Consider the following 46,281-nt stretch of genomic DNA (forward strand, 5'->3'; position numbering starts at 1 on the left):
ATGGTAGAAGATGTTTTAAGTCCGATCGACCTTAGAAATGAAGCGGATGCAGTGCAGTGGGCCAATGAAGTCAACGTAAAGCGGCCGTGGCGGTATGAAATATTTGACGATTATGTTGCTGAAATATCACAGCATGCGCCAAATGCCCGCATTTTGGAGCTGGGTTCAGGTCCGGGTTATTTGGCGTCCCATGTGTTAAAACATGGCCCGAATATCCAATACACCGCTTTTGATTTCTCAGACGCCATGCATACCTTGGCTAAAAATAGACTATCAGCATCAGAACTGAACAGAATCCAATTTATAACGGGCGATTTTAAAAAACAGCGCTGGGAAAATATATTGCTGAACAATTTGAGCCAATCGCAACACAAAGATGTGAATGTAAATATACAAACTGCTGAAGAGCTTCAAAATCGGTTTGATATTATCATTATCCATCAAGCATTACATGAACTACGTCATAAATGCCATGTACATAAATTTCATCATACGATCCGAAGTTTAATGCATAAACAGAGCATTTATTTTGTCTGTGCTCATATTTTTGCGCCTGACGCGATGCAAGATAATGATCTTTATATGTCAATTGATGAGCATGAAGAGGCTTTAAAACAAGCTGGATTTCAAAATATTGCTTTTATCAAAAATTTAAAAGGCTTGGCTTTATTTAGAGTTCAGCGGTAACTCTTCATGATTTTGCCACTGAAAAGTTAATTATGTCATTCATTTGCAATTACATCATCCATTCAAGTGGCAAATAAGACACGAACTTCATACTCAATCTTTGGAATTTAGTTGTTTCGGGTTCTTGTTTTAATTCTTTGATTGTCCCATTTGCCTGTCGATCTAACCAAATTAAATCATTGTTTTGATCTAATTTAACTTCATAGGCAATATGTGGAAGATATTGATCTAATAATGCAGAAATTTCATTTTGTAATTGCTCAGACTCAACGACTAAGCCAACTTCAGTATTCAAGTTTGCTGATCGTGGGTCGAAATTAAATGAGCCAATAAAGACCATTCCATCTATATCAAAGAATTTTGCATGTAGACTCGATGCATTTTTACCTTTAGCGGGAATAATATTCCCCGTGACAATTTCATACCATGTACGCTTATTACGTTCAATATACGGTTTAAACTCATAAAGTTTTACGCCATTTTTGAGTAAATCCTTACGGTATTTTTGGTAAAAAGAGTGTACGACCGCGACATCATTGGCAGCTAAGGAATTGGTGAGTACACGAACTTTTACCTTATTTTGTGCTAAAGCACCTAAGTAAGCTGTACCTTTTTCAGTAGGCACAAAATAGGCCGAAACCAATTCCATGTTGTGTTTTGGGTTGCCCATTAAGTGCTGCATTTGTTTATAAATGAGCTGTTGATCATGCGCTGTTCCACGAATTTTATTAGGATGGTCTGCGATAAAGTGCGCATTTGCCCAGCGAATTTGTTTTTGTTTTAACTCTGCTGACAGAACTTTTTGTGCATATTCAATGCGATTCTCTACATTATTTTTACGCACAGCATCCAGTTCATAATGTTGCCGTAACTGAGCTAATTCAGCCGTAGAGCTGGATCCTAAAAGTTGAGTTACGCTATAGCTCAGATCATCATTCCAAAATTGTAGAAAAACCGCGTTGGCTTCTTGCACGGCTGTGCCATAAAACAAAATATCTAAATCGGTAAATTGAAAGCTTTCACTTGCATCAAAGTATTCTCGGCTAATATTTCGGCCACCCGTTACAGCAATTGCACCATCCGCAATAATCAATTTATTGTGCATGCGGTGGTTAATCTGCTTTAAGCGAAATGCGTAATCAATGACACGAAAATTTCGGTATTTATAAGGATTAAAAATCTTAATAGAAAAATTAGGATGTGATGCCAGTGCCTTTAGCGTGTCATCTAATTGAGTTCCATTTTGATCATCAATTAATAAACGAACTTTTACCCCACGATCTGCAGCTTTTAATAATTCTTGCAACATCATGTGGCCAATAAAATCATCTTTCCAAATATAGTATTGCAAGTCGATATTGTGCTTAGCATTCCGAATAAGATGTATACGAGAGGCAATACTCATAAAAGCATCATCTAAAGCTAAAAATGCAGTTTGACCTTGGGCTAGTTCTGCTGCGCTATTTTCATCATTGAACCAATGTGCCGATGAAACAGAAATTGGCTTATCTTTTGGTGCTTGATTCATAGCTAAACTACATCCCACTAATGGTAATAGCATGATGGGCAGTGCAACTGTTTTTAGCGTGATGTCTTTATACATAAATGATTTATTTCGCTATAAATTTTATGATCAGAATATCACCATGTTAAAGGTTGCTTCTGTGAATAAAAAGCGGTTACTGTAGCTCATCTGTTAATTTAGCCTCTACAGGAAGTTATCCTTATGAAATCACGTGCTGCTGTTGCATTTGGGCCAGGTCAACCCTTACAAATTGTAGAAATTGATGTCGCACCACCTCAGGCGGGTGAAGTATTGGTTAAAATCAGTCATACAGGGGTTTGTCATACAGATGCATTTACTTTATCTGGTGATGACCCTGAAGGCGTTTTTCCTGCTGTGTTAGGTCATGAAGGTGCAGGTGTTGTAGTCGAAGTTGGCGAGGGTGTTACCAGTGTTAAACCTGGTGATCATGTTATTCCACTTTATACAGCAGAGTGCGGTGAGTGTTTGTTCTGTAAGTCTGGTAAAACCAACTTATGCGTTTCTGTACGTGCAACTCAAGGTAAGGGTTTAATGCCAGATGGTACGACTCGTTTTTCTTACCAAGGTCAACCTATTTACCACTATATGGGATGTTCGACTTTCTCTGAATATACCGTTGTTGCGGAAGTATCCTTAGCAAAAATTAACCCAGAAGCGAACCATGAACATGTCTGCTTATTGGGCTGTGGCGTAACAACAGGTCTAGGTGCTGTAAAAAATACCGCTAAAGTGCAAGAAGGCGACACAGTTGCAGTATTTGGTTTAGGTGGTATTGGTTTGGCTGTTGTACAAGGTGCAAAAAAAGCCAAAGCTGGCCGTATTATTGCGGTAGATACTAACCCAGAAAAATTCAAATTGGCTGAAGATTTTGGTGCGACCGATTTTGTTAATCCAAAAGAGCACGATCGTCCTGTACAAGAAGTAATTGTAGAAATGACAGGTTGGGGCGTAGATCACTCCTTTGAATGTATTGGTAATACCAATGTGATGCGTTCAGCATTGGAATGTGCACACCGAGGTTGGGGCCAATCAATTATTATTGGTGTGGCGGGTGCTGGCCAAGAAATTTCTACGCGTCCATTCCAATTGGTCACTGGCCGTTCATGGAAAGGGACTGCTTTTGGTGGCGTAAAAGGTCGTTCACAATTACCAGGTATGGTCGAAGAAGCAATGAATGGTGATATTCAACTTGAGCCGTTTGTAACCCATACGATGGGCCTAGATAAAATCAATGAAGCCTTTGACTTAATGCATGAGGGGAAATCTATTCGTTCAGTGGTTAATTTTGCAGAATAAGCTTAAATCTTAGTAATTTAGTCAAATTTAAAAACCAAGCTTCGGCTTGGTTTTTTACATTGATTGTTAGACAAAAATGATAAAAAGTGTGAAAAACACCTGTTTTGACCTGAAATGACATAGTCCATTTTTTCGAACGACTATATTGTATCCAGAAATAAAAGAACAAATGTATATTAATAATTTTACAGGGGGCAATATGAACACAGCAGTCTATACACCTGAATGGGTTCGCGAAGATTTTGTTGACTTTGTTGCAGAAAAATTTCATCCAACATGGGCATGGAAAAAGGTCAAAGCCGAGCTGGTTTCAAAGCGTGCTTTAAGCCAAGATTTTCATGAGTTTATATTGCGTCCAAATCATAATTTTGATGCAAGTAAGTTTCAGGCTGGTCAATCGCTTTTAGTCACCGTTGTGGTGAAAGGTGTGCGCCAGCAACGTGGCTATAGCATTATCAATATTGATGAATATGGCATTCATATTGCAGTAAAACAACAGGGCGTAGTTTCAAATGCGTTGGCAGCAATGCCGATCCATTCGGTGATTGAAATTTCGCAAGTACAAGGCGAATTTACGTTAAACACACCATCTACAGAGCCAGTTTTACTGATCGCATCAGGCAGTGGAATTACTGCAATTTATTCACTCCTGAAGCATGCGTTAAAGCAAAATCAATCAATTGAAATGATCTATTTTAGCCGTGACAGTGCTTATCATCATGAAATTGAAATTTTGCATCAACAGTTCCAAAACTTTACATATCATCTTATCGATACCAGCAAAACCAAGTTGCACTTCAGTGAAAAATTACTGAAGCATTTGGTCCCAGATTTTGAAAGTCGCATGTGCTATGCCTGTGGTACAGCGGGCATGATGCAAGACTTATATGCATTGTATGAATCTGCTAAGCGACAAAATCAGCTGAAAACTGAATATTTTCAGTTAACGATTGATCCTACATTAGAGGCGCAACAAGTGACTTTTGCACGCGCACAGCAGACCTTTATGGCAGATGCTAGCTTGCTTGAAAGTGCTGAAAAGGCCGGATTAAAACCAGCGCATGGCTGTCGAATTGGCATCTGTAACACTTGCTCATGTACCAAAGTGCAAGGTGCCGTACGCAATGTGCTCACTGGTGAAATTGACCAAGGCAATAATACACAAATTAAATTGTGTATTTCTCAGGCCATCAGTCCAGTTGTAATTAATCTATAACGCATTTAGGGGAGCAATAAAAATGAATAAACCCGTATTTTTTAATGAAAAAAGCAAGTCTCACTACTTAAGTTCTGAACAAGTAGAAGAGCTGGGCGCAAAAATTGAAGCCATCCGTCGTGAAGTGATGGACAGCCTCAATGAAAAAGATGCGCAATATATCTATAAAATTCGTAACTTTGTACGTTATAGCGAAATTGCATCGCGTGGCATGCTCATGTTTGCAGGTTGGGTGCCACCAGTATGGCTCTTGGCTACAGGGTTATTAGGTATCTCTAAAATCGTTGAAAACATGGAGCTTGGCCACAATGTGATGCATGGTCAATTTGATTGGCTGAACGATCCTAGTTTGAATGGTGCCAATTATGATTGGGATACAATGGCCACAGGTCAAGATTGGAAATATACCCATAATTACGTCCATCATACCTATACCAATATTGTCGGTATGGATCATGACGTTGGCTATGGACTGATTCGAGTGAGTGATTCGCAAAAATGGGAGCCACGCTTCTTGTTTAATATTCCACTTGCGATTCAACTGATGGTGTTTTTTGAATGGTATGTTGGAATTCAACGCTTACACTTAGAAGATGTAATAGCGTATAAAACCAAAACTTGGGCACAAGTGTGGGAAGAAGCGGCCGATGTCCGTAAAAAAATGAAACGCCAAATTCTAAAAGACTATGTATTTTTTCCATTAATTGCTGGGCCTAATGCAATCCCAGTATTTGCAGGTAATACAGTTGCAAACGTGATTCGTAGTTTATGGGCATCTGCAGTAATTTTTAACGGACATTTCACAGAAGATGCTGAAACTTTTGAAATGGACAATACCGAGAACGAAACCCGCGCAGAATGGTATTTACGACAAATCCGTGGTTCGAGTAATTTCACAGGCACACAGTGGTTGCATATTTTAAGTGGTAACTTAAGCCATCAGGTTGAGCATCATTTATTCCCAGACATGCCAGCCAACCGTTATGCCGAAGTTGCGCCAAAAATTAAAGCGTTGTGTGCTGAATATGGTATTAACTACAATGAAGCCAGCTTTATGAAGCAGTTTGGCAGTGTCTGGGTACGTTTGGCGAAAGCATCATTACCTAATGACTGGAAAGCAGAAGCAAAATATTATGCTACTAAAGCCAAAACACGTTTACAGGCTTTATTCGGTTAAATTAAGCAATAGAGTTTAAACTCGATGAGAAAGCATCAATTCTGAGTTTTTGAAGGATTGATGCTTTTTATACTACAGAAACATCAGCCTGTTTGTCGTTCAGCATAATTTAGACCCGTCGAGAAAATGATTTAAATATTAAAAACAGTAGATGAACTATAAATATAGCTAAAATGTGCTTTTGAGCAAAAAATAGTGTAAATATTTAGCAATAATTTATTGAAATGCTATTGTCAAAGTATTGAATACAGCGTATTTTAATTTTCAGACAGATACCTTTTGATGAAATCAAGATGTTAAAGCAACCATTAATCTCAAACGCTTACTATTATTTTTGGCAATTTAGATAATTGCCTGAACGCGTTCGGGCACGGAAAATGGTTGCCCACCAAGTTTATACCTGATCGGCAACCCTGATCAGGTTTTTTTATATCTCGATTTTTATAACACTTTTGGAAGATTAGACATGATGACTTTTAACTATTCATATTTTAGCAGCGCATATTGGTTTTACTTTAGTCAATTTATGACACTCAGCCAGCAATCCCTTAGACCCATAACGCTCAAATAAAAGATCGGACTGTCATGCGCACAGTCCAAAGGAATGACCAATGAATGCCTTAAATATCACATTAGAAAAAACTGTTACAGCAGAAACTATTTTAAGCTTACCGCACCAATTGAAAGCGCAATTACCACTTTCAAATACATTGGCAATGCAAATTGCGACTCAGCGTCAAACTATACAAAATATACTCGAAGGCAAAGATCGCCGTTTAATGGTCATTACTGGACCATGCTCAATTCATGACCCTGTTGCTGCACTTGAATATGCAGAAAAACTCAAAAAAATTCAGGCACAAGTTCAAGACCAAATATTCCTTGTCATGCGTGCATACATTGAGAAACCACGTACCACAGTGGGTTGGAAAGGTTTCCTATACGATCCAAATTTAGACAATTCATCTGATATGCAATCAGGTTTACAAAAGTCACGTGAGCTTTATTTGCAAATTATCGAAATCGGTTTACCTATTGCATCAGAAATTTTAAGCCCAATGGCCACAGCCTATTTCGATGACTTATTGGCATGGGGTGCAATTGGCGCACGCACCAGCGAATCACAAATTCACCGTGAAATCTCGAGTCACATGCCTTATAGCATTGGCTTCAAAAATGGTACAGATGGCTCAATTCAAATTGCTTTAGATGCGATTCAATCTGCATCGCAACCGCATCAATTCATGGGCATGAGTCAATCTGGGTTACCAAGTATTTTAATGTCTAAAGGTAATCCAAAAGCACATTTAATTTTACGCGGTTCAAATGCTGGCCCAAACTATGCCTTAGCTGAAATAGAAAAAATCCAAGCCAAAATTAAACATGAAATGCCTGCTTTAGTGATTGATTGTAGCCATGGAAATAGCCGTAAAGATCCAATGTTACAGCCTGAAGTGCTACGCACAATTGTATTAGAACGTCAGTTAAGTAATGTCCGTGGTGTTATGTTAGAAAGCTTTTTGGTGGATGGCGCACAAAAAATTTCTGACCAGATGTGTTATGGACAATCTGTAACTGATGGTTGCTTAGGATGGAGCAAAACCGAGGATCTTTTACTTGAAGTTGCCGAACAATTACGTACTCAAAGTTTAAAGCGTAGCGCGTGAAGATTATGATCAACTTTTGGAAGTGGCTGAGTATTTGACTTGGCCACTTTTGTGTTTACATTTGCATTTTAGTCCAGCGACAAAAGGTCATAAGTCAATATTTTACCTATAAATATGATGATATAGACATTTTTTATTAGAAAATGTTTTAAAATTAGATGTTTATAATTGAGCGCATAATAAAAAACATGCACAATTGAATTTTAAAAAATAATCATGAGTAGGCTTTTACTCGATTAAGTCTACTGCTTTTTGTGTTTGGGGAAAACCACTATGTACTCAGCTGAGTTGCTTGAAGAAGCACGTCGCTTAATGTTCCACATGTTAACCAAAGTTGTTGAGTACGGCGGTTCTGACTTATTCATTACGGCTGATTTTCCACCGAGTATTAAGCACCAAGGTTTAATGAAGCCTTTTGGTCAGCAAGCTTTAACACCAGATAAAACCAAATTATTTGCATATAGCTTAATGAATGAAAAGCAACGTAAAGAGTTTGATGCGGAACTAGAATGTAACTTTGCGATTAGTGTGCCAGAAATTTCACGTTTTCGTGTGAATGTATTTCAGCAACAATTAAATGTAGGTATGGTCATTCGTACCATTACCAATGAAATTCCAACATTTACTCAGTTAAAATTGCCCGAATCACTTAAGCATGTGATTATGGAAAAACGTGGTTTGGTATTGGTTGTTGGTGGTACAGGCTCTGGTAAGTCAACTTCCTTGGCTGCCATGATTGACCATCGCAATGAAAATTCGGCTGGTCATATTATTACGGTTGAAGACCCAGTCGAATATGTACATAAGCATAAAAAATCGATGATTACCCACCGTGAAGTTGGTGTGGATTGTCATTCTTGGCACAACGCTTTAAAAAATACCTTGCGCCAAGCACCCGATGTTATTTTAATTGGTGAGATCCGTGATACGGAAACCATGGAACATGCGATTGCCTTTGCTGAAACAGGGCACTTATGTTTGGGGACTTTGCATGCCAATAATGCCAACCAAACCTTGGACCGAATTATTAACTTCTTCCCAGAAGAGCATAGAAATCAGTTGCTTATGGACTTATCGTCTAATATGAAGGCGATTATTTCGCAACGTTTAATTCGTACAGAAGATGGTAAAGGGCGCCGTGCTGCTGTGGAAATTATGTTGAATACACCATTAATTTCAGACTTGATTTTAAAAGGTGAATTCCATGAATTAAAAGGAATTATGGCAAGATCACGTGAGCTTGGTATGCAGACTTTTGATCAGGCATTATTTGATTTATATAACGAAGGCGCAATTTCGTATGATGAAGCGCTGCGTAATGCCGATTCAACCAATGAGTTACGTTTACAAATTAAACTGAAAAGTAGCCGTGCAAACCCTGCACTCGAGTCAACCTCTAGTTTTAGTATGATGAGTGAAAGCAAGGAAGAAGAGCCCGCTGAAGGTGAGAAGGCATCCTAAGCAAATTTGCTCGCATCTAAACATCTAGCTATTGAATAAAGGCATGATAAAAATCATGCCTTTATTATTTTAAACTCGGGTTATTTGTACAATTCATATTGAGAAAAACCTGAATTCTATTGGTTTTAAACATAACAAAACGAGATAGGTTAGGCTGAGTCGAACCAATTATTATCACTGAAAAAATAAAATCAGCCATCTGGCTGATTTTATTTGGTTTCAAACTTAGAGTACTAAATTAAAGGCCAGCTTCGTAATCAGCACTGCTGAGTAAGCCTTCAACATCTGCAATATTGTCTGGTTTAATTTTATAAATCCAGCCTTTGTCATAAGGTGAATCATTTACAAAATCAGGGTCATCTTCTAAATCTGGATTAACTTCTACAACAGTACCCGTAATAGGTGCATGAATATCAGATGCAGTTTTTACTGATTCAACTACACCTGCTTGTTCGCCAGCAGTAATTTTTTGACCTACTTCAGGTGCTTCAACATAAACTAAATCACCTAACGCGTCTTGAGCGTGGTCTGAAATACCCGTTACAACAAGATCACCTTCAATACGCACCCATTCATGTGTACGTGCATATTTTAGTTCTGAAGGATGATTCATGGATAACTCCTTAAAGCTGTGAAAGTCATTTTTGCATGTTTATACATGCTTTTAGTTAAAAAAAAAAGCAATAATCAGTCAGAATTATAAATAAGGGTCTTTACGCCAGTTACTTGGGCTACGACCGCTCCAACGTTTAAAAGCACGACTAAAATTTGCAACGTCGCTATAGCCAAGTTCATCGGCAATTTGCTCTAAGGTAAAGTCAGTGCGGGATAATAAGGAGGTGGCATGACGGTATCTAACTTCATCGACCAAGGTAGAAAAAGAAGTGCCTTCGGCTGCCAATTGACGTTTCAACGTTCGATCTGACATAAATAAGCGTTCAGCGACGGCTTCAATACTTAAATAATGCTGCTCTGAGTTCGTTAGAATATCCCGTACACGCATTGCAATTCGATGGCGTTCACCTAAAGCAGAAAGTTCAGCTTCACATTGATTAATTGCAATTTGGCTGGCGATCGGATCGGCATTGACCAGTTTATTGCTTAAATAGTTTTTGTTAAAGCTCAGGAGTAGGTGAGGCTGATCAAAACGGAAAGTATGATTTGGATACTTGGCCATAAATCGTTCAAAGCCTTCTGGCTGTGGAAAATCGAAATCAATTTCCCCTGAAGCATCATCTACGCCGGTAATTGCCTTACCCATACTGATGAGACCGAACATTAAGGCGATCGAAATTTCTGAACGGATTGGCTCAAGTTCAATATCAGTTTGTAATTGTATGGTTGCCTTGTTGCCAAAAGTCGAAAAAAATAATTGTAAAAAAGGTAAACGCAGTTGTATGAATCGATTGGCTAAGATTAATGCATCGGTAATATTCTCAGCAGTCATAATGGCATAACCAATAAAACCATGAATAGAAATCCGCATTTGGTTGCCAAGGTGATACCCTAAAGTTGGTTCACCCGTTAATCTTAAAGCATGTTGAATCAATTGATTCGCGACAGGTGTAGGGATGCGATAATCAGGATCTGCAAGTTGTTCGCTATTGAGATCAAATGGCGAAAATAGAGTTTGATCATTGTAACCCCAACGAGAGACTACATCTAAAAGAAGTAAGCCATAAACACCTGGTATACCTTGATCTTGACGTGTGGCGTTTGTTTTCATGCGCGATCCATTGCAATCATTTTATATTTTTATATTCGGACTTATATTGGCATGAAATCCAAGATAAGCCCATTAAAATTGTTGGACAATATGCATCCAGACTGTTGAGCTCAAGTAAAGCTTCGAAACTAAAAATAGCAGTACTGAATTTAAGATGTTTCTTTTTTAAATACCACAATTTTTGTGGTGGAAATATAAACTACATCCTGCGTTTGATTCAGTGCTTGTGTAATGTAAGTCACAATGGCACGATCAGGCTTACTACGCGATGGCGTGATCGCAACAATTTCAACTTCCACATGTATTTTATCACCTGGTCGGGTCGGCCGTGGCCAGCGCACACTGGTTTCAGAGCCAATCAGGCCATTGGCGATCGGAAAGCACTCTGTCCATAAGCGCATAGTGACGGCTGCTGTATGCCAACCACTGGCTGCAATACCTTGGAAAATTGGGTGTTCGGCTGCCAGTGCTTCGTCGGTATGAAAGGGTTGTGGATCATAGGCCTGTGCAAATTGTTTAATTTCCGCAAGGGTCATTTCATATTCACGACTGATAAAGCGATCGCCAATTTTAATATCTTCCAAATATAGCATGCGGTTAAATTTCCTTATGTTCCGATACAGAATAGTTAAAAATTAAGACTGCTCGAGTAAAAAACCACCTGTTTGACGTTGCCATAAATGTGCATAAATTCCATTTAAAGCAACTAATTCATCATGTGTGCCTTGTTCTGCAATGCGACCCTGATCAAGTACGATCAAGCGGTCCATTTGTCCAATCGTAGATAAACGATGTGCAATCGCAATCACAGTTTTACCTTGCATCAATTCATCTAAACTGGACTGAATGGCTGCTTCAACTTCAGAGTCTAAAGCACTGGTTGCTTCATCTAAAATTAAAATAGGTGCATCCTTTAAAAATACACGTGCAATTGCAATACGTTGACGTTGCCCACCCGATAGTTTTACACCACGCTCACCGACAAAAGCGTCATAGCCTTTTTGGCCACGTAAGTCGACCAACTGAGGGATAAACTCTTCTGCTTTGGCTTTACGTACGGCATCAAACATTTCTTCATCTGAAGCATCTGGTCGACCATATTTAATATTTTCTTCAACAGTTCTATGCAATAACGAAGTATCTTGCGTGACTAAAGCAATGTTTTTTCTTAAGCTGTCTTGTGTAACATCTTCTATATTTTGGCCATCAATCGAAATACGACCTTCGTTGATACGATAAAAGTGTAAAAGTAACTGAATAAGTGTGGATTTACCTGCACCTGAGCGCCCCACAATACCGATTTTTTCACCAGGTTGGATGGTTAAATTGAACTGATCAATTACTTTTTTATCATTATAGGCAAAACTTAAATTTTCAAATTTAATTTCGCCATGCGGTACTTGTAGCTCTTGGGCATTTTCTTTGTCTTGAATATTAATACGGCGCCCTAAAGTTTTCATACCATCTTGAATTGTTCCGACATTTTCAAACAGTGCAGAAGTTTGCCACATAATAAATTCAGCAATACTACTCAGCTTTAAAATCATTGCTGTTGCAGCTGCAATCACACCAAGTTCAGCTTGGCCATGTAGCCATAAATATACGGCTGTTCCAATCACACCGCCGTATAGCACAATATTTAAAATGCTAATACTAATAGAATAGCATGCACCTAAACGCATTTGTTTAAACACAGTCACCATAAACTCTTGCATTGAGCTTTTGGCATATTGGCTTTCACGGCCAGCATGTGCAAACAGCTTCACCGTTTGAATGTTGGTGTAGGCGTCTGTGACTCGGCCTGTCATTACGGCACGTGCATCGGCTTGTTTATTTGAAATTTTGCTGAGCCTTGGAATAAAGTAAGCTGCAGATGCAATAAACAGAACAAGCCACAACATCAGTGGGATGAGTAGCATTGGCGAAATGGCAGCAAATACCAAGCTGACGGTAACGAAATAAATTAAAACATAGGCCAACATGTCGCCTAAAATAATCCAAAATTCGCGTACTGCTAATGCAGTTTGCATGACTTTGGCAGATAAACGACCGGCAAAATCATTGTGAAAAAAATCGAGACTTTGTTGTAGTAAAAGGTTATGAAAACGCCAGCGTAATCGCATCGGAAAGCTGCTATAGAGCATTTGATGTTTAACAATTGTTTGTAAGCTGGAGAAGAAAACATTGGCCAGTAAAATACTGGTTAAAATAATCAAATTTTGCTGATGATTCGCCATGAATGTTTCAGGCTGGCTTTGGCTCAACCAGTTCACCAAGTCACCAATTTTGGCATAGAGTAGTGCTTCAAAGCTGGCAGCACCAGCTGTACATAAGACCAAAAGTAGTAAATAGCGCTTTACGCCATCTGCTGCTTTCCAAACAAAGGCAAAGAAAGTGGTAGGCAAAGGTTCATTTAAGCCTTTGGTTGGGTAGGGATCTACCAATTTTTCAAACCACTTTAACATACGACAATCACCTTTCTTTGTAGCGTTACCGCTCTATATTAACTGAAATTCATACCTTTATAGCAATTGTACTTATAGCAGAGTTGCGATCTAAAAGCTGTTTTGATTGGTGAGAGTAATTGACTAAATTTGAATATATTTTAGTGTAATGAATAAATAAAACGAGATGAATGACGAGTCAGTAGGGTTCACTTTTGAGAATCGGCACATGAAAATATATATAGAAAAATAATTGAGCAGGCGCTGTTTTTGCTCTGGCGTGAAAATAATTAAAGGGGGATAAACAGTGGCAGATATTTATGTGATTAGCAGTTTAAAAGCTGGCTCAGGTAAAACCACCATTGCAATGCATTTGTGTGAATATTTAAAGCAAAATCACAAAACCATGCTTTTAGATGCAGATTTAAGCACTGACCATTTTGAATGGGCGCTACAACATGATAAAAATCTCGCTTTTGAGCACCTTGATGTCTCAGAAAATGATGCCATCACACTAGATCAGCGCATACAGCATTTGCAAAAGCAATACGATAAGATAGTGGTAGATATTGATGGACACGATAGTAAAGCACTACGCTCAGTATTAAAGCATGCGCATAAAATGATTATTCCAACTGGTGTAACAGCGCAAGATTTAAAGCTCCTTGCTGAGATGGTGGAACTGGCGATAGCCATGAAGCAATCCAATCCACAATTACGTGTATATGTGCTTTTGAACAAAATACCCATGCAAACTGAAGCGCAAGAAATCGAACACGCCAACCAGTTATTACAAGACATGCCAGGCATGCGATTTTTAAATACGATTGTTTATGACGATTCAAGTTTTGTTCAGGCCATGCAGGCGAGTCAATGTATTTGGAAAACGCAACCACAACAAGGTGAGCTCATGGATCAAGTATTGGCAGACTTACTGGCTGATTAATTTACTGCTTATATTATTAAAAAAGCCCCATGTGCAAAACAACGGGGCTTTAATACTGCTTATAGCAAGAATTACCACATCAAATCATCTGGAATGACGTACGCTGCGTAAGGATCTTCTTCCTCAGTGGTTTGTTCATTCTTCTCGGAATTATTGACAATAATAAAGCCTTCCATTTTGCTGTTAATACGTTCAGCCAATGGCTTAGGTAAAAATGCATAGCTGTCGTTGTCTTTTGCAACAACAAGACTACCTGCAACCAAAGCATTATAAATTTGTTGATTGATATAAACCTTTTTAATTTTGTTTTCATCAATAAATTGATACACAGAATCGCCATCGGTTTGGCGAATTTTATGCTGATTGATCATTTGAACAATGGCAGCTTTTAGCTCTTTTTCTTGTAAAACAGCCTTTTTCTCTTGTTCGATAGCTTGGTCACGCGCTTGCTTTTGCTGCTGATCTTGTGCAATTTTTGCCTTTATTTCTGCTTCATTGCTGTCACCAGTACGTTTTGCGTGAGCTGCTTGTTTTGACAGTTTTTTTGCCTTTTGATTGTCGACCAAGCCAGCTTTGAGTAGCTGTGCTTGTAATGCATTTTTAACCATGAAAAAAAAGTCCAAACTAATGTTGAATGTGCCGATAGCGCAAATAAATGACCCAGTACACAGCACTCATGCAAAGACTTAAGGCTGCGGGTATTAAGAATGTATTCAATTTTAATAAAGGATAAAGTAAAGAAGCAACTATCCCGCCTAAAAAGAAGCCTATTAAGATGAGTACATGCAGTAATATTCTGCGTTTTTCTACTGGAAGGCCACGTAGCTGATAACCTAGTGCTAAACCTAAGTCGGTTAATACACCAGATAAATGCGTCGTGCGAATAATTGTGCCTTTATAGTGGCTAACCATGGCATTTTGTACGCCCATTGCCACACAAGCCCATAAAAGTGCATATCTTGGGAAATAAGGTACCAATAGCCAACAGAGTAAAATAAAAAAAGCCACCAAGCTTAAGGGAATGCCATAAAGGTGCCCTAAGCGAAAGTGACTATTTCCCAGAATGAGCCCACTATAAAATGAGCCAATCACATAGCAAAGAATGACCAGAACCAAATACAACACATGTTCGGGTTGCCATGTGATGATGGCTTGAGCAAGCATACTGACGTTGCCTGTCATATGAGATACAGACTGATGCAGAACAGTGACCAAGCCAATGACATTGATCATGCCTGCATTCATCGCAAGAAAGAATGCGCCAAGTTGTATCCATGCTGGTAAAGTTTGAAATGGCATAATAAACAGCGCATTTTATATACGAATGAGTATATTACTTTAAACCACGGTCTACAGCTGCAGTAAATAATACGTCAGTCGAAGAGTTTAGGGCTGTTTCGGTAGAGTCTTGTAAAACACTAATGACCATACCAATTGCAACCACTTGCATAGCAACATCTGATGAAATACCAAACAAGCCACAAGCAACAGGAATTAATAATAATGAACCGCCAGCAACACCAGATGCGCCACATGCCGAAATAGTTGCCAACACAGATAAAATTAACATTGTTGTGAAATCAACGTTAATTCCTAAGGTATTTACTGCTGCGAGTGTAAGCACTGTAATTGTTACAGAAGCGCCGGCCATGTTAATTGCTGCACCGAGTGGAATAGCAACACTTGCAGTTGATTCAGGTACACCTAAACGTTTTGCTAAGTCCAAGTTCACAGGAATATTGGCAGCAGAGCTACGCGTAAAGAATGCAGTAATACCACTTTCACGTAAGCATTGGAACACCAATGGATATGGATTTGAGCGTGTTACAAATGCCACCATAATTGGGTTGATCACCAAAGCAACAAAGAACATTGTGCCAATCAATACCGCTAATAAATGTGCATAGCTTGCAAGGGTGCTTAAACCTGCATCTGCAAATGTCACCGCAACCAAACCAAAAATACCCACAGGAGCGAAGCTAATAACTAAGCGAATCACGCTGTTAACTGCATTGGCTGCATCTGTAAGGAAGGTTTTAGTGGTGTCAGCAGCATGACGAAATGCAATGCCTAGTGCTACAGCCCACGCCAAGATACCAATAAAGTTTGCTTCAGAAATAGCCGTTACTGGGTTTGCGACGAAACTCAATAACAAATTTTTCATAATTTCTGCAAGGCTTCCTGGTGGTGTCAAATCAGCTTGAGGTGGCACATTCAAGAATAATGTACTTGGGGATATAATACTGACAACAACAGCACTTAAGGCAGCTAAGAACATACCAATGCCATACATCAACATAATAGGTTTAATGTAAGCATTGCTACTACCAACTTTAAAGTTAGCAATAGAAGCTAAAACCAAGACAAATACAAGAATTGGAGCAACAGATTTTAATGCTTTGATGAATAAGTCACCGAGCATACTCAAATAAGGGGCAGCATTTGGAAAAAACACAGCAACCAATACGCCTAAAATAATGGCGATAATAATTCGGGTTACTAAACTCAAACGCGTAAAAGCAGTGAACATAGGAGAGCCTTGTCAGAATTACAATGACAAAATTGATGAAAATTAGGCACCTATTTTATACTGAAAAAATTATTAGCTAGTAAGAAAAATGAATATAAAAATTAAGTTATTGTTTTACAGTTGCATTTTTTACAAAAATACATTGGATTTTGAATAAAATACATGACTTATTGATAAAAAAGCCTCATAAGCTGAGGCTTTTTTATCATTTAGATTTGATATTCAAGAATTTTAGGAGAAAGGCTTTGTATAGCCTTAAAATGCGTCAAATAAATTTGGCCACTTAAATGCTTAAGCAATTTAGATTGCTGTAGTTTGTCCATGACGGGACCTTTGACCTCTGAAAAATGCAACCGAATATTGAGTTTGCTAAGCTCTGCATTAATTTCTTCAAGCATTTCTAATGCGCTGTAGTCGATACTACTGACACTAGAGCAATTCAAAATTACATGGCGTAGTTCAGTTTGATGGCTAATTTCATTAATCAAAAAGCCTTTTAATGCATTGGCATTTAAGAATGTGAGACTTTCATCAATACGAACAGATAAAATATCTGCAGTTGTAACCACATGATGGCGTTGTATATTTCTAAAATGTTGTGTGCCTTCAACCAAGCCAATCACCGCCATGTGTGGTCGACTAATACGCCAAAGCATAAGAATAAAGGTAGAAATAATACCAATCATTAAGCCCGTTGAAATATCAATAACAATCACGCCTAAGAACGTAATCCACATCGCAATGCCGTCAGCTTTCGAATAGTGCCAAGTATCCACAAAAGGTTTGAAATCTACCAATTTCCAAATAGATACAATAATAGTGGCCGCCAAAATAACCAAAGGCAGATCTTTAAAAAAGCTCGTAAAGTATAGCGTTACAATAATAATAAAGATTGAGGATAAAACGCCAGCCATAGGCGTTTTAGCACCAGCATCGGTATTAACAACAGTACGAGACAAACTGCCTGTTACAGGGAATGCTGAGCTTAGGCCTGCACTTAAATTTGCAAGCCCTAAAGCGACTAGTTCTTGGTTACTATTGAGATGGCTACGTTGCTGTAGTGCTGTGGCTTGTGCAATGGACAATGATTCGACAAAACTGATCATGGCAATCATCGCTGCGCCAGGAAGCAATTTAAGCACCAAATCCCATGTCCAGAAAGGCATGTGTAAAGGGGGAAATCCTGAAGGAATTTCACCGACTGTTTTAAGCCCATAGGCTTTTAGGCCAAAGCCTATGGTCAGTGCAATGGAAATGACCACCAAAATTAAGGGGAGTGCTTTTATTAAAAAATTGGTTGAGCCGATTCGCCCTTGTATAGCTTGGCTATTGAGTAATTTTGGCGCATAAATTAAAAATAAAATTGCGATCAGGCCAAAGCATAATGAAAATATATGAGTGAAAGATAAATATTGCCAAGCACTTTGAATAAATTGCGGAATGTTATTGCCATTTAAAGGAACATCGAGCAAAAATTTGATTTGTCCTAAAGCAATAATAAGTGCAGAAGCAATAATAAAACTTTTGATAACCGGATGGCTGATCAATTGGATTAAAAAACCAAACCTAAAAATACCCAATAAAAAAGAAATCACCCCGACCATTACCGCCAATAACATAGCTGCATCTATGTAAACTGGTGAGCCAGCTTCAAATAAAGGGTTGAGGGTAGCAAATGTCATCATAGAAATAATGGCGACGGGCCCAATTGATAAAGTCGAGCTACTACCTGTCATAGCATAAATAATCATGGGTAACATACTGGCATATAAGCCCATGATGGGTGGTAAACCTGCAAGCATGGCATAGGCCATCCCTTGTGGCACCAACATGGCAATCACAATTAATGCAGCCAATACGTCAGATTTAAATTTACCTAAATGATAGTCTTGTAGCCATTGCCACGCAGGAAAATAACCCAAGATGCGTTGTTTTAAATCTGACATAAAAAATTCTAAATCACAATTTAATATATATTATGCATAAAAAATGCTAAGAAGTCCTGCCAAAATTTCTGATGCTTTATTTTTAAGGCATGGAGATAAAATTAAAGTAATAAGAGAGCGAAGTGAAATATGTTTTTTTGCTGAGGATGGAGATTTGTAGAATAAAGGGACTAAAAAATCTGGCTATTGGCTGTCAATGAAGAATTGTTTTTAGGTACTGTCAGCCAAGAATTTTTTTAGACTTCAGGTGCGGTGCAATATAAATCTTGCAATGTTTTGAGTACGGTAACCAAATTTTCGTCTTTAATTGAGTAATAAATTTGCTTGCCATCACGTCGTGTGCTCACCACATCACTTTTACGTAACATCATCAGTTGTTGAGATAATGTGGGTTGGCAGATGTCTGTCATTTGCTCGATTTGTGAAACATTTAGTTCATCTTGCGCTAAGTGACATAATATAAGTAGCCGATCAGTGTTTGCTAAGGATTTTAGAACACCGACGACGATATCTGCAGAATCACGCAAACTGGTGATTTCTAGATCCGTATTCATTTCAGAGTATCCATATAGGTTTGGCGTGGAATAAGTATACGGTTATCTGACGTAGGCGCTGTAAAAAAATGCCGATAATTGATGGTTTTTAGTGAAAATAAATATCAATAAAAATTATATGTATCAAAAAGATGCATTTATTTACTACATCGAATAACGAATATACAAGGCGATTAAAAATTTAGCACAAATTTATGTATTTTAGGCAAAAAATATACAGCACTTTCAAATTGGCGTTATGATGCTTAAGATTGCAGTGATGTATAAAATTAAGGGAATACTCATGACAACTGATAGTGCTTTTCCAGTACCAAGTAATTTAGGTGTTGCTGTTTATAGCAATAATGCGGAGGCTATTGGTAATACGCCACTTGTACGCATTAATCGTGTTATTCAGTCGGATGCAACGGTTTTGGCAAAAGTAGAAAGCCGTAATCCTGCATTTTCTGTAAAGTGCCGTGTAGGTGCTGCTTTAATTGCAGATGCTGAAGAAAAAGGCTTGTTAAAAGCGGGTATGCATATTGTAGAGCCAACCAGTGGTAATACAGGTATTGCTTTGGCTTTTGTTGCAGCTGCTAAAGGTTATGATATTACGTTAACGATGCCAGCCAGCATGAGTATTGAGCGCCGTAAAGTTTTAAAATCTTTTGGGGCAAACTTGGTATTAACCGAGCCTGCAAAAGGCATGAAAGGTGCGATTGAAGAAGCTGAACGTTTGGTTGCAGAACATCCAGAAACTTATTATTTGCCTCAGCAATTTGAAAACCCAGCAAATCCTAAAATTCATGAATTAACCACAGGCCCTGAAATTTGGGAAGCGACTGGCGGTAAAGTTGATATTTTAGTATCAGGCGTAGGTACAGGTGGCACGATTTCAGGTATTTCACGTTATTTTGAGCAAGTGAAAAATCAGCCTGTTTATTCGGTTGCGGTAGAGCCAGCAGAGTCTCCAATTATTGGTCAGGCAAAACGCGGGGAAACTTTAACACCAGGGCCACATAAAATTCAGGGCATTGGTGCGAACTTTATTCCTAAAAACCTTGACCTTGATTTAGTTGATGAAGTACTTGCAATTGAGAGTGCTGAAGCAATTGAATGGGCGCGTAAAACAGCGACTCATGAAGGTATTTTGGTGGGTATTTCGAGTGGTGCAGCTATGGCTGCTGCTGCCAAATTGGCTGCACGACCAGAAAATGCGGGTAAAACTATTGTGGTGATTTTACCAGACGGTGGCGAGCGCTATTTATCTTCAGTACTGTTTGAAGATATTTCTGCAGACTAAGACCGTACAATCATTATCAATGATTGGATGTGTAAATAAAAAAACAGGCGGATGCGCCTGTTTTTTTTATGGTGATGGCTTGACCTTACCAATATGGCAATGTTTAAGCTATAGATATTAATTTAATCATTTATGAGGCATTTAATATGTCGACCGCAAGCGCTGAAAAAAAACAAGAACAATATCAACTTACTGTAGATATTGAAGGGATGACTTGTGCCTCATGTGCTGTAAGAGTAGAAAAAGCATTAAATAAAATCGAGCAGATAGAAAATGCTACGGTTAATTTGGCGACTGAACAAGCCCATATTGAGAGTAAGCAACCCATTGAGCTTAATCGTGTTGTTCAAGCAATTGAACGGTCAGGATTTAATGTTGCAACCCAACAAGTAGAAATTCCTATTGAAGGTATGACCTGTGCGTCATGTGTTGCACGAGTAGAAAAGGCACTGAATAAAGTTGATGGTGTACTGCACAGCACTGTTAATTTGGCCACGGAAAAAGCTACCGTAAACGCCTTGAGCTCATTGAATATACAGCAACTGTATAAAACGATTGAAAAAGCTGGCTATAGTATTGCAACCCAACCCATAGAATTAGATCTGGTCGGGATGACCTGTGCTTCATGTGTTGCACGTGTGGAAAAAGCTTTAATGAAAGTAGATGGCGTGAGTCATGCCACTGTTAATCTAGCAACTGAAAAAGCCATGGTGTACGGTGGTCAACCCGAAACATTAATACAGGCAGTAAAAAAGGCTGGTTATGAAGCTCGTCTCGCACAAGCATTAGACGCAACACGAACTGAAAAAAAACAACAAGAAATGCAGGTACTGAAACGTGATTTAATCATTGCTTTCATTTTTACGCTTCCTGTTTTTGTCTTAGAAATGGGCAGCCATTTGATTCCAGCTTTTCATCATTGGATACATGGTTTTATTGGCCTACAAAATAGCTGGTATATCCAATTTATCTTCACAAGTTTGGTTTTACTGTTACCGGGACGTCGTTTTTATCAGCATGGGATTCCAGCTTTATTACGTTTAGCACCAGACATGAATTCCTTGGTGGCTGTGGGTACATTCTCTGCGTATCTATTTTCGTGTATTGCACTCTTTATGCCACAGTTATTACCACAAGGTACGGTGCATGTTTATTTTGAGTCTGCAGCAGTCATTATTGTTTTAATTTTATTGGGACGTTATTTAGAAGCCAAAGCCAAAGGTAAAACTTCACAGGCCATACAATATTTGATGGGTATTCAAGCCAAAACTGCACGTGTTATGCAAGATGGTACTTTTATAGAAATGCCGATAGAGCAAGTCCAGTCTGGTATGGTCTTTGAAGTTCGTCCAGGTGAAAAAGTACCTGTAGATGGAGAAGTGATTTCAGGTGCTAGCTATATTGATGAATCCATGATTAGTGGTGAACCCTTAGCCGTTGAAAAAGTTGCAGGGCAACACGTTGTTGGGGGAACTATTAATCAAAATGGCAATTTGACAGTAAAAGCAACATCTGTGGGTCAAGACTCAGTGCTTTCACAAATTATTCACATGGTTGAAAAGGCACAGGGTTCAAAACTTCCAATTCAAACCTTAGTGGATAAAGTCACTTTATGGTTTGTACCCGCCGTAATGTTATTGGCTACATTCACATTTGTAGTTTGGTATTTAGTTGGGCCCGAACCGAGTCTTACCTATGCATTAGTCAATGCTGTGGCTGTACTGATTATTGCGTGCCCGTGTGCAATGGGCTTGGCAACACCAATGTCGATTATGGTAGGTACGGGGCGTGGTGCAGAATTAGGTGTTTTATTTCGTAAAGGCGAAGCCTTACAACAACTTAAAGCAACTCAAGTCGTTGCAGTTGATAAAACTGGGACGCTGACCGAAGGCAAACCCCAACTGACTGATTTTCAGGTGACTGAAGGCTTTAATGAGCATGAAGTTTTACAATGGGTGGCCTCTGTAGAAGCAAAATCAGAGCATCCTATTGCTTATGCAATTGTACAAGCCGCTCAGGATTTATCACTTGAATGTCTTCATGTAGACCATTTCGATTCAATTACAGGCGCGGGTATTCGTGCTGAATTACATGGAAAGCAAATTCATATTGGTGCTGCACGTTTAATGCTTGATTTAGGGTTAAATATTGATGTCTTTACAGCCATGGCACAACAGCTGGGCGAGCAAGGGAAAACACCCCTGTATGTTGCAATTGATCAGCATTTAGCAGCCATTATTGCCGTTGCAGATCCAATTAAAGAAACCACTTTTAGTGCAATCCGTGCTTTACATGCACAAGGCTTAAAAGTTGCCATGATTACTGGGGATAATGCACATACGGCTCAGGCGATTGCACAACAGCTGCAGATAGATACGGTGATTGCAGAAGTATTACCCGATGAGAAAGTACATGCCGTAAAACAGCTTCAAGCTAAATATGGCATTACCGCTTTTGTTGGGGATGGTATTAATGATGCTCCAGCACTCGCACAGGCTGATGTTGGTTTAGCCATTGGCACAGGAACAGATATTGCAATTGAAGCTGCAGATGTCGTGCTGATGTCTGGAAATTTACAAGCAGTACCAACTGCAATTGGCTTGAGTACCGCAACCATGAATAACATCCGTCAAAATTTATTTTGGGCTTTTATTTATAATGTGGCTTTAATTCCAGTTGCGGCAGGGCTGTTATATCCATTTTTTGGAATATTACTTTCGCCTATGTTTGCTGCTGGAGCGATGGCATTATCCTCAGTATTTGTGATTAGTAATGCGCTACGCTTAAAGCGTTATCAGCCTACATGGGCACAGAGCATCGCTGATAGTAAGCCAATGAAATTGGAGTCTTAACACATGAATATAGGACAAGTTGCAAAAAACTCGGGCATTTCTGCAAAAATGATTCGTTATTATGAAGACATTGGCGTATTGCCAGCATCTAAACGTAGCGATGCAGGTTATCGGATGTACAGTGAAGACGACCTAAAAACCTTGCATTTTATTCGACATGCCAGAGAACTTGGCTTTTCTACAGAGCAAATGAAAGAGCTTCTAGAGCTGTGGAAAAACCACGACCGACAAAGTGCCGAAGTAAAAGATTTAACTCAAAAGCATATTCTGGCGTTAAAACAAAAAATTGTAGATTTACAAACCATGGTGGATCACTTAGAACAGTCTGTCCATTGTTGTGCTGGAAATCAGCAATCTGAATGCGAAATTTTAAATAAAATTGAATTTGGAATGAATTAGGGGCTTGACCTTCACCCTATTGGAAGCTTTAAGTTTTTAAATATCGTTGTATAGCTTTGTTTAACACAACAAACATGAGGAAAAAATGCTATGAAACTACGTATCGATGCAATGACCTGTGGCGGATGTGCACGTAGCGTGACTGCGAGTATTAAAGACCTTGATCCAAATGCGACAGTAAATATTGATGTTGCAAGTAAAATTGTGGAAGTTGATAGTACTGCGGAACAGCAAAAACTTTTAGAGGTTTTAGCGGAAGATGGGTTTCCAGCAGTGCAATTGGCTTAATGGTTACGAGCTAAATAATTTAACTGTTGTCAATAAAGCCCGGTTTAACTGGGCTTTATTGTGTGCAAAATTAGCCATTTTTAAAATTGTGCTACTTTGAACAGCATTGATAAATGTAGAAAGAACAAGACTTAATTGTTTTGGCTTGCAATTTTATCTGGTGTCATCAGTGCTTGATTGACATAAAGTTTAATTAAGCGCTCTCGTGAACCGATCGATTTTTGATAGTGCGTTGAGTTTAATAAAAGTGAAGCGCCGTAAGTGACCGTCCAAATATAGGATAAATAGTCACGAATCGACATCATGCTGTTGGTTTCTTTGAGATGGTGCGCAAACAAATCTTTGATTTCAAGTATTCGTTGCTCACGAATATGATAAAGCTCTTCAAATAAGTCTTTGAGTTTGCGCTCATTATTTGTTAGGCGTTCTTCAATTACATGCAAAAGAATCGTTCGATTCGAATTCAGCATGTTGTAGAGCATGTATTGTGAAACATAGGTTTTAATATCGTGATTATATTTTTTGGAAATCTCTAGCAAACGTTGCTCATTTAAAATAATTAATTCTAAATACAGCTGGTTTTTACTTTTAAAATGTTTGTAAATCGTGCCCTTAGCAATATCTAATTCGCCTGCTAATTCACTTAAAGTAATGTCCTGATTGTTGTCTAGCAATAACGTTTCGGCCATCGCTAAAATTTTCTCTTTGCGTTGTAGAAAATTTTGTTGGCGTACTGTAGTCATTTTTATTCCAAATACATCAATGGAGAATATGATAGAAGATTACGGTGATTTAATGCTTGCTAAAATAACACTAAGGTCGAGCAGTGTATTCTATTTTGAACTAAAAATAGCCGTTTAATACAAAGATGAAGAATATGTGAACAATCTTGTAGTATTAGCGCCCAATGTCAAGAAAACTGAACCCTTGAGGTCATATTTGGCAAATAAAATTCCATTTTAAAATAAATTATTCTATTGTCTTAGCACGTTTTTAACACTGTTTCAGATCAATTTATCTGACCGTATAGCTCTCAGAAATTTAAATTTTAAGCCTAAGAAATGCCAAGTATTTTCTTATAGCTGACTGTTATCTGCAAAAAGCTGAAGCCTCGCATCAGCATGTAATAAATTAAGGACTATTAAATGCCAATTTATAACGCACCACTCAAAGACATGGACTTCATCTTAAATGATGTATTTAAAGCTGATGAGTTTTGGCAAGCCAACGAAAATTTAGCGCACTTAGATGTTGCAACCGCAAATGCAATTTTAGAAGAAATGGCTAAATTTTCTAAAAATGTCATTTTAGACCTTAACCGTAGTGCTGATGAATCAGGTGGTGCTCAATTTAACCTAGGTGAAGTAAAAACACCTGAAGGTTTTAAAGAGGCGTTTAATCAATTTGCGCAAGGTGGTTGGGTCGGTTTAGGTGCTCCAGAAGAATGGGGTGGCCAAGGTATGCCAAAAATGCTCACTGTGTTGGCAGATGAAATGATTTGGAGTACCAACCCATCATTTATGCTTTATCCGCTACTCACAGTTGGCGCAGGTATGGCCATTAATGACCGTGCTTCTCAAGAACAAAAAGAAACCTATTTACCAAAATTTTATACAGGTGAATGGTCAGGTACGATGTGTTTGACAGAGCCTCACTCTGGTACAGATTTAGGGATTATTAAAACCAAAGCTGAACCGAATGATGATGGTTCATACAATATTACGGGTACCAAAATTTTTATTACCAGCGGTGAGCATGATCTTTGCGAAAACATTATTCATTTAGTGTTGGCAAAAACACCTAATGCACCTGCTGGTTCACGTGGTATTTCGTTGTTTATTGTGCCGAAATTTTTGGTCAATGCCGACGGTACATTAGGTGAACGCAATGCTGTAGCTGCAGGTTCAATTGAACACAAAATGGGCATCAAAGGCTCTGCAACTTGTGTGATGAACTTTGATGGTGCTAAGGGCTACATGGTTGGCAATGAAAATGAAGGCCTTGCTGGTATGTTTGTTATGATGAACTATGAACGTTTATCAATGGGTATTCAGGGTATTGGTGCTTCAGAATATGCTTATCAAAATGCAGCACAATATGCGACAGATCGTTTACAAGGCCGCGCAGCTACAGGTGTTCAAAGTCCTGAAAAACCAGCTGATTCAATTTTAGTACATGGTGATGTACGCCGTATGTTGCTCAATGTACGTGCAAATAATGAAGCATCACGTGCATTTGCCGTATATGTAGGTCAGCAATTAGATATTACCAAATATTCAACCGATGCTGAGGCTGTTCGTAAGGCCAATGACCGTGTTGCACTGCTTACGCCAATTGCTAAAGCGTATTTAACTGATACTGCATTGCAAGCTACTTTAGAAGCGCAAATGTGCTTTGGTGGACATGGTTATATTCGTGAATGGGGCATGGAACAGTGTATTCGTGACTTACGTATTGCACAAATCTATGAAGGCACTAATGGTGTACAAGCGATTGATTTGATTGGCCGTAAAACCACGAAATGCTCAGGTGCATTTGTTGCAGAGTATATGGCTGAAATTCGCGAATTTAGCAATAACATGCCAGATTCAAAAGTAAAACAAGCAGCCTTGAATGTATGTGAGAAAGTAGAAGCATTAACGCAATTTGTTGTTGAACAATCGAAGTTAAATCCTAACTTTAGTAACGCTGTGGCAGTGGATTACTTACATGTTGTGGGCTTACTCAGCTTTGTTTATATGTATGCACGTATTCATGAAGCTGCTCGTGTGAAAGCAGAGCCGTTCTATCAACATAAACTTGTGCTTGCAGATTACTATGTTGCAAAAGTGCTGCCTGATTTAGCTGCACGCGCAGAGCGTATTTACGCAGGTGCTGATTTAATTATGCAATTACCGCAAGACTACTTTACTGCACAAGCATAATTAAAAAACAGTTTACGATTATAGATGGAAATGCCCTAAGAAGAATTTAAGCTTCTTAGGGTAAACAAGATGTATAAATACAGGATGGTATAAAAATGATTGTTATTGTTGATGGCGTTCGTACAGCGATGGGTGGTTTTCAGGGTTCACTTTCATCATGTACAGCACCAGAGCTAGGCGCTGTTGCGATTCAAGCAACTGTGGAACGTTCAGGTTTACAGGCAACTGATATTGATGAAGTGATTTTTGGTTGTGTTTTACCCGCAGGTTTAAAACAAGGCCCAGCACGTCAAGCAATGCGACTTGCAGGTTTACCTGATTCAACAGGCGCGACCACAATTAATAAAATTTGTGGTTCTGGCATGAAAGCTGTGATGCAAGCAGCCGATGCAATTAAAGCGGGCTCTGCACAAATTGTGGTTGCAGGTGGCATGGAGTCTATGTCAAATGCACCATATTTACTGGAAAAAGCACGCTCAGGCTATCGCATGGGGCATGGTAAAACCACGGATCACATGTTCCAAGAAGGTTTAGAAGATGCTGAAACTGGCCTTTCTATGGGGATTTTGGCACAGGAAATGGCCGATAAAAAAGGCTATACCCGCGAGCAGCAAGATGCATTTGCAATTAACTCTTTGAATAAAGCGGTAACGGCTGTAAATGGTGGTTATTTCAAGGCTGAAATTGCACCTGTTACAGTAAAATCACGCAAGGGCGATGTGGTTGTTGATACTGATGAACAGCCTTTGAGTGCAAAACCAGAAAAAATTCCAACATTACGTCCAGCATTTAAAAAAGACGGCACGATTACTGCTGCGAATGCGAGTTCAATCTCAGATGGTGCTTCGGCATTGGTGATTACTTCTGAAGAAACAGCAAATGCACGTGGCTTGAAGCCAATGGCTAAGGTTGTTGCTTACGCGACAAATTCACAGCATCCATCTGAGTTTACAATTGCACCAGTAGGCGCGATTGAGAAAGCTTTACAAAAAGCAGGTTGGACAGCAGACGAAGTTGACCTTTGGGAAGTAAACGAAGCTTTTGCCATGGTGACGATGCTTGCGATAGATGGCTTTAAGCTCGACGAAGCGAAAGTGAACGTAAATGGCGGTGCATGCGCACTCGGTCATCCATTAGGTTCATCAGGTTCACGTATTATTGTGACACTCATGCATGCTTTAAAGCGCACGGGTGGCAAAAAAGGCATCGCTGCACTGTGCATTGGTGGTGGTGAGGCGACTGCGATTGCAATTGAATTAATATAATTCATCATCGTTTTAAATTTTTAGATAAGCAAGCTGTAACACCGTCTCAGTACGCTGGGGTGGTTGAATAATTGATGTTTATTATGAGATTTTTATTATGAACGGTTTAGATCGCATTCGCTTAATCTCCCTTCGCGACAAAGTTATGTCTGCGCAACAAGCGATTGAATTAATTAAAGACGGCTCGGTAGTGGGTTTAAGTGGTTTTGGTGGTGCCGGTGAGGCAAAGACAGTTCCTTTGGCTTTGGCAGATCACGTGGCTGCTCATCCTTTACGTATTACTTTGGCCACAGGTGCAAGTTTAGGCAATAGTATTGATGGGCGCTTAAGTCAGGCACATGCCATTCAACGCCGTTATCCATATCAGGCAGACCCAACATTACGTAAGGCCATTAACAATGGTGAAGTGATGTATATCGATCAGCATTTATCTGAAATGGCTGATAATATTCGTCATCATAACTTACCAAGTATTAATGTTGCAGTGATTGCAGCGACTGCAATTACTGAAGATGGACAAATTATTCCAACGGGTTCTTGTGGTAACTCAGCGAACTTCATCGAAATGGCAGATCAAGTGATTATCGAAATTGATAATACGATCAATCCAGTTCTTGAAGGCGTACATGATATTTATTTACCGAAAGCGCGCCCTAATCGTGGCCCGATTCCACTCACTCAAGCGGGTGATCGTATCGGTACCATTGGAATTAACGTAAGCCCTGAAAAAATTGCAGCCATTGTACTGAATGATTTGCCCGACACACAGTTTGGTATGGATGAGCCAGATACAGATACGCTGTCAATTGCGAAACACCTGATTCATTTTTTTGAAGCAGAAGTTGCACAAGGCCGTTTGCCTGAAAATTTAGGGCCATTACAGTCGGGTGTTGGTTCAATTGCCAATGCCGTGTTTGCTGGTTTTGAACATTCTAATTTTAATAATTTAGAAATGTACTCTGAGGTTTTACAAGATTGCACCTTCCAGCTGATTGATTCAGGAAAAATGACTTTTGCTTCGGGTTGTTCTATGACGTTGTCAGAATCTTGTGCACAAAAAGTGATGCAAAATTTTGATCAATACAAAGACAAAATCGTTTTACGTCCACAAGAAATTTCAAATAATCCCGAAATTATTCGTCGATTAGGCATTATTGCAATTAATACGGCACTTGAGTTTGATATTTATGGCAACGTAAATTCGACGCATGTGACGGGCACTAAAATGATGAATGGCATTGGTGGCTCAGGTGACTTTACTCGCCATGCGCATATTGCAATTTTTGTGACTAAATCGATTGCAAAAGCTGGCGCAATTTCATCTGTAGTGCCAATGGTGAGTCATACCGATCATACTGAACACGATGTGGATGTTTTGGTGACTGAACAAGGTTTGGCAGATTTACGTGGACTTGCACCTCGTGAGCGTGCACGTAAAGTCATTGAGTGCTGTGCACATCCTGATTATCGTGAAGCTTTATTAAGTTATTTCGAGCGTGCATGTGAGCATGGGGGACAAACCCCACACTTATTAAACGAAGCACTGTCTTGGCACGCACAGTTTGAAGAAACTGGTAGTATGAAAACAGCTTAATAAAACTGTTTAGTTAATAAAAAGCCCGAAATCTTCGGGCTTTTTATATGGGTATGAATACATTTATTGTATTTTATAGAATTGATTCTGGAGCAGAATGAAGTTTTAAATTTAAAAATAAGATGTATAGATTATTTTATTAATTAGTTAATCTTAACTTATAGTACATAAAATAGTAAAATCGATTAAATAAATATCTTTAAAAATGAAAGTTGAGTTTTTTATTAAAATAAATCATCATATTAGATTGAATTAAATAAATTAAAGTCGAACTAAAAAGACTTATTTTAGAAGTAAACAGAGGGTGATATGTATCAATCAGTAGGAACTATTAATAACTTATTACTGGAAATCAAAGATAAAAAATACATTTTGCCAGCTATTCAACGCGAATTTGTGTGGAAGCCAGAGCAAATTTGTCAATTATTTGATTCAATGATGCAGGGTTATCCTTTTGGAACATTCTTATTTTGGAAAGTTAAAGAAGATAAAGTCAATGAGTTTAAATTTTATCAATTTATGCAAAATTTTGACGAAAAAAATAATTATTTATGTAGCGTCTATGACAATATTCCTCAAAAAGATCATATTGCGGTATTAGATGGCCAACAACGTATTACGTCCTTAAATATTGCATTACGTGGATCATATACAATCCAAGTTGGTCAAAAAACCAAAGAAATGTTTTTGTATTTTAATGTTTTAGGGCAAGGTGATCCTGATCATAATGCACTGTATGACTTCAAATTTTTAACTCAAGAAGAAGCAAGTGTTAAAAATGAACAACAATATTGGATTTTAGTCAGTGAAATGTTGGATGGCGTAGAACCTGGTTCTGCACATGGTAAGTTTTATCCCATTCTTATGGACATTACTAAATTTATTGGGACTTTTCCTGAGTATGCACAGCATCCTGAAAAAGTTGAAAAATTAAATATACCCAAAAAAATTACACATTTAATTAGTACATTAAATATGCAAAATTTAATTTTTGCGTATGAAGAAAAAGAACAAAACTTAGAAAAAGTATTAAATATTTTTATCCGTATGAACAGTGGTGGTACGCCATTATCATATTCAGATTTATTACTTTCATTTGCCGTTACCCAGTGGTCAACTCTCAATGCGCGAGATGAAATAAATGAGCTGTTAAAAGAGATTGAAGAAAATACTGAATTTGAATTTAGTAAAGATTTAATTTTACGTGCAGGACTTATGTTGTCTGAAGTCAATAATTTAAGCTTTAAATTATCCAACTTTAATAAAGACAATATGCGGGTAATGGAAAATAATTGGGAACAAATTAAACTGGCCTTTATTAGCAGTTCGGAATTACTCAAAGAATTTGGCTTTGATCATAAAGCGTTGATTCATGATGTTGCGATATTGCCTATCGTATATTTTGTTTATCATAAATATTGTGTTAATTTGGATTTAGATAAAGCAAAAATCAAAATTGATAGCAATGATATTCAGTTAATGAAGCGCTGGCTGATTGAAAGTCTGCTTAAAAAAGGCATTTGGTCGAGTAATCTTGAGAGTCTACTTTTACATATCCGTAAGGCAATTGGAAAAACTGCTACAGTATTCCCATACGAAGCTGTAAAACAGGCTATGTTAGAAAAAGATAAAGCCTTAAGCTTTAACGAAGAAGATGTGCAGAATTTATGTCAGTTACGATACGGCAAAGATAATGAAATTAAAGCCTTATTGTTATTAGTGTTTCCTGATAGTCAACTTGTACGCACACATATCGATCATATTTACCCAAAAAGCATTTTTACACCTAAAAAAATGCAGAAGTTAAAAATTGTAAATGATGGGAGTAATAAGCTACAGAACCTAGCCAATACAGTGGTGAATTTGCAGTTAATTCCTGCATCGGTCAATATTCAGAAAAATGCGACTCAACCAGCTCAATGGCTCGAAAGCTTTTTTATGGGCAATCTCAGTTCGCAGCAACTTTATTTAACTAGTCAGTTAATTGATCAAATTCCACAAGATTTAAATCAATTTGAATGGTTCTGTCAGCAACGTCGAGAAAAAATTTGTACTAAACTGCGTAACTTACTTGACGTCAAACCAGTGAATAATTCTGTTTTTGACTATCCAGAACTGGGGGCGCTCAAATTATCTAAGGCACGTTTTTCATCTGATCAAATTAAATTTTTAGATAAACTGGGTGTTTGGTTAAATGTAGAAAATGAAAGCATTGATCTTAAATTTATGATGAATGTGGTGATGCATCATGCATTTAACACCAAAGTGAATAGCCAACCTGCCGACTCAATCAAAGCCTCTATTATTATGCAATTGCTTGATGTAACCAATGCTTTTGATAAGACGAAAGATTTACTTCCGCAAGCTTATCAAAGTGGTTATTTCATGATAGATGATGCGAGCAATTTAACGTCCTTTGAAATGGATGATTTTATTAATCGTGATTTAGAAGCATTTCTTAACCATGCAGAAGAGCGCTCAGTAACGATTATTAAAGCACGCTGTGGGATCGACGGTGTGGTGGGGCAGACTTTAGAACAAGTGGGGCAAAGCTTAGACCTTACACGTGAACGAATTCGCCAAGTCGAAAAAAATGCATTTCAGAACTTACGTGAACGAGTTCGTATCTCGGTGGATGTAATTTGGGAAAACTTAAATCAAAATGCAGACAGCGAATTTATGCAGTTATATCCTAAATTAGCTTCGCATTTTTCTAATCAAAATGATTTACTTAACTTTTTAGAGCTTCTGTGTTCATTTGATAAAAATGAGCTGGTACACATTATCAAGCCAAACATTAATGTAAACAGTCTACTTCAAGAGTGGTTTCTTCATCACAAGGCACCTATGCCGTGGGATACCGCAATTCATCAGATTGTAGATTTAGCAGGTTGTACGGAACGCGTTGCAAAAAATGCAATACATAATGCAGCAGAAAATGCAGATATTCTGTTTTCTGACCAAACTAAAACACCAGGGATTTACCCGAAGAACTTAAATAAAATGTATGCGGTTGTACATGCTGCATTGCATTTTAAAGATGGTGCAAATTTTAAAGAAATTTTGGAACGTGCGAACCAAGAAGGCTATAGCAAAGTTGAATTAAGCACACATCGCCTCGATCATTCAATTAATGAGGCTGTTGAAGAAAATTATCTCTACCAGTCTGACCGTGGTGCGTACTGCCATATTAATGAATTTAATATCAGTTTTGCGGATCAAGAACTGATCTTTAAAGAAGTTTTAGCGATTTTGTCACAGCAAACGCAGCAACAGTCTATGCATTTACGTATGGAAGCGTATGAAGTAAGTGATACTTTAAAACAATATGATTATTTTAAAATTCGCCACCTTATTCGTAACTGGGGTGTGGAGCATGGCATTTACTTTACAGGTAAATCGGGTGCCGACACGATTAGCTTAAATGAAGCGGTGAAGCCTCAAAGCCAGTTACAAACCATTTTGAATTGGCTGGAACAAAGTAACCGTCCACTTACACGTGATGATATTGCTAAAAAAATCCGTAGTGGCTCACAAAACCATGCATCTTTATATTTAAATGAGCTTATGCAAGCAGGTTCTGTAGTACGTGTAGCAGCATTGGAATACACCACACCGCAAAAAGCCTATAAAAATGTGGACATTCATAAACTTCATCAAGATATTGTAGCGTATTTGAAGTTGGTGAATAAGCCTGTAGATATTGGCATTATTGCGGAAAAAGTGAATCTAAAATATCACTACAATTATCCGAAAGCATGGTATTTACATTTGGTTAAAACCAGCAGTAAAGATTTGGAAGCGCAAAATATTCATACCTTCCATAACCTTATTTCTTTAGATGAAACCATTCATGGCGTTACGATTCATCAGATGATTCGAGATAACTTTAAGCAACTTGATGACTTAGAGGGGATACATCGCTTTATTAATCAGCAGATTTTGGTCGGCAAAACTGAAGTGTATAACGCAATGAATAATATTCGAAATAATGCTGCTGTCATTTAACTCAGCTGTTTCATTTATAAGTTGCGCGTTGTTTCAGATATGAATGCATTGCGTGATAGATAAATATTGAATTAAAAGACATCTGCTTTAAAAGTAGATGTCTTTTTTATGGTCTGGGTGAATGGCATTTATGTCAACGAACTGCAACAGAGCCTTAAAATGAGGGGCATAATAATTGACGCGCTGTTTTATTGCGGTGGCTTCATGGATCGAGTACTCATCCTGAATTGCAATTACATCAATACCAGCAACATTTGCAGCTTCAACCCCAATTAGTGAGTCTTCTACAATTAGGCATTCTGCAGTGCTGATACCAAAATGCTGTAGCGCCTTTAAATACATTTCTGGATGTGGCTTGATATTGGTGACACTTTCTCGAGTTAAGACTAAGTCAAAATCGTGTAAAAAGTTAAGTTTACTGTAAATTGCCTGATTATTTTGAGCATAGCGCTTTACATTATTCAAACTGGTTGTTGTGGTTAATGCAACCGCTATGCCACAGGCTTTTAAGCTTTTCACATATAGATCTACTTGTGGCTTCAGTCGAACAATATGATCTAGAAAATGCTGAGAAATCGCATAGCGTTGCACTTTAATCTGCTCTGCACTTAGCTGTGAAATTCTATAACTTTCTTTAAGGAAGTTACAGTATTCTAAGTAAGGGTCTAAACAATGTTTATAGCTTTTTAATTGCTGGTCACGTTGTTGTTGTATGCTGTGTAAGTCGATTTGTTGCTGAGAAAATTGTTGAATTAATTGGGCATCAACCTGATTCCATATCCCGACGGAGTCAATTAAAGTCCCATCTAAATCAAAACAGACTAATTTTTTACCTTTTAGCACGTATCCATCCTATTGTATTTGTCGCTATTATCTCGTGTACATGCAATAAATAACAATCAAAGCTAATGTATTTTAAAATGATTTGAATGAATTATTTAGCTGATTTTTTGTTGGCTTAGTATGAAAAATATAAAGATATAACCAGCATGTAGATGAGGATGTATTAAGTCTAAAGCATGTGTAACAATGCTAGAAAAAGCAGGTTATTCGCAGTACTATTTCAACAGATTCTTTAAACCAACAATACTGGGATGTATTGTTTAACCTGATTTAATCTGAGGAAAAAAGCTGACGTGTTTGAATTGGACTGTAAGCTTCTAAGTGTATTTTTATATATTTACAAATTTAAAAGTGTTTCTTTGGCTGCTGAGCATTTAGACATGAGTCAGCCGACCGTGAGTAATATTTTAAATAAAATACGTCAGCATTATAAGGACCCACTTTTTTTGCGCATTGGTAATGAAATGTTGCCAACAGAATTGTCTAAGCAACTTTTTCCACTCGTGAGTGAAGCTTTAAGTAAGATTGAGGCGATCAATAATTTTAGTATTGATTTTGATCAAGCGATTTCAGATCAGCAATTTACTCTAGCTATGACCGATGTATCACATTTGGTCTTATTGCCTAAAATTTCGCAATATTTAAAAAAAAATGCCTCTCATATCAGACTCAATGTTCGCCCAATTACCACAGAAACCAGTTATCAAATGGCCAATGGTGAAATTGATTTGGCATTGGGCTTTTTGCCTCATTTGGAAAATGGTTTTTATCAACAAAAATTATTCGAGCAATATTATGTGGTTATTGCTGCCAAGGATCATCCACGTTTAACAGGTGAACATCTAACAACAGAGCAGTATTTGGCAGAATCTCATATAGATATTGATGCAGGGATGGGGCACTATCATATTGAAAATGAATTAATGAGTCTGGGCCTTAAGCGTGACATATTAATGCGTTTGCCGAGTTATTTGGGTGTTGGGCTGGTGGTGCAAGATACAGATGCGATTGCTACAGTGCCGTATTATCTCAGTGAAGTCTTACTGTCACGTGGTAATTTAAAAATTTTTGATGCTCCTATTGTTTTTCCAAGCTATGGTGTGAAGCAATATTGGCACATGTCTTGTCATCATAAAGCGAGCCATCAATGGCTACGTAATATGTTCCATGAAATCTTAGTGAAGTAAAAAGTACGATTAAAAGATCTCGCTCAGAGAATTGATTGCTAGATGTTTAGTGAATAAAAGCATAAGTATTCCACTAATAGATAAATGCAAATTTGTGCTAAACATTGTCAATTAACTTATTTTTCATCATAAGACTGACTCATTAATATGTGAATTAGTAATCACTTTTAATGAAAAAATATGAGCAGCAAATCAAAACCTTTAATTATTACGGCGATCGTCATTGTGGCGATTGCTGCTTTTGTTTATTTTCAAACTAAAAAATCTACTCCTGACACTTCAACGGCTGCAATTGCGCAAAAAGATCAAAAAGCGGTAGTTATTGCGTATCAAACAGGCGTTGATCCGAGCAAAGTGGCACAGGCCAATGGCGATTATGAAAAAGATAGCCAACAAAAAATTGAGTGGAAAAAATTTGATACGGGTGCCGATGTTGTAAATGCTTTGGCATCAGGTGATGTCAGTATTGGCAATATTGGTACCAGTCCTTTAGCGGCTGCAGCCAGCCGTGATTTACCTATAGAGGTATTTTTTGTGGCAGCCAAACTTGGTGCTTCAGAAGCCTTAGTGGTGAGCAATAAATCAGGCATTCAAAAACCTGAAGACTTAAAGGGTAAAACCATTGCTGTGCCTTTTGTTTCTACAGCACATTACAGCCTGCTTTCTGCATTGAAGCATTGGAATTTATCTGAGGCTGAGGTCAAAATTATTAATTTGCGCCCGCCTGAAATTTCTGCAGCATGGGAACGTGGCGATATTGACGCGACTTATGTTTGGGAACCTGCTTTAAGCAAGGCGAGTGCCACAGGTAAAGTTCTGACCGATTCTAAGCAAGTTGCAGAATGGGGTGCGCCAACCTTTGATGTTTGGGTAGTTCGTAAAGACTTTGCAGAGCAAAATCCTGAGTTTTTAAAGTCCTTCGTTCAAACTTCTTTAAAGAAAATAGATGAATACAATCAAGATCCGAAAGCGTTTGAAACGAATACTGCTTATATCAATAGCATTGCGCAATTAACCGGTTCTGATGCGAAAGATATTCCATTACTTCTATCAGGCAATATTTATTTGAACCAGCAGCAGCAAGCTCAAAGCTTCAGCACAGATTTTGCCAAGAATATTTTAGATACAGCGACCTTTTTAAAAGCCCAAGGCAAAGTAGATAAAGTCAAAGCCGATTATAAGGGCAATGTGACCGCCTTATTTGTTCAGCCTTAAGGATGTGAAAATGAGTATCTTAAAAGCGGAAAATATTAGCCTGACCTATCCTGAACAAGAGGTGGCTGTACTAAAAAATATCAATTTGGACGTTCCTGAATCGACTTTAACGGTTGTACTTGGCGAGTCTGGCTGCGGTAAAACGACGCTTTTAAATATTTTGGCGGGTTTTCAGCAGGTGAGCGCAGGCCAAGTCAAAATTGATGATGAAGTTTTAACTGGCCCAGATGCTAGACGTGCGGTGGTCTTCCAAGAACATGCCTTACTGCCTTGGCTCAACGTGTCAGATAACGTAGCATTTTCCTTGAAATTAAAAGGCTTAAAAAGTGCAGAGATAAAGTCACAAGTCACATCAATTTTAGGGACTGTGGGCTTGTCGCATGTGGCAAATGCCAATATTTGGGAACTTTCAGGCGGTATGAAACAGCGCGTCGGTATTGCACGTGCTTTGATTAGTCATGCACCATTTATTTTGCTGGATGAACCCTTTGCAGCACTCGATGCATTTACTCGAGAAAGCATGCAGGAGTTTGTGCTGAATTTATGGATTAAAGAGAAGAAGGGCTTCTTTTTAATTACCCATGATATTGAAGAGGCGCTTTTGTTAAGCAATCAATTGGTACTGATGACAGCGCGCCCGGGGACAATTGTTGAAACGCTCAAGCTGGATTTTGCTGAGCGCTATAGAAAAGGTGAATCTATACGTGTGATTAAATCTGATCCGCAGTTTATTCAGCTGCGTGAAATGTTGTTTGAACGCTTAAAAGCGCAAAAATTACATGCGGTGGAGTCTTAATATGAATACGCAAATTCAAAAATTAAATAAGGCTCATCTCAGCGAAAATCGTGCAGAAGTAGCAACATTAAACAGAAGCTCTTCTATTTCTATATTTAGAAAAAATTTGCCACTTATTGTGAGCATCAGCAGCGTGTTGAGCTTGCTGGTACTTTGGTTTGTGGTAACCACTTTGAAAATCATTCCAGAGCTATTTTTACCAAGCCCTGCAGCGGTATGGCAGAAGTTTATTGAAGTCAGCCAGCAAGGTTTTATGAAAGCCACGCTTTGGCAGCATTTGGCTGAAAGTATTGGCCGTGTGTTTAGCGCACTCATTGCTGCCATTGTGATTGGTGTACCTTTGGGTTTATGGATGGGACTGAACAAATGGGTACGCGCTGTATTTGATCCACTAGTGGAGCTACTCCGTCCCATTCCACCGCTTGCATACTTACCGCTTTTGGTGATTTGGTTTGGTATTGGTGAAACCACCAAAGTGTTGCTGATTTTCTTTTCAATTTTGGCGCCAATTATTATCAGCAGTGCCCATGGTGTGATCAGCCACCAAAAAAACCGTGAACGTGCAGCATTATCTTTAGGCGCAACGCGCTTGCAGGTTTTGCAATATGTGATTTTACCTACAGCTTTGCCGCACATATTAACGGGTGTGCGCATTGGCTTGGGCGTGGGCTGGTCAACACTAGTGGCTGCAGAGCTGGTTGCTGCTGATCGCGGTATTGGTTTTATGGTGCAGTCAGCTGCTCAGTTCTTAATTACAGATACTGTGATTCTTGGAATTATTGTGATCGCGATTGTCGCGGTAAGTTTTGAGCTATTTTTACGTTGGCTGCAAAAGCAGTTGGCGCCTTGGTATGGCCAACAGCTGTAAACAGATTTAGAGATTGAAGAAGATTTAATTATGTCATTGCAAGCAAAGCAAATTAATCCAAACATTGGCGCTGTTATTGAAGGTATTGATTTAAACCATGCCGATACACCGTTGTTGCTAAAAATAAAACAGGCACTATTGCAGCATCAAGTGATCTTTTTTAGAAAGCAGGCGCTAAGCGCACAGTCGCAAGTGAGGTTGGCAAAAACCTTTGGCACTTTGCATATTCATCCGATTTACCCTGCGATGGAAGAGGCTCCAGAAGTGATCGTACTGGATAGCCACAGACAAGATTTAAGAGACAATGATCTTTGGCATACCGATGTGACTTTTAGTCAGACACCGCCATTGGGCTGTGTGCTGCAAGCCATTAAAATCCCTGAATTTGGCGGGGATACGCTCTGGGCCAGCGGTACAGCTGCTTTTAATGCGCTCAGTGAAGATTTAAAACAGCAACTACGCGGTTTAACAGCAACACATGATATTCGTAAATCTTTTCCATTAGAGCGCTTTGGCGCAACAGCAGCAGACCGCGAAAGGCTTGAAAATAGTTTCCGTAAAAACCCGCCAGTGGTGCATCCAGTTGTGCGTACACACCCAGAAACTGGTGCTGAAGTGTTGTTTGTGAATGAAGGTTTTACGACGCATATTAACGAACTGAATGCACAAGAGAGCGATGCGTTGCTGACATTCTTGTTTGAACATGCGGTGAAGGAAGAATTTCACTTGCGCTGGAAATGGCAAGAAGGTGATGTTGCCATTTGGGACAACCGCTGTACGCAGCACAAAGCGCTGTTTGACTATGGTGATGCGCACCGCATTATGCATCGTGCAACCGTGAATGGCTCGGTACCATTTTATAAAGCAGCAAGTTAAAAGCGTAAGCAGCTTATTTGCAAACATCACAGGAAAGGCCCAATGCTGACATTGGGCCTTTTTATTTTGAAGAAATCTAAAAAATATAAATTCAAAAATACTTAAGCATGATTGCACATGCACAAGGATGATGCATACCTAAGCAGATGCACAGTTCAAAAATAGCGCAATTTAAAATCAATACTGTAGCTTAAGCATCAAAACGAACCCTAAAACCTTAGTAATACGATTTATTTAAATCGTATTACTAAATTGGCACAGCCTTTGCATTTCTACTTACATCATAAAGTGATCTAGGGTTCCGATGCATTTATATGTATGACCGCGACCGAGAGTTCACGGCTTCGTTTTAATTCAAAGCAAAGCTGCACGGAGGGATAAAAGCCCGGGAGGTAAACAGTTAAGAATTAGGCAGAGGCTGCAATGAGCACAAAACATTATCATGACGATAAAGCACTATGGACTGAACTTTTACCGGGTGGACACCACTGGTCAGCGCGTATTCAGCGTGGCGCTGTATTACAGCTTAAATCGCTAGGGCAAAATGCCAATCTGGCGCTTTACTGTGTAAATAGTGAAGATAAGCTCGAACGCTACAACATGCCAGATAGCCTTAAAGGGCAGCACACGGCATATTTAAGTACAGGTCATATTTTGGCATCGGATTTAGGCCGTGCCATGATTTCGATTGTGAAAGATGATCACGCTTGGAATGATGCTTTTTGTGCACCAAGTACGGCATCGCAAATTGAAAAACAATACGGCAGCAAAACTTTCCAAGATGCCCGTAATGATATGTACCGTAATGGCAAAGATAGCTTATTGCTTGAAATGACCAAGTTTGGCTTATATGCAACTGACCTCAGCAGTACCTTAAATTTATTCTCTAAAGTTCAACCTGATGACAATGGCAACTTAAGTTATGTTGCTTCGGACAACACTGATCAAGTGATTGAACTTCGCTTTGAAATGGATTGTTTGGTCTTTTTATCTAGTGCACCACATGGATTATCTCAAGCAGAAGAATATAACCCTGCCGATGTACAACTAAGCTTATTTAAGGCATTGCCTTTGGCAGATACAGATGTTTGCCGTGATTCTTGCCCGCAAAATCAACGTGCTTTTCAAAATAATAAACGCTATTACGCTTTAACGGCTTGAGGGGAATGATCATGACTGCATTAGTAAATCCAACACAAAATTTTGAAAAATCAGTGTTAAGCGAAGTATGTCCTGCCGGCGAAGCTTGGATGTGCGAAGTCAAAAAAGGGCAATATTTCCGTATCGTTGACCTCGAAGGCAATCAAGCGGTGGATACGCTATTTATCTCAAGCCATAACCCTGAGGAACGTTATAGTGCAACGGATACCTTAGCCATTAACCAACAGATTTATTTAGAAAAAGGCACAGCGCTATACACTAACTTTGGCAACAAAATTGCCACCATCCATGACGATAACTGTGGCCGTCATGACACCTTAGGCGGTGCATGTTCATGTGAAAGCAACACTGTTCGCTATGCACATGACAAATTCCCAATGCACAGTTGCCGTAATAATTTCATGATTGCACTTTCTCAGCATCCGATTGCCAAAAAACATGGCTTAAATGTGCGCCATATCGGCCCAAATATTAACTTCTTTATGAATGTGCCTGTGACCGCTGAGGGACATTTGAAATTTGATGACGGTATTTCTGCACCGGGTAAATATGTCGAGATTAAAGCCGAAATGGATTTAATCGTCCTCATTTCCAATTGCCCACAACTGAATAATCCATGTAATGCCTATAACCCAACAAAAATTCAATTGATCATCCGTGACGGTGAGGAGTAATACCATGTTCAATAAAGTCCTCATTGCCAACCGTGGTGCAATTGCTTGCCGTGTGATCCGTACACTGAAAAAATTAGGCATTCAGTCCGTTGCAGTGTATTCAGAAGCAGACCGTGATTCTTTGCATGTGACCTTGGCGGATGAAGCTGTATTTATTGGCGATAGTCCTGCCAGCCAAAGCTATTTAAATGTCGATAAAATTTTAGAAGTCGCAAAACAAACAGGTGCTGAAGCGATTCATCCGGGCTATGGTTTCTTGTCTGAAAATGCTGAATTTTGTGATCTCTGTGAAGCGCAAGGCATTGTATTTTTAGGGCCAAATTCGGCGCAAATGAAATCCTTTGGCTTAAAACATACCGCACGTGAACTCGCGATTCAAGCCAATGTACCACTTCTTCCGGGCAGTCAGCTTTTGGCTGATGAAGCCGAAGCACTGCTTGAAGCCAATCGTATTGGTTATCCTGTGATGCTGAAAAGTACCGCGGGCGGTGGCGGTATTGGTATGCGTTTGGTGTGGAATGAAGAAGAGCTGAAAGATGCTTATTCTACAGTGTCATATCTTGCCCAAGCCAACTTTAAAGACGCAGGTTTATATTTAGAGAAATTTGTACAGAATGCCCGTCATATCGAAGTGCAGATTTTTGGTGATGGTAATGGCTTAATCTTGGCACTTGGCGAGCGTGATTGTTCGGTACAACGTCGTAACCAAAAAGTGGTGGAAGAAACCCCAGCACCACATATCAATGATGAGCAACGTGCCTATATTCAATCGGTTGCGATTGGGCTGATGCAGTCGGTGAGTTACCGCTCGGCAGGCACAGTTGAATTTGTGATGGATACCGACACGCAAGAATTCTACTTCTTAGAAGTGAATACCCGCCTGCAAGTCGAACATGGCGTGACGGAACAAGTCTTTGGTGTAGACCTTGTGGAATGGATGGTGACTCTCGGTAGTGGGGATTGGATTGCACCAACAGCACCACTTGAATCGAAAGGTCATTCGATTCAAGTACGTTTATATGCTGAAGACCCTATCAAGAACTTCCAGCCAAGTGCAGGTTTACTTACACATGTCGAGTTTGATAGCCATGCCCGTAATGAAACGTGGGTGGAAACGGGTTCTAATGTCTCATCATTTTATGACCCGATGATTGCTAAAATTATTGTGACTTCGGGCGATCGTGACTCTGCAATCGTTGCAATGACCGCAACACTCGCGAAAACATCGGTTGCAGGCATCGAAACTAATCTTGAATATCTACAAAATATTATCGACTGTGATGTATTTAAAGCCGGTACGCAAACCACACGATTCTTAAATACATTCGAGTGGAAAACTCAAAAAATTGAAGTGTTGCAATCAGGCATTCAAACTTCTGTGCAAGATGTCACAGGTCGTTTGGGCTATTGGGATGTGGGTGTGCCACCATCAGGTGCGATTGATCCGCTGTCACTTAATGTTGCGAATCAATTGTTAGGCAATGCATATAACACGGCAGGGCTTGAATGTACTTTGCAAGGACCAAGCTTAAAATTCCACTGTGATAGCCAAATTGTATTGGCGGGTGGTGATATGCCATCAACCCTTGATGGTGTGGCTGTGCCAATGTGGCAAACTGTGAATGTGCGTAAAGGTCAGATTCTAAAATGTGGAAAAATCGCCACAGGTTGTCGTACTTATATCGGGATTAAAGGTGGTTTGAATGTGCCTGAATATTTAGGTTCACAAGCGACCTTTACCCTTGGTCAGTTTGGTGGTCATGCCGGTCGTAATTTATTGATTGGCGATATGTTGCCGATCACTATATTTACATCGGATGAAGTGAAAGCCTTAGCGCCTGAACAAGTGCCAACGTTTAGTCATGAATGGGAAATTGCGGTGATGTACGGCCCGCATGGTGCACCAGACTTCTTCACTAAAAAAGACATTGATACCTTCTTTGCCAATACTTTTGAGATTCACTTTAACTCAAGCCGTACAGGTATTCGTTTGATTGGTCCAAAACCTGAATGGGCACGTGAGGATGGTGGTGAAGCAGGTTTGCATCCATCCAATATTCATGACAATGCATACGCGATTGGTGCGATTGATTTCACGGGCGATATGCCGATTATCTTGGGTCCAGATGGTCCAAGTTTAGGAGGCTTTGTTTGTCCTGCGGTGATTGTCAGCTATGAACTGTGGAAAGTCGGACAGCTTAAAGCCGGCGATAAAGTGAAATTTGTGCCGATTTCGTATGATCAAGCGCAGGTATTGAATCAAAAATACAGCGCAGGATTTAAAGACACTGAGCTTGCACAAGTTGATTTTTCTGCAAGTTTTAGCGCAGAAATGGATACCTTAGATGATGCAATTTTAGCAACCCAAGCAGGTGAAAATGGTGCGCCTGATGTAGTGTATCGTCCTGCGGGTAATAGCTACATGCTGGTAGAATATGGCGAATTGGTTTTAGATCTAAACCTGCGTTTCCGTATTCATGCATTGATGCAATGGGTGAAAGATCAAAACATTGCAGGGATTATTGACCTTACACCGGGCATTCGTTCGCTACAAATCCATTTTGATTCTTTGGTTTTAGATCAAAAAGCTTTGTTGGCATTATTACAACAAGCAGAAAGCGAATTGCCAGATGTGACGGAAATGGAAGTGCCATCACGTACGGTGTATTTACCGCTGGCATGGGAAGATTCGCAAACGCAATTGGCAACAGAACGCTATATGCAAACTGTACGCCCAGATGCGCCATGGTGTCCTGACAATGTTGAGTTTATCCGCCGTATCAATGGTTTAAAATCTAAACAAGCCGTTAAAGATGTGGTGTATAGCACCAATTATTTAGTGATGGGCTTGGGTGATGTGTACTTAGGCGCACCTGTAGCCACACCGCTTGATCCACGCCATCGCCTCGTGACCACCAAATATAACCCTGCACGTACGTGGACGCCTGAAAATGCCGTGGGTATTGGCGGTGCGTATATGTGTGTCTATGGCATGGAAGGCCCCGGTGGTTATCAGTTTGTCGGTCGTACCACGCAAATGTGGTCTCGTTACCGTAAAAACCCTGACTTTGAACAAGGTATGCCGTGGTTATTGCGCTTCTTTGACCAAATTAAGTTTTATGAAGTCTCTGAGTCTGAGCTTATGCAAATGCGTGAGGACTTTAAAGCAGGCCGCTTAAAACTGCGTGTGGAAGAAGGCATACTGAACCTGAAAGAATATAACGAATTCCTGACTGAAAATGCAGAATCTATTTCTGCGTTTAAGTCTGTGCAACAAGCCAATTTTGATGAAGAACGCCGCCGTTGGCATGAAGCAGGACTTGCAGAGTATGTTTCTGAAAGTTTGGATGCGGTGACTGATGATAGTGATATTCAAATTCCAGAAGGTGGTTGTGCGGTAGAATCTCACATGCCGGGAAGTATTTGGAAAATTGAATGTAAATCGGGTGATATTGTGGAAGAAGGTGCAACCTTAGCGGTAATTGAAGCGATGAAAATTGAGATTCCAATTATTGCACCTGAGCGCATGATAGTTTCGGAAATTACCATTGAAAAAGGGCAGACGGTGAAAACAGGGCAGGTGTTGTTTACGTTGTCGCCAGTGGCATAAAAAATCCTCCTTAACCCTCCTTTGAAAATGGAGGCAATTTTAAGACCGTCCATAAGGGCGGTTTTTGATTAGTGCTTGCTTATAACGACAATTGTCGATATGATAAATTTAATACAGCCGCCACGCTTAGTTCTTCTTTGGAAGTCCGCGCAACCTTGGCGGTTTTTTATGCTCAAATACAATGAATTATGCTGAAAACCTATAATAAAAATCCACTATCTTATACGGAACAGGTCAATCACCTGAAAGCCAAGGGAATGATTATTCATAATCAAGCTTGGGCTGAAACTGTACTTTCGAAATATGGTTATTATCGATTGAGTGCATATTGGCATCCTGATCGAATTTATATCGATGGTCAAATTACCGATCATTTTAGGTCAGGAACATATTTAGAAAAAGTTGTTCAAATTTATGAGTTTGATACAGAATTAAGATTACATATTTTTAGTGCAATTGAAGTCATAGAAACTTTCTTACGTACAAAAATCACTTATTTTATGGCTCATCAATATGGTGCATTTGGTGTGTATTGTGAGGGAAATTTTCATCCAAAATTTAACCATAAGGTATTTATTAAAAATTGTGACAAAGAGGTTGAACGATCTAAAGATACGTTTATTCAGCATTTTGAACAGAATTATAAGGGTTATCCACACATTCCAATATGGATGCTGACCGAAGTTTTAAGCTTAGGTTCTTTATCATTTTTATATCATGGATTGGAAAATAACCAAAAATTAAATAAAGAAGATAAAAAAACCATTTCACAGCATTTTAATATTCATCATGAGAAGTTAGCCGATTGGCTACATATATTAACTTATGTGCGAAATGTTTGTGCCCACCATGGACGGCTTTGGAATAGAGAGTTGGCCATTAAAGCGAAATTGGATAAAGATGAAAATTGGCAGTCACCCATCACACCAACCAATAAACGCATTTTTTATGTATTGCTCATATTAAAAACGATGTTACGCCCAACAGGTTTTGACGCAGAGTGGTGTAGTCAAATGAATACTATACTTAAACCGATTTTAAGGGATGAAAATTGGCGTATGGCAATGGGTTTTCCAAATCATTGGGAAAACCATCCAATATGGATTCTTTAATGAATACTCGATGGCTTTGTTGCACAAAGATGTAAAAATTAAGATTGCCCATATCTACTCAAATTTAAGGCATAACTTGGGTATGTGGTTGACCTAACTCGGTAAATTTATTTAACACGGCTACACGTGCA

36 protein-coding genes and 1 riboswitch are annotated in these 46,281 nt (G+C 39.0%); of the genes, 24 read left to right on the forward strand and 12 right to left on the reverse strand.

What is annotated here, in order from left to right; all coding sequences use genetic code 11:
* A complete protein-coding gene (locus DYI81_RS07095; protein ID WP_117007134.1) occupies positions 1-687 on the forward strand; it encodes a class I SAM-dependent methyltransferase in 687 nt (228 codons plus the stop codon).
* Between the two features lie 49 nt (positions 688-736).
* Here DYI81_RS07095 and DYI81_RS07100 read toward each other — a convergent pair whose 3' ends face one another.
* A complete protein-coding gene (locus DYI81_RS07100; RefSeq protein ID WP_117007165.1) occupies positions 737-2,248 on the reverse strand; it encodes a phospholipase D family protein in 1,512 nt (503 codons plus the stop codon).
* Between the two features lie 165 nt (positions 2,249-2,413).
* On the opposite strand from DYI81_RS07100, the gene DYI81_RS07105 reads away from it, so the two are divergent.
* The 5 genes from DYI81_RS07105 (at position 2,414) to DYI81_RS07125 (ending at position 9,050) form a co-directional block, all read left to right on the forward strand.
* The gene (locus tag DYI81_RS07105; RefSeq protein ID WP_117007135.1) at positions 2,414-3,529 is read left to right on the forward strand and encodes an S-(hydroxymethyl)glutathione dehydrogenase/class III alcohol dehydrogenase; all 1,116 of its coding nucleotides are present in this window, start codon (positions 2,414-2,416) and stop codon (positions 3,527-3,529) included.
* A 199-nt stretch (positions 3,530-3,728) separates the two neighbouring features.
* Complete coding sequence (locus tag DYI81_RS07110) at positions 3,729-4,745, forward strand: FAD-binding oxidoreductase (protein WP_117007136.1); 1,017 nt, start codon at positions 3,729-3,731, stop codon at positions 4,743-4,745.
* 22 nt (positions 4,746-4,767) lie between these two features.
* Positions 4,768-5,922 (forward strand): acyl-CoA desaturase, encoded by a 1,155-nt coding sequence (locus DYI81_RS07115; protein WP_117007137.1) that lies wholly within the window; start codon positions 4,768-4,770, stop codon positions 5,920-5,922.
* A gap of 611 nt (positions 5,923-6,533) precedes the next feature.
* Positions 6,534-7,589: a 3-deoxy-7-phosphoheptulonate synthase gene (locus DYI81_RS07120; RefSeq protein WP_117007138.1), complete on the forward strand. Its 1,056-nt coding sequence runs from the start codon at positions 6,534-6,536 to the stop codon at positions 7,587-7,589.
* Between the two features lie 273 nt (positions 7,590-7,862).
* Positions 7,863-9,050, forward strand: coding sequence for a PilT/PilU family type 4a pilus ATPase (locus tag DYI81_RS07125; protein ID WP_117007139.1), 1,188 nt, complete (start codon positions 7,863-7,865; stop codon positions 9,048-9,050).
* Positions 9,051-9,288: 238 nt separating this feature from the next.
* Here the strand turns inward: DYI81_RS07125 and gcvH are convergent, their stop codons facing one another.
* The 4 genes from gcvH to DYI81_RS07145 all read right to left on the reverse strand — a co-directional run bounded on the left by gcvH (position 9,289) and on the right by DYI81_RS07145 (position 13,241).
* Positions 9,289-9,663 (reverse strand): glycine cleavage system protein GcvH, encoded by a 375-nt coding sequence (gene gcvH, locus DYI81_RS07130; protein WP_117007140.1) that lies wholly within the window; start codon positions 9,661-9,663, stop codon positions 9,289-9,291.
* Between the two features lie 84 nt (positions 9,664-9,747).
* Complete coding sequence (locus DYI81_RS07135) at positions 9,748-10,776, reverse strand: AraC family transcriptional regulator (RefSeq protein ID WP_117007141.1); 1,029 nt, start codon at positions 10,774-10,776, stop codon at positions 9,748-9,750.
* A 149-nt stretch (positions 10,777-10,925) separates the two neighbouring features.
* Positions 10,926-11,369, reverse strand: a complete 444-nt coding sequence (locus tag DYI81_RS07140; protein WP_117007142.1) for a MaoC family dehydratase — start codon at positions 11,367-11,369, stop codon at positions 10,926-10,928.
* Positions 11,370-11,411: 42 nt separating this feature from the next.
* Complete coding sequence (locus tag DYI81_RS07145) at positions 11,412-13,241, reverse strand: ABC transporter ATP-binding protein (RefSeq protein WP_117007143.1); 1,830 nt, start codon at positions 13,239-13,241, stop codon at positions 11,412-11,414.
* 286 nt (positions 13,242-13,527) lie between these two features.
* On the opposite strand from DYI81_RS07145, the gene DYI81_RS07150 reads away from it, so the two are divergent.
* Positions 13,528-14,166: a division plane positioning ATPase MipZ gene (locus DYI81_RS07150; RefSeq protein WP_117007144.1), complete on the forward strand. Its 639-nt coding sequence runs from the start codon at positions 13,528-13,530 to the stop codon at positions 14,164-14,166.
* 71 nt (positions 14,167-14,237) lie between these two features.
* Here DYI81_RS07150 and DYI81_RS07155 read toward each other — a convergent pair whose 3' ends face one another.
* The 5 genes from DYI81_RS07155 to DYI81_RS07175 all read right to left on the reverse strand — a co-directional run bounded on the left by DYI81_RS07155 (position 14,238) and on the right by DYI81_RS07175 (position 19,196).
* A complete protein-coding gene (locus DYI81_RS07155; protein WP_117007145.1) occupies positions 14,238-14,774 on the reverse strand; it encodes a DUF2058 domain-containing protein in 537 nt (178 codons plus the stop codon).
* Positions 14,775-14,790: 16 nt separating this feature from the next.
* On the reverse strand, positions 14,791-15,465 hold the full coding sequence (locus DYI81_RS07160) for a YoaK family protein (protein WP_117007146.1): 675 nt from the start codon (positions 15,463-15,465) through the stop codon (positions 14,791-14,793).
* Positions 15,466-15,499: 34 nt separating this feature from the next.
* Positions 15,500-16,696, reverse strand: coding sequence for a serine/threonine transporter SstT (sstT, locus tag DYI81_RS07165; protein ID WP_117007147.1), 1,197 nt, complete (start codon positions 16,694-16,696; stop codon positions 15,500-15,502).
* Positions 16,697-16,905: 209 nt separating this feature from the next.
* On the reverse strand, positions 16,906-18,642 hold the full coding sequence (gene sulP / locus DYI81_RS07170) for a sulfate permease (protein WP_117007148.1): 1,737 nt from the start codon (positions 18,640-18,642) through the stop codon (positions 16,906-16,908).
* Between the two features lie 236 nt (positions 18,643-18,878).
* Positions 18,879-19,196: a metalloregulator ArsR/SmtB family transcription factor gene (locus tag DYI81_RS07175; RefSeq protein ID WP_106985190.1), complete on the reverse strand. Its 318-nt coding sequence runs from the start codon at positions 19,194-19,196 to the stop codon at positions 18,879-18,881.
* Between the two features lie 283 nt (positions 19,197-19,479).
* Between DYI81_RS07175 and cysK the strand changes: the two genes are divergently transcribed.
* The 4 genes from cysK (at position 19,480) to DYI81_RS07195 (ending at position 24,017) form a co-directional block, all read left to right on the forward strand.
* Positions 19,480-20,478 carry a cysteine synthase A gene (cysK, locus tag DYI81_RS07180; protein WP_106985189.1) on the forward strand — a complete coding sequence of 333 codons (999 nt, stop codon included), beginning with the start codon at positions 19,480-19,482 and terminating at the stop codon, positions 20,476-20,478.
* Positions 20,479-20,624: 146 nt separating this feature from the next.
* The gene (locus DYI81_RS07185; RefSeq protein WP_117007149.1) at positions 20,625-23,330 is read left to right on the forward strand and encodes a heavy metal translocating P-type ATPase; all 2,706 of its coding nucleotides are present in this window, start codon (positions 20,625-20,627) and stop codon (positions 23,328-23,330) included.
* Between the two features lie 3 nt (positions 23,331-23,333).
* Positions 23,334-23,729: a Cu(I)-responsive transcriptional regulator gene (cueR, locus tag DYI81_RS07190; protein WP_106985187.1), complete on the forward strand. Its 396-nt coding sequence runs from the start codon at positions 23,334-23,336 to the stop codon at positions 23,727-23,729.
* Positions 23,730-23,819: 90 nt separating this feature from the next.
* Positions 23,820-24,017: a heavy-metal-associated domain-containing protein gene (locus DYI81_RS07195; protein WP_106985186.1), complete on the forward strand. Its 198-nt coding sequence runs from the start codon at positions 23,820-23,822 to the stop codon at positions 24,015-24,017.
* Positions 24,018-24,148: 131 nt separating this feature from the next.
* Here the strand turns inward: DYI81_RS07195 and DYI81_RS07200 are convergent, their stop codons facing one another.
* The gene (locus DYI81_RS07200) at positions 24,149-24,760 is read right to left on the reverse strand and encodes a TetR/AcrR family transcriptional regulator (RefSeq protein ID WP_106985185.1); all 612 of its coding nucleotides are present in this window, start codon (positions 24,758-24,760) and stop codon (positions 24,149-24,151) included.
* A gap of 402 nt (positions 24,761-25,162) precedes the next feature.
* Here DYI81_RS07200 and DYI81_RS07205 point away from each other — a divergent pair, with 402 nt between their 5' ends.
* From DYI81_RS07205 to DYI81_RS07220, 4 genes are all read left to right on the forward strand, one after another.
* Complete coding sequence (locus DYI81_RS07205; protein ID WP_117007150.1) at positions 25,163-26,941, forward strand: acyl-CoA dehydrogenase C-terminal domain-containing protein; 1,779 nt, start codon at positions 25,163-25,165, stop codon at positions 26,939-26,941.
* An 89-nt stretch (positions 26,942-27,030) separates the two neighbouring features.
* Complete coding sequence (locus DYI81_RS07210; RefSeq protein ID WP_117007151.1) at positions 27,031-28,206, forward strand: thiolase family protein; 1,176 nt, start codon at positions 27,031-27,033, stop codon at positions 28,204-28,206.
* Positions 28,207-28,303: 97 nt separating this feature from the next.
* The gene (locus DYI81_RS07215; protein WP_171356326.1) at positions 28,304-29,800 is read left to right on the forward strand and encodes a succinate CoA transferase; all 1,497 of its coding nucleotides are present in this window, start codon (positions 28,304-28,306) and stop codon (positions 29,798-29,800) included.
* Positions 29,801-30,109: 309 nt separating this feature from the next.
* Positions 30,110-33,808: a DUF262 domain-containing protein gene (locus DYI81_RS07220; protein WP_117007153.1), complete on the forward strand. Its 3,699-nt coding sequence runs from the start codon at positions 30,110-30,112 to the stop codon at positions 33,806-33,808.
* An 87-nt stretch (positions 33,809-33,895) separates the two neighbouring features.
* On the opposite strand, the gene DYI81_RS07225 is transcribed toward DYI81_RS07220, so the two are convergent.
* Positions 33,896-34,651, reverse strand: coding sequence for an HAD family phosphatase (locus DYI81_RS07225; protein WP_117007154.1), 756 nt, complete (start codon positions 34,649-34,651; stop codon positions 33,896-33,898).
* Between the two features lie 293 nt (positions 34,652-34,944).
* On the opposite strand from DYI81_RS07225, the gene DYI81_RS07230 reads away from it, so the two are divergent.
* The 9 genes from DYI81_RS07230 (at position 34,945) to DYI81_RS07270 (ending at position 46,150) form a co-directional block, all read left to right on the forward strand.
* On the forward strand, positions 34,945-35,838 hold the full coding sequence (locus tag DYI81_RS07230) for a LysR family transcriptional regulator (RefSeq protein WP_106984427.1): 894 nt from the start codon (positions 34,945-34,947) through the stop codon (positions 35,836-35,838).
* A 180-nt stretch (positions 35,839-36,018) separates the two neighbouring features.
* Positions 36,019-37,053, forward strand: coding sequence for a taurine ABC transporter substrate-binding protein (gene tauA, locus DYI81_RS07235; RefSeq protein ID WP_117007155.1), 1,035 nt, complete (start codon positions 36,019-36,021; stop codon positions 37,051-37,053).
* Between the two features lie 10 nt (positions 37,054-37,063).
* Positions 37,064-37,849 (forward strand): ATP-binding cassette domain-containing protein, encoded by a 786-nt coding sequence (locus DYI81_RS07240; protein WP_106984425.1) that lies wholly within the window; start codon positions 37,064-37,066, stop codon positions 37,847-37,849.
* Position 37,850: 1 nt separating this feature from the next.
* The gene (gene tauC / locus DYI81_RS07245) at positions 37,851-38,717 is read left to right on the forward strand and encodes a taurine ABC transporter permease TauC (protein WP_106984424.1); all 867 of its coding nucleotides are present in this window, start codon (positions 37,851-37,853) and stop codon (positions 38,715-38,717) included.
* A 30-nt stretch (positions 38,718-38,747) separates the two neighbouring features.
* Entirely contained in the window at positions 38,748-39,593 is an 846-nt protein-coding gene (gene tauD, locus DYI81_RS07250) for a taurine dioxygenase (RefSeq protein WP_117007156.1), read from the forward strand.
* A 282-nt stretch (positions 39,594-39,875) separates the two neighbouring features.
* Positions 39,876-39,987: riboswitch (guanidine-I (ykkC/yxkD leader) on the forward strand.
* Positions 39,988-40,016: 29 nt separating this feature from the next.
* Positions 40,017-40,754: an urea amidolyase associated protein UAAP1 gene (locus DYI81_RS07255; protein WP_106984422.1), complete on the forward strand. Its 738-nt coding sequence runs from the start codon at positions 40,017-40,019 to the stop codon at positions 40,752-40,754.
* Positions 40,755-40,765: 11 nt separating this feature from the next.
* On the forward strand, positions 40,766-41,428 hold the full coding sequence (locus DYI81_RS07260; RefSeq protein ID WP_106984421.1) for an urea amidolyase associated protein UAAP2: 663 nt from the start codon (positions 40,766-40,768) through the stop codon (positions 41,426-41,428).
* 4 nt (positions 41,429-41,432) lie between these two features.
* Complete coding sequence (gene uca, locus DYI81_RS07265) at positions 41,433-45,038, forward strand: urea carboxylase (RefSeq protein WP_117007157.1); 3,606 nt, start codon at positions 41,433-41,435, stop codon at positions 45,036-45,038.
* Positions 45,039-45,226: 188 nt separating this feature from the next.
* Positions 45,227-46,150, forward strand: a complete 924-nt coding sequence (locus tag DYI81_RS07270) for an Abi family protein (RefSeq protein ID WP_117007158.1) — start codon at positions 45,227-45,229, stop codon at positions 46,148-46,150.
* Positions 46,151-46,281 lie beyond the last annotated feature (131 nt).

It is taken from the genome of Acinetobacter sp. SWAC5, from assembly GCF_003419885.1.
Classification (GTDB): domain Bacteria; phylum Pseudomonadota; class Gammaproteobacteria; order Pseudomonadales; family Moraxellaceae; genus Acinetobacter; species Acinetobacter cumulans.

What these genes read in the sequence shown, in the direction of transcription:
- DYI81_RS07095 (WP_117007134.1), top strand. Translation starts at nt 1, where the DNA reads ATGGTAGAAGATGTTTTAAGTCCGATCGACCTTAGAAATGAAGCGGAT.
- DYI81_RS07100 (WP_117007165.1), bottom strand. Translation starts at nt 2,248, where the DNA reads ATGCTATTACCATTAGTGGGATGTAGTTTAGCTATGAATCAAGCACCA.
- DYI81_RS07105 (WP_117007135.1), top strand. Translation starts at nt 2,414, where the DNA reads ATGAAATCACGTGCTGCTGTTGCATTTGGGCCAGGTCAACCCTTACAA.
- DYI81_RS07110 (WP_117007136.1), top strand. Translation starts at nt 3,729, where the DNA reads ATGAACACAGCAGTCTATACACCTGAATGGGTTCGCGAAGATTTTGTT.
- DYI81_RS07115 (WP_117007137.1), top strand. Translation starts at nt 4,768, where the DNA reads ATGAATAAACCCGTATTTTTTAATGAAAAAAGCAAGTCTCACTACTTA.
- DYI81_RS07120 (WP_117007138.1), top strand. Translation starts at nt 6,534, where the DNA reads ATGAATGCCTTAAATATCACATTAGAAAAAACTGTTACAGCAGAAACT.
- DYI81_RS07125 (WP_117007139.1), top strand. Translation starts at nt 7,863, where the DNA reads ATGTACTCAGCTGAGTTGCTTGAAGAAGCACGTCGCTTAATGTTCCAC.
- gcvH (WP_117007140.1), bottom strand. Translation starts at nt 9,663, where the DNA reads ATGAATCATCCTTCAGAACTAAAATATGCACGTACACATGAATGGGTG.
- DYI81_RS07135 (WP_117007141.1), bottom strand. Translation starts at nt 10,776, where the DNA reads ATGAAAACAAACGCCACACGTCAAGATCAAGGTATACCAGGTGTTTAT.
- DYI81_RS07140 (WP_117007142.1), bottom strand. Translation starts at nt 11,369, where the DNA reads ATGCTATATTTGGAAGATATTAAAATTGGCGATCGCTTTATCAGTCGT.
- DYI81_RS07145 (WP_117007143.1), bottom strand. Translation starts at nt 13,241, where the DNA reads ATGTTAAAGTGGTTTGAAAAATTGGTAGATCCCTACCCAACCAAAGGC.
- DYI81_RS07155 (WP_117007145.1), bottom strand. Translation starts at nt 14,774, where the DNA reads ATGGTTAAAAATGCATTACAAGCACAGCTACTCAAAGCTGGCTTGGTC.
- DYI81_RS07160 (WP_117007146.1), bottom strand. Translation starts at nt 15,465, where the DNA reads ATGCCATTTCAAACTTTACCAGCATGGATACAACTTGGCGCATTCTTT.
- sstT (WP_117007147.1), bottom strand. Translation starts at nt 16,696, where the DNA reads ATGTTCACTGCTTTTACGCGTTTGAGTTTAGTAACCCGAATTATTATC.
- sulP (WP_117007148.1), bottom strand. Translation starts at nt 18,642, where the DNA reads ATGTCAGATTTAAAACAACGCATCTTGGGTTATTTTCCTGCGTGGCAA.
- DYI81_RS07175 (WP_106985190.1), bottom strand. Translation starts at nt 19,196, where the DNA reads ATGAATACGGATCTAGAAATCACCAGTTTGCGTGATTCTGCAGATATC.
- cysK (WP_106985189.1), top strand. Translation starts at nt 19,480, where the DNA reads ATGACAACTGATAGTGCTTTTCCAGTACCAAGTAATTTAGGTGTTGCT.
- DYI81_RS07185 (WP_117007149.1), top strand. Translation starts at nt 20,625, where the DNA reads ATGTCGACCGCAAGCGCTGAAAAAAAACAAGAACAATATCAACTTACT.
- cueR (WP_106985187.1), top strand. Translation starts at nt 23,334, where the DNA reads ATGAATATAGGACAAGTTGCAAAAAACTCGGGCATTTCTGCAAAAATG.
- DYI81_RS07195 (WP_106985186.1), top strand. Translation starts at nt 23,820, where the DNA reads ATGAAACTACGTATCGATGCAATGACCTGTGGCGGATGTGCACGTAGC.
- DYI81_RS07200 (WP_106985185.1), bottom strand. Translation starts at nt 24,760, where the DNA reads ATGACTACAGTACGCCAACAAAATTTTCTACAACGCAAAGAGAAAATT.
- DYI81_RS07205 (WP_117007150.1), top strand. Translation starts at nt 25,163, where the DNA reads ATGCCAATTTATAACGCACCACTCAAAGACATGGACTTCATCTTAAAT.
- DYI81_RS07215 (WP_171356326.1), top strand. Translation starts at nt 28,304, where the DNA reads ATGAACGGTTTAGATCGCATTCGCTTAATCTCCCTTCGCGACAAAGTT.
- DYI81_RS07220 (WP_117007153.1), top strand. Translation starts at nt 30,110, where the DNA reads ATGTATCAATCAGTAGGAACTATTAATAACTTATTACTGGAAATCAAA.
- tauA (WP_117007155.1), top strand. Translation starts at nt 36,019, where the DNA reads ATGAGCAGCAAATCAAAACCTTTAATTATTACGGCGATCGTCATTGTG.
- DYI81_RS07240 (WP_106984425.1), top strand. Translation starts at nt 37,064, where the DNA reads ATGAGTATCTTAAAAGCGGAAAATATTAGCCTGACCTATCCTGAACAA.
- tauC (WP_106984424.1), top strand. Translation starts at nt 37,851, where the DNA reads ATGAATACGCAAATTCAAAAATTAAATAAGGCTCATCTCAGCGAAAAT.
- tauD (WP_117007156.1), top strand. Translation starts at nt 38,748, where the DNA reads ATGTCATTGCAAGCAAAGCAAATTAATCCAAACATTGGCGCTGTTATT.
- DYI81_RS07255 (WP_106984422.1), top strand. Translation starts at nt 40,017, where the DNA reads ATGAGCACAAAACATTATCATGACGATAAAGCACTATGGACTGAACTT.
- DYI81_RS07260 (WP_106984421.1), top strand. Translation starts at nt 40,766, where the DNA reads ATGACTGCATTAGTAAATCCAACACAAAATTTTGAAAAATCAGTGTTA.
- uca (WP_117007157.1), top strand. Translation starts at nt 41,433, where the DNA reads ATGTTCAATAAAGTCCTCATTGCCAACCGTGGTGCAATTGCTTGCCGT.
- DYI81_RS07270 (WP_117007158.1), top strand. Translation starts at nt 45,227, where the DNA reads ATGCTGAAAACCTATAATAAAAATCCACTATCTTATACGGAACAGGTC.